The 56302-nt window shown below is 73.4% G+C and carries 58 protein-coding genes (1 of these 58 cut by a window edge); 45 read left to right on the top strand and 13 right to left on the bottom strand.

All coding sequences use genetic code 11. The features are described from left to right. From lysS to Q0795_RS14980, 3 genes are all read left to right on the top strand, one after another. Window positions 1-478, top strand: the 3' portion of a protein-coding gene (gene lysS / locus Q0795_RS14990; protein WP_298890963.1) for a lysine--tRNA ligase. The gene continues 1025 nt to the left of window position 1, outside the view; the window shows 478 of its 1503 coding nt (coding positions 1026-1503); the start codon falls outside the window, past its left edge; its stop codon occupies window positions 476-478. Beyond that, window positions 478-717: a hypothetical protein gene (locus Q0795_RS14985; protein ID WP_298890961.1), complete on the top strand. Its 240-nt coding sequence runs from the start codon at window positions 478-480 to the stop codon at window positions 715-717. Before lysS ends, Q0795_RS14985 begins: the two co-directional genes overlap by 1 nt. A 145-nt stretch (window positions 718-862) precedes the next feature. Continuing rightward, window positions 863-1198, top strand: coding sequence for an Lsr2 family protein (locus Q0795_RS14980; RefSeq protein WP_298890959.1), 336 nt, complete (start codon window positions 863-865; stop codon window positions 1196-1198). A gap of 79 nt (window positions 1199-1277) precedes the next feature. Here the strand turns inward: Q0795_RS14980 and ligD are convergent, their stop codons facing one another. Further along, window positions 1278-2126 carry a non-homologous end-joining DNA ligase gene (gene ligD / locus Q0795_RS14975; protein WP_298890958.1) on the bottom strand — a complete coding sequence of 283 codons (849 nt, stop codon included), beginning with the start codon at window positions 2124-2126 and terminating at the stop codon, window positions 1278-1280. Continuing rightward, the gene (locus tag Q0795_RS14970) at window positions 2123-3118 is read right to left on the bottom strand and encodes a DNA ligase (RefSeq protein ID WP_298890957.1); all 996 of its coding nucleotides are present in this window, start codon (window positions 3116-3118) and stop codon (window positions 2123-2125) included. The genes ligD and Q0795_RS14970 overlap by 4 nt, the downstream gene beginning before the upstream one ends. Before the next feature lie 18 nt (window positions 3119-3136). Between Q0795_RS14970 and Q0795_RS14965 the strand changes: the two genes are divergently transcribed. The 5 genes from Q0795_RS14965 to Q0795_RS14945 all read left to right on the top strand — a co-directional run bounded on the left by Q0795_RS14965 (window position 3137) and on the right by Q0795_RS14945 (window position 11185). Then, entirely contained in the window at window positions 3137-4111 is a 975-nt protein-coding gene (locus tag Q0795_RS14965) for a Ku protein (RefSeq protein ID WP_298890956.1), read from the top strand. A gap of 238 nt (window positions 4112-4349) precedes the next feature. After that, entirely contained in the window at window positions 4350-5261 is a 912-nt protein-coding gene (locus Q0795_RS14960) for a type IV toxin-antitoxin system AbiEi family antitoxin domain-containing protein (RefSeq protein ID WP_298890954.1), read from the top strand. Window positions 5262-5476: 215 nt separating this feature from the next. Beyond that, window positions 5477-8002, top strand: a complete 2526-nt coding sequence (locus tag Q0795_RS14955; RefSeq protein ID WP_298890952.1) for an ATP-dependent Clp protease ATP-binding subunit — start codon at window positions 5477-5479, stop codon at window positions 8000-8002. Between the two features lie 397 nt (window positions 8003-8399). Next, window positions 8400-9857 carry an SH3 domain-containing protein gene (locus Q0795_RS14950; protein WP_298890950.1) on the top strand — a complete coding sequence of 486 codons (1458 nt, stop codon included), beginning with the start codon at window positions 8400-8402 and terminating at the stop codon, window positions 9855-9857. A 50-nt stretch (window positions 9858-9907) separates the two neighbouring features. Next, entirely contained in the window at window positions 9908-11185 is a 1278-nt protein-coding gene (locus tag Q0795_RS14945) for a hypothetical protein (RefSeq protein WP_298890948.1), read from the top strand. Between the two features lie 3 nt (window positions 11186-11188). On the opposite strand, the gene Q0795_RS14940 is transcribed toward Q0795_RS14945, so the two are convergent. From Q0795_RS14940 to radA, 4 genes are all read right to left on the bottom strand, one after another. After that, window positions 11189-12235: a peptidoglycan bridge formation glycyltransferase FemA/FemB family protein gene (locus tag Q0795_RS14940; RefSeq protein ID WP_298890946.1), complete on the bottom strand. Its 1047-nt coding sequence runs from the start codon at window positions 12233-12235 to the stop codon at window positions 11189-11191. A gap of 63 nt (window positions 12236-12298) precedes the next feature. Next, window positions 12299-13210, bottom strand: a complete 912-nt coding sequence (locus Q0795_RS14935; protein ID WP_298890944.1) for an A/G-specific adenine glycosylase — start codon at window positions 13208-13210, stop codon at window positions 12299-12301. Window position 13211: 1 nt separating this feature from the next. Next, window positions 13212-14294 (bottom strand): DNA integrity scanning diadenylate cyclase DisA, encoded by a 1083-nt coding sequence (disA, locus tag Q0795_RS14930; protein WP_298890942.1) that lies wholly within the window; start codon window positions 14292-14294, stop codon window positions 13212-13214. A gap of 119 nt (window positions 14295-14413) precedes the next feature. Next, window positions 14414-15820: a DNA repair protein RadA gene (radA, locus tag Q0795_RS14925; RefSeq protein ID WP_298890939.1), complete on the bottom strand. Its 1407-nt coding sequence runs from the start codon at window positions 15818-15820 to the stop codon at window positions 14414-14416. Between the two features lie 234 nt (window positions 15821-16054). Here radA and Q0795_RS14920 point away from each other — a divergent pair, with 234 nt between their 5' ends. The 24 genes from Q0795_RS14920 to Q0795_RS14805 all read left to right on the top strand — a co-directional run bounded on the left by Q0795_RS14920 (window position 16055) and on the right by Q0795_RS14805 (window position 36515). After that, window positions 16055-16864 (top strand): sugar phosphate isomerase/epimerase, encoded by an 810-nt coding sequence (locus Q0795_RS14920; RefSeq protein ID WP_298890937.1) that lies wholly within the window; start codon window positions 16055-16057, stop codon window positions 16862-16864. A 6-nt stretch (window positions 16865-16870) separates the two neighbouring features. Next, window positions 16871-17473 (top strand): TetR family transcriptional regulator, encoded by a 603-nt coding sequence (locus Q0795_RS14915; RefSeq protein WP_298890935.1) that lies wholly within the window; start codon window positions 16871-16873, stop codon window positions 17471-17473. A 59-nt stretch (window positions 17474-17532) separates the two neighbouring features. Next, window positions 17533-18300 carry an ABC transporter ATP-binding protein gene (locus Q0795_RS14910; protein WP_298890933.1) on the top strand — a complete coding sequence of 256 codons (768 nt, stop codon included), beginning with the start codon at window positions 17533-17535 and terminating at the stop codon, window positions 18298-18300. Continuing rightward, on the top strand, window positions 18297-19031 hold the full coding sequence (locus tag Q0795_RS14905; RefSeq protein WP_298890931.1) for an ABC transporter permease: 735 nt from the start codon (window positions 18297-18299) through the stop codon (window positions 19029-19031). The genes Q0795_RS14910 and Q0795_RS14905 overlap by 4 nt, the downstream gene beginning before the upstream one ends. A gap of 16 nt (window positions 19032-19047) precedes the next feature. Continuing rightward, window positions 19048-20013, top strand: a complete 966-nt coding sequence (locus Q0795_RS14900) for a proline dehydrogenase family protein (RefSeq protein ID WP_298890928.1) — start codon at window positions 19048-19050, stop codon at window positions 20011-20013. 5 nt (window positions 20014-20018) lie between these two features. Beyond that, window positions 20019-20822, top strand: a complete 804-nt coding sequence (proC, locus tag Q0795_RS14895) for a pyrroline-5-carboxylate reductase (protein WP_298890926.1) — start codon at window positions 20019-20021, stop codon at window positions 20820-20822. Window positions 20823-20897: 75 nt separating this feature from the next. After that, a complete protein-coding gene (locus Q0795_RS14890; protein ID WP_298749020.1) occupies window positions 20898-21437 on the top strand; it encodes an N-acetyltransferase in 540 nt (179 codons plus the stop codon). Window positions 21438-21467: 30 nt separating this feature from the next. Beyond that, window positions 21468-22655, top strand: a complete 1188-nt coding sequence (locus tag Q0795_RS14885; protein ID WP_298890924.1) for an acetoin utilization protein AcuC — start codon at window positions 21468-21470, stop codon at window positions 22653-22655. A 224-nt stretch (window positions 22656-22879) separates the two neighbouring features. Beyond that, complete coding sequence (locus tag Q0795_RS14880; protein ID WP_058892081.1) at window positions 22880-23080, top strand: helix-turn-helix domain-containing protein; 201 nt, start codon at window positions 22880-22882, stop codon at window positions 23078-23080. 169 nt (window positions 23081-23249) lie between these two features. Next, entirely contained in the window at window positions 23250-23348 is a 99-nt protein-coding gene (locus tag Q0795_RS14875) for an AURKAIP1/COX24 domain-containing protein (protein WP_003792170.1), read from the top strand. Window positions 23349-23428: 80 nt separating this feature from the next. Continuing rightward, window positions 23429-23710 (top strand): glutaredoxin family protein, encoded by a 282-nt coding sequence (locus tag Q0795_RS14870; RefSeq protein ID WP_298890923.1) that lies wholly within the window; start codon window positions 23429-23431, stop codon window positions 23708-23710. A 155-nt stretch (window positions 23711-23865) separates the two neighbouring features. Next, window positions 23866-24531 carry a redox-sensing transcriptional repressor Rex gene (locus Q0795_RS14865; protein ID WP_298890921.1) on the top strand — a complete coding sequence of 222 codons (666 nt, stop codon included), beginning with the start codon at window positions 23866-23868 and terminating at the stop codon, window positions 24529-24531. Then, window positions 24528-25898 carry a glutamyl-tRNA reductase gene (locus tag Q0795_RS14860; protein WP_298890920.1) on the top strand — a complete coding sequence of 457 codons (1371 nt, stop codon included), beginning with the start codon at window positions 24528-24530 and terminating at the stop codon, window positions 25896-25898. The genes Q0795_RS14865 and Q0795_RS14860 overlap by 4 nt, the downstream gene beginning before the upstream one ends. Further along, the gene (gene hemC / locus Q0795_RS14855; RefSeq protein ID WP_298890919.1) at window positions 25891-26898 is read left to right on the top strand and encodes a hydroxymethylbilane synthase; all 1008 of its coding nucleotides are present in this window, start codon (window positions 25891-25893) and stop codon (window positions 26896-26898) included. The genes Q0795_RS14860 and hemC overlap by 8 nt, the downstream gene beginning before the upstream one ends. Next, on the top strand, window positions 26895-28538 hold the full coding sequence (locus Q0795_RS14850; protein ID WP_298890917.1) for a uroporphyrinogen-III synthase: 1644 nt from the start codon (window positions 26895-26897) through the stop codon (window positions 28536-28538). The genes hemC and Q0795_RS14850 overlap by 4 nt, the downstream gene beginning before the upstream one ends. Continuing rightward, window positions 28535-29527 (top strand): porphobilinogen synthase, encoded by a 993-nt coding sequence (gene hemB / locus Q0795_RS14845; protein ID WP_298890915.1) that lies wholly within the window; start codon window positions 28535-28537, stop codon window positions 29525-29527. Before Q0795_RS14850 ends, hemB begins: the two co-directional genes overlap by 4 nt. A gap of 6 nt (window positions 29528-29533) precedes the next feature. Beyond that, complete coding sequence (locus Q0795_RS14840) at window positions 29534-30007, top strand: MarR family transcriptional regulator (protein WP_298890913.1); 474 nt, start codon at window positions 29534-29536, stop codon at window positions 30005-30007. A gap of 48 nt (window positions 30008-30055) precedes the next feature. After that, entirely contained in the window at window positions 30056-31378 is a 1323-nt protein-coding gene (gene hemL, locus Q0795_RS14835; protein ID WP_298890911.1) for a glutamate-1-semialdehyde 2,1-aminomutase, read from the top strand. A gap of 45 nt (window positions 31379-31423) precedes the next feature. Further along, window positions 31424-32134, top strand: a complete 711-nt coding sequence (locus Q0795_RS14830; protein ID WP_298890909.1) for a histidine phosphatase family protein — start codon at window positions 31424-31426, stop codon at window positions 32132-32134. After that, on the top strand, window positions 32131-32820 hold the full coding sequence (locus tag Q0795_RS14825; RefSeq protein ID WP_298890907.1) for a TlpA disulfide reductase family protein: 690 nt from the start codon (window positions 32131-32133) through the stop codon (window positions 32818-32820). Before Q0795_RS14830 ends, Q0795_RS14825 begins: the two co-directional genes overlap by 4 nt. After that, entirely contained in the window at window positions 32817-33584 is a 768-nt protein-coding gene (locus Q0795_RS14820; RefSeq protein ID WP_298890905.1) for a cytochrome c biogenesis protein CcdA, read from the top strand. Before Q0795_RS14825 ends, Q0795_RS14820 begins: the two co-directional genes overlap by 4 nt. Further along, window positions 33584-35275, top strand: a complete 1692-nt coding sequence (locus Q0795_RS14815) for a cytochrome c biogenesis protein ResB (RefSeq protein WP_298890903.1) — start codon at window positions 33584-33586, stop codon at window positions 35273-35275. Before Q0795_RS14820 ends, Q0795_RS14815 begins: the two co-directional genes overlap by 1 nt. Then, window positions 35272-36270 carry a c-type cytochrome biogenesis protein CcsB gene (gene ccsB / locus Q0795_RS14810; RefSeq protein WP_298890901.1) on the top strand — a complete coding sequence of 333 codons (999 nt, stop codon included), beginning with the start codon at window positions 35272-35274 and terminating at the stop codon, window positions 36268-36270. Before Q0795_RS14815 ends, ccsB begins: the two co-directional genes overlap by 4 nt. Next, entirely contained in the window at window positions 36267-36515 is a 249-nt protein-coding gene (locus tag Q0795_RS14805; RefSeq protein ID WP_058892071.1) for a DUF4229 domain-containing protein, read from the top strand. Before ccsB ends, Q0795_RS14805 begins: the two co-directional genes overlap by 4 nt. A gap of 960 nt (window positions 36516-37475) precedes the next feature. On the opposite strand, the gene Q0795_RS14800 is transcribed toward Q0795_RS14805, so the two are convergent. From Q0795_RS14800 to Q0795_RS14780, 5 genes are all read right to left on the bottom strand, one after another. Next, the gene (locus tag Q0795_RS14800; protein WP_298890897.1) at window positions 37476-38351 is read right to left on the bottom strand and encodes a 1,4-dihydroxy-2-naphthoate polyprenyltransferase; all 876 of its coding nucleotides are present in this window, start codon (window positions 38349-38351) and stop codon (window positions 37476-37478) included. 10 nt (window positions 38352-38361) lie between these two features. After that, the gene (locus Q0795_RS14795; RefSeq protein ID WP_298890895.1) at window positions 38362-38640 is read right to left on the bottom strand and encodes a PLD nuclease N-terminal domain-containing protein; all 279 of its coding nucleotides are present in this window, start codon (window positions 38638-38640) and stop codon (window positions 38362-38364) included. Between the two features lie 17 nt (window positions 38641-38657). Beyond that, window positions 38658-39818 carry an o-succinylbenzoate--CoA ligase gene (menE, locus tag Q0795_RS14790; protein ID WP_298890893.1) on the bottom strand — a complete coding sequence of 387 codons (1161 nt, stop codon included), beginning with the start codon at window positions 39816-39818 and terminating at the stop codon, window positions 38658-38660. Further along, a complete protein-coding gene (locus Q0795_RS14785) occupies window positions 39802-40437 on the bottom strand; it encodes a hypothetical protein (protein WP_298890891.1) in 636 nt (211 codons plus the stop codon). The genes menE and Q0795_RS14785 overlap by 17 nt, the downstream gene beginning before the upstream one ends. A gap of 100 nt (window positions 40438-40537) precedes the next feature. Then, window positions 40538-41479, bottom strand: coding sequence for a 1,4-dihydroxy-2-naphthoyl-CoA synthase (locus Q0795_RS14780; protein ID WP_298890889.1), 942 nt, complete (start codon window positions 41477-41479; stop codon window positions 40538-40540). 69 nt (window positions 41480-41548) lie between these two features. Here Q0795_RS14780 and Q0795_RS14775 point away from each other — a divergent pair, with 69 nt between their 5' ends. Further along, on the top strand, window positions 41549-42736 hold the full coding sequence (locus Q0795_RS14775; protein WP_298890887.1) for a glycoside hydrolase family 26 protein: 1188 nt from the start codon (window positions 41549-41551) through the stop codon (window positions 42734-42736). Between the two features lie 22 nt (window positions 42737-42758). On the opposite strand, the gene Q0795_RS14770 is transcribed toward Q0795_RS14775, so the two are convergent. Continuing rightward, window positions 42759-43169 (bottom strand): VOC family protein, encoded by a 411-nt coding sequence (locus Q0795_RS14770; protein WP_298890885.1) that lies wholly within the window; start codon window positions 43167-43169, stop codon window positions 42759-42761. Between the two features lie 96 nt (window positions 43170-43265). Here Q0795_RS14770 and Q0795_RS14765 point away from each other — a divergent pair, with 96 nt between their 5' ends. The 4 genes from Q0795_RS14765 to Q0795_RS14750 all read left to right on the top strand — a co-directional run bounded on the left by Q0795_RS14765 (window position 43266) and on the right by Q0795_RS14750 (window position 47056). Further along, the gene (locus Q0795_RS14765) at window positions 43266-44282 is read left to right on the top strand and encodes an o-succinylbenzoate synthase (RefSeq protein WP_298890884.1); all 1017 of its coding nucleotides are present in this window, start codon (window positions 43266-43268) and stop codon (window positions 44280-44282) included. A 189-nt stretch (window positions 44283-44471) separates the two neighbouring features. Next, window positions 44472-45737, top strand: coding sequence for an ammonium transporter (locus tag Q0795_RS14760; RefSeq protein WP_298890883.1), 1266 nt, complete (start codon window positions 44472-44474; stop codon window positions 45735-45737). A 156-nt stretch (window positions 45738-45893) separates the two neighbouring features. Continuing rightward, window positions 45894-46295 (top strand): cold shock domain-containing protein, encoded by a 402-nt coding sequence (locus Q0795_RS14755; protein WP_298890881.1) that lies wholly within the window; start codon window positions 45894-45896, stop codon window positions 46293-46295. Between the two features lie 5 nt (window positions 46296-46300). Next, on the top strand, window positions 46301-47056 hold the full coding sequence (locus Q0795_RS14750) for a DUF3027 domain-containing protein (RefSeq protein WP_298890879.1): 756 nt from the start codon (window positions 46301-46303) through the stop codon (window positions 47054-47056). A 1-nt stretch (window position 47057) separates the two neighbouring features. Here Q0795_RS14750 and Q0795_RS14745 read toward each other — a convergent pair whose 3' ends face one another. Beyond that, the gene (locus Q0795_RS14745; RefSeq protein ID WP_298890877.1) at window positions 47058-47339 is read right to left on the bottom strand and encodes a DUF2530 domain-containing protein; all 282 of its coding nucleotides are present in this window, start codon (window positions 47337-47339) and stop codon (window positions 47058-47060) included. Window positions 47340-47357: 18 nt separating this feature from the next. Here Q0795_RS14745 and Q0795_RS14740 point away from each other — a divergent pair, with 18 nt between their 5' ends. From Q0795_RS14740 to Q0795_RS14705, 8 genes are all read left to right on the top strand, one after another. Further along, entirely contained in the window at window positions 47358-48821 is a 1464-nt protein-coding gene (locus Q0795_RS14740) for an NCS2 family permease (protein WP_298890875.1), read from the top strand. Window positions 48822-49103: 282 nt separating this feature from the next. After that, on the top strand, window positions 49104-50060 hold the full coding sequence (locus tag Q0795_RS14735) for a hypothetical protein (protein WP_298890873.1): 957 nt from the start codon (window positions 49104-49106) through the stop codon (window positions 50058-50060). Window positions 50061-50527: 467 nt separating this feature from the next. Further along, on the top strand, window positions 50528-51004 hold the full coding sequence (locus tag Q0795_RS14730; protein ID WP_298890871.1) for a MarR family transcriptional regulator: 477 nt from the start codon (window positions 50528-50530) through the stop codon (window positions 51002-51004). After that, a complete protein-coding gene (locus Q0795_RS14725) occupies window positions 51001-52281 on the top strand; it encodes an MFS transporter (RefSeq protein ID WP_298890869.1) in 1281 nt (426 codons plus the stop codon). Before Q0795_RS14730 ends, Q0795_RS14725 begins: the two co-directional genes overlap by 4 nt. 89 nt (window positions 52282-52370) lie before the next feature. Then, entirely contained in the window at window positions 52371-54197 is a 1827-nt protein-coding gene (locus Q0795_RS14720) for a gamma-glutamyltransferase family protein (protein ID WP_298890867.1), read from the top strand. A 60-nt stretch (window positions 54198-54257) separates the two neighbouring features. Further along, a complete protein-coding gene (locus Q0795_RS14715) occupies window positions 54258-54653 on the top strand; it encodes a hypothetical protein (protein ID WP_298890865.1) in 396 nt (131 codons plus the stop codon). Further along, window positions 54650-55342 carry a pyridoxamine 5'-phosphate oxidase gene (gene pdxH / locus Q0795_RS14710; protein ID WP_298890864.1) on the top strand — a complete coding sequence of 231 codons (693 nt, stop codon included), beginning with the start codon at window positions 54650-54652 and terminating at the stop codon, window positions 55340-55342. Before Q0795_RS14715 ends, pdxH begins: the two co-directional genes overlap by 4 nt. A gap of 49 nt (window positions 55343-55391) precedes the next feature. Next, window positions 55392-56099, top strand: coding sequence for a metal-dependent transcriptional regulator (locus tag Q0795_RS14705; protein WP_298890863.1), 708 nt, complete (start codon window positions 55392-55394; stop codon window positions 56097-56099). Window positions 56100-56302 lie beyond the last annotated feature (203 nt).

Here is a 56302-nt window from a genome sequence, read left to right as displayed (position 1 = left end):
GCCGGTCGACGACCTGCGGCGGCTGGCGGCCGTCCACGAGGTGCCGGTCCAGCCCGGCTGGGGCGCGGACAAGATCGCCCTGGAGATCTTCGGCGACGTCGTCGAACCGACCCTCGTCCAGCCGACCTTCGTCTGCGACTACCCGGCGATCGCCCAGCCGCTGGCCCGTCCGCACCGCGACCGGCCCGGGCTGGTCGAGGCCTGGGACCTCATCATCGGCGGGATCGAGCGGGGCACCGCCTTCTCCGAGCTGGTCGACCCCGAGATCCAGCGGGCCCGGCTCACCGAGCAGTCCCTCCTGGCGGCCGGTGGGGACGCCGACGCCATGCAGCTGGACGAGGACTTCCTGCGGGCGCTGGAGTACGCCGCCCCGCCGATGGGGGGCCTCGGTATGGGGCTCGACCGGGTGCTCATGCTGCTCACCGGCAGCGGTGTGCGCGAGACCATCCTCTTCCCCTTCCTCAAGCCGGAGGCCTGATGGGCGAGATCCTGCACGAGGGATGGATGATCCTGGCCGCGCTGCTTCCCTCGGCCGGGCTGCTCTACCTCTTCTACGTCGTGATGAAGCACATGGTGGAGGGCGACCGTCGGGAACGCGCGGCCCAGCGGGCGGCGGACCGCGAGGCGGACCGTGCTGTGGACCCGGGCGACGGAGGTGGGCCGGGTCGTGCGGTGACCGACCCCGGGCAGGGCGCCGACCCTGCCGACCGCTCCTGAGCATCCTCTCCGGGCGACCGCATTGCCAGGATTTCTCAAGAATTCCCGAATGAAATGTGCTGACTTTCGCACGGCGAGGAAATAGCGCTAGTCTTCTCCTGCGGCGCAACCTGTAGCGGCGCATGCTCGGCACAAAGGAGAAGAAATGGCACAGCGAGTGCAGGTCATCCTGGTGGATGACCTCAGTGGTGGGGAGGCGAACCAGACCGTGGAGTTCGCCTTGGACGGGGTTCACTACGAGATCGACCTCAGCGACGAGAACGCCGCGAAGCTACGTGAGGACTTCGCGACGTGGATCGGTCAGGCCCGTCGGGCCGGCGGTCGTCGCCAGACCCGGCGGCGCGGCACCACCGCGGCGGCCGGAGGTCGCAGCGACGAGCTCGCGAAGGTCCGTGAGTGGGGCCGGGAGAACGGCTACAAGGTCAGCGCCCGTGGCCGCGTCTCGCAGGAGCTCCAGGACGCCTACGCGGCGGCCCACTGACCTCTTCGAGGCCTGCAGAAAGGGCTGGCATCCCCGTGCGGGGGTGTCAGCCCTTTCTCGCTGCCCACTCCCTGCGCCCTCAGACCCGGTCCATCGTGATCTGCTCGAGATCGGCGTCGCCCGAGGCCGCGGCCTCGACCTCGCCCCACTCCCGGGGCAGGGCCACCTGGGGTCGTTCCCGGGCCCGCAGCGACCACGGGCAGATGGTGGTCTTGGCGCCATTGTTCTGGCTCCAGTCCAGAAAGACCTTGTGTGAGCGCAGAGATTTGCTCATGCGTGCGGTCACGAGGTCCGGATGGTCCTCGGCTAGCTTTTCGGCGAGGGCCTTGGTGACGGCGCTCACCTCGTCGGCACCACGGGTGCCCTCGAGCCCGGCATACAGCTGCATGCCTTTGGACCCGCTCGTCACCGGCCGCGACTCCAGGCCCACGGCCTCCAGGCGCTCCCGGACGAGGAGGGCCACCCGGGAGCACTCCTGCAGGCCGGCGCCGGGCCCGGGGTCCAGGTCGACCACGAGCCGGTCCGGCGGCAGCGCGGCACCGTCGTCGTCGACCCGCCACTGGGGGACGTGCAGCTCCAGGCTGCCGAGGTTGACGAGGTAGACCAGCACGGCCAGATCGGTCACCAGGGGGAAGGTGAGGTGGGTGTGGCCCCGGGAGGACCCGGGTGTCGGCAGGGTCACCCGGGGCAGCCAGTCCGGCGCCCCGGAGGGCAGGTTCTTCTCGAAGAAGTGCGCCCCGGTCACCCCCTCCGGCCACCGGATGCGGGTCACCGGCCGGTCCGCGAGCTCAGGCAGGATCTGCTCGGCGTGGGTGACGTAGTAGGTGAGCACCTCCCCCTTGGTGGTCCCGGTGGCGGGGTAGAGGACCTTGTCCAGGTTGCTCACCCGCAGGGTGCGCCCGGCCACGCTCACCTGCTGGCTGCTCATGGGGCCTCCTCGGCGGGCCCGGCCAGGTCGGCCGCTGCCAGATCGGGGCGGACGCCCTGGAACGACGGCTGTCGCAGCCGGCCGGCCGTGCCGTCGGCGCCCAGCGCGGCGACGTCGACGACCACCTGTGGTCGCAGCCAGGTGGAGCCGCGCGCCTCGACGGGCGGGATCGGGGCGTCGAAGGGGTAGTCCCCGGCAGGCACCCCGGCCAGGAGCCGCTGGAGGTGCTCACCGGCGCGCCCGGCCAGCCCGCTGCCGACCCGGCCGCGGTACCGCAGCCGCAACGACCCGTCCGCGGCGAGCTGCGGCATACCGTCGGGGCCGCGCAGCGGCAGGCCGACGTGCACCGCGCCGATGCGGCCCGGGCGGTCGGTCTCGGGCCGCCACCCGCCGACGACCACCGACACCCGTTCGCGGTGCGGGAACTTCACCCAGACGGCGCTGCGCCTCCCCGGTTGGTATGCCGCGTCCCGACGCTTGCTCACCACCCCCTCGAGGTGCTGCTCGCGGGTGGCGGCGAGCAGCATCGCGCCGTCGTCGTAGACGGGGGAGAGCTGGATGCCCGGCACGTCCTCCACGATCTGCTCCAGCGCCTCCCGGCGCGCCGACCAGGGGAGTGCGGTGAGGTCGAGCCCGTCCAGACGCAGCAGGTCGAAGGCGACGTAGGTGGCGGGGCGGGCGGCGGCCAGGCGCTCCGCGGCGGCACCTCGGCCCACGTGGACCCGCTCGACGACGTGGCTGAAGGAGGGACGGCCCTCGACCAGGCAGACCGCCTCGCCGTCCAGCAGCAGGTCCTCCGCGACCCCACCCAGACCGGCGAGCTCGGGGAAGGCGTGCGCGATGTCGCGCTCGCCCCGGGTCAGCAGCCGCAGCCGGCCCCCGGTGACGTCGGCCAGCAGCCGGATCCCGTCCCACTTGATCTCGTGCACCCACCCCGGGCCCGTCGGGGGGAGGGCCGGGACCCCTCCCGGGGTGGCGAGCATGGGGCGCATGGGTCCATCCTGGGGTGCGTGAGAGCGATCTGGAAGGGTGCCGTCTCGTTCGGGCTGGTCAACGTACCCGTGCGGTTGTACTCCGCCACCGAGAACCACGACCTGAGCTTCCACCAGGTCCGCCGCAGCGACGGCAGCCGCATCCGCTACAAGCGGGTGGCGCAGGCCGACGGCGAGGAGGTGGCCTACAAGGACATCGCCAAGGCCTACGAGACCGACGACGGCAAGACGGTCGTGCTCACCGACGAGGACCTCGCGAGCCTGCCCAACCGCAGCAGCAAGGAGATATCGGTCGAGCAGTTCGTGCCGCGCGAGCAGATCGACCCGATCCTCTACGACAAGGCCTACTACCTCGAGCCCGACGCCATGGGGGCCAAGGCCTACGGGCTGCTGCGCGAGGCGCTGCGCGAGTCCGACCGCGTCGCCGTGGTCACCGTCTCGGTCCGCAGCCGGATGACGATGGCGGTGCTGCGGGTGCGGGAGGACGACGCCGCGATCGTCCTGCAGACCCTGCTCTGGCCCGACGAGATCCGGACCTCCGAGCAGCTCGACCACCTCGACGAGGTGAGCGAGCCCAAGAAGGACGAGGTCGCGATGGCGCGGATGCTCGTGGACTCGATGTCCGGCGACTTCGAGCCTGAGGGGCACGTCGACGACTTCAAGGAGGCCGTCGACGCGCTGGTGGAGAAGAAGATCAGCGGCGGAGAGGTCACCGAGAGCCCGGACGAGGAGGACGAGGCCGACAGCGGGGAGGTGGTCGACCTGCTGGCCGCGCTGCAGCGCTCGGTGGACCGGGCCAAGACGGGCCGGGGCGAGAGCTCCGGGGGTGGCAGCGGGTCGGGGGGCACGTCCTCGGCGAAGAAGTCCTCCGGAGGCTCGTCCTCCTCGACGAAGAAGTCCTCGGCAGGCACGTCCTCGTCGACCTCGAAGAAGGCGTCCACGAAGTCGTCGGGCACGAAGTCGTCGGGCACGAGGTCCAAGAAGGCGGGCTGACCGGCGGCACAGGCATACCTCGTGCCGCCGGACGGGCGGCACGGCCCGTCGGACGGGCGGCACGGGCTCACGTCCCGCACGATGCGCCCGGTATGCACGCGTCGTGCCCGTCTCGCGCCACCACCCACGTCGCCGGTCGCGGTGCGCTCCCCGGGGCGGGCACCGCCCGGAGCGGAGGGTCGCAGCGGCCTGTGGACAGTCTCGACGGACGGGTGGCCTGGCGCGGCAGGCTGCAGGTATGTCCGGACCCGACCCCGTCGCCGTCATCGCCCAGCTCGGGGGCTGCGCCACGACACGACAGCTGCGCGGCGCGGGCGCGCGGGCGCGGGACGTCGGGGCTGCCGTGCAGGAGGGACGGCTGGTGCGGGCCCGGCGCGGCCGCTACCGGCTGTCCTCCCTGCAGACCCACGCCGCGATCGCCCACCGGATGAGCGCCGTGCTCTCCCACCGCTCCGCGTGCGTGCAGCGCGGATGGCCGGTCAAGCAGGACCCGGAGTGGCCCGAGGTGGTCGTGCCGCGCAACCGCAACGTCTCCGCGGAGGACCAGCGTGAGGCCCTGGTGCGGTGGCGTCACCTGGGAGACGCCGACGCGGAGGACGGGGTGACGACGCCCCTGCGGACCGCCCTCGACTGCGGGCGGGACCTGCCCTTCGACGAGGCGCTCGCGGTGGCTGACTCGGCGCTGCGGTCCGGGCAGGTCGACCGCAGCCGGCTGCTCGAGGCCGCGCGCGTTGCCAGGGGTGCAGGCACACGGCAGCTGCGGCGGGTGGCCCTGCTCGCCGACGGACGTGCCGCCAACCCCTTCGAGTCGGTCTTGCGAGCGATCTGCCTGGAGGAAGGACTCGACGTCGTCTGCCAGCACCAGGTGGTCGCGCACGGACTGTGGGCGCAGGCCGACCTGGTCGACACCTCGCGCCGGCTGGTCATCGAGGCGGACAGCCACGAGTTCCACGCCACGAGGAGGGGGTTCCGCAAGGACGTCCGCCGCTACACCGAGATGGTCGTGTTCGGCTGGACGGTGCTGCGCTTCTCCTGGGAGGACGTCATGCTGCAGCCCGACTTCGTCCGGTGGGCGATCCGCTCGTGGGTCCGCGCCCGGGACGGCCACCCCGTACCCGCCCCGCCGCGCATGCCGGGGCGGCTGCGCTGAGGCATACCCGCGTGCCGTCGGACGGGCGGCACGGGCTCCCGTCGTGCATGTCACGCCCGGTATGCCGCGTCGTGCCCGTCGTCGGGCACCTGAAGAGGGGCGCACCCCGGGCCATTGCGCCGGGGGCGAACACGGAACATCGGTGGTGGACGAGGACGTTGACACCGACCAGACGCACGTACAGTGGGTGGTAGCCCACAGTGGAGGAGAAGAGCATGTTCGAACGGTTCACCGACCGGGCTCGACGTGTGGTGGTGCTCGCGCAGGAAGAGGCGCGCATGCTCAACCACAACTACATCGGCACCGAGCACCTGCTGCTGGGCCTGATCCACGAGGGTGAGGGCGTAGCCGCCAAGGCGCTGGAGTCGCTGGACATCTCGCTGGACGCCGTGCGCCAGCAGGTGCAGGAGATCATCGGCCAGGGCCAGCAGAGCCCCACCGGCCACATCCCGTTCACGCCCCGCGCCAAGAAGGTCCTGGAGCTCTCGCTCCGCGAGGGGCTGCAGCTGGGGCACAACTACATCGGTACCGAGCACCTGCTGCTCGGCCTCATCCGCGAGGGCGAGGGCGTCGCCGCCCAGGTGCTGGTCAAGCTGGGCGCCGACCTGAACCGGGTCCGTCAGCAGGTCATCACCCTGCTCTCCGGCTACCAGGGCAAGGAGTCCGCCACGGCGGGCGTCGGCGCCGGGAGCCAGCAGGAGGGCCAGCAGTCCGGCTCCCTGGTGCTCGACCAGTTCGGCCGCAACCTCACCCAGGCCGCGCGGGAGGGCAAGCTCGACCCGGTCATCGGCCGGGAGACCGAGATCGAGCGGGTCATGCAGGTCCTCTCCCGCCGGACCAAGAACAACCCGGTCCTCATCGGCGAGCCCGGCGTCGGCAAGACCGCCGTCGTCGAGGGCCTGGCCCAGGACATCGTCCGCGGCGACGTGCCGGAGACGCTCAAGGAGAAGCAGCTCTACACCCTCGACCTCGGCGCGCTGGTCGCGGGCTCGCGCTACCGCGGAGACTTCGAGGAGCGGCTCAAGAAGGTCCTCAAGGAGATCCGCACCCGCGGCGACATCATCCTGTTCATCGACGAGATCCACACCCTCGTCGGGGCGGGTGCCGCCGAGGGAGCCATCGACGCCGCCAGCATCCTCAAGCCCATGCTGGCCCGTGGCGAGCTGCAGACCATCGGCGCCACGACGCTGGACGAGTACCGCAAGCACATCGAGAAGGACGCCGCTCTCGAGCGCCGCTTCCAGCCCATCCAGGTCGCCGAGCCGACGCTCAAGCACGCCATCGAGATCCTCAAGGGGCTGCGCGACCGCTACGAGGCACACCACCGGGTGACCATCACCGACGGCGCCCTCGTGGGGGCCGCCACGATGGCCGACCGCTACATCAACGACCGCTTCCTGCCGGACAAGGCGATCGACCTGATCGACGAGGCCGGGGCGCGGTTGCGGATCCGCCGGATGACCGCGCCGCCGGACCTGCGCGAGTTCGACGACAAGATCGCGCACGCCAAGCGCGAGAAGGAGTCGGCCATCGACGGCCAGGACTTCGAGAAGGCGGCCCGGCTGCGCGACGAGGAGCACAAGCTCACGCAGGCGCGCGCCGAGCGGGAGAAGGAGTGGAAGAACGGTGACATGGACGTCGTCGCCGAGGTCGACGAGGAGCTGGTCGCCGAGGTCCTCGCCGCTGCCACCGGTATCCCGGTCTTCAAGCTGAGCGAGGAGGAGTCCTCGCGCCTGCTCAACATGGAGCAGGAGCTGCACAAGCGGATCATCGGCATGGACGACGCGATCAAGGGCCTGTCCCAGGCGATCCGGCGCACGAGGGCCGGCCTGAAGGACCCGCGTCGTCCCGGTGGCTCGTTCATCTTCGCCGGGCCCACGGGGGTCGGCAAGACCGAGCTGGCCAAGGCGCTGGCCGAGTTCCTCTTCGGTGATGAGGACAGCCTCATCACGCTGGACATGTCGGAGTACTCCGAGAAGCACACCGTCTCGCGGATGTTCGGTTCGCCCCCTGGCTACGTCGGGTATGAAGAGGGTGGCCAGCTCACCGAGAAGGTGCGGCGCAAGCCGTTCTCGGTCGTCCTCTTCGACGAGATCGAGAAGGCCCACCCGGACATCTTCAACAGCCTGCTGCAGATCCTGGAGGACGGTCGTCTGACCGACTCCCAGGGCCGGGTGGTCGACTTCAAGAACACCGTCATCATCATGACGACGAACCTCGGCACCCGCGACATCGCCAAGGGCGTCTCGCTCGGCTTCTCCGCCGGGCCGGACACCCAGAGCTCCTACGAGCGGATGAAGAACAAGGTCACGGACGAGCTCAAGCAGCACTTCCGTCCCGAGTTCCTCAACCGGGTGGACGACACCATCGTCTTCCCGCAGCTCAGCCAGGAGGAGATCGTCGCGATCGTCGACCTGATGATCGCCCGCCTCGACGAGCGGCTCAAGGACAAGGACATGGCCATCGAGCTGACCTCGTCCGCCAAGGAACTGCTCGCCAAGCGCGGCTACGACCCGGTGCTGGGTGCACGGCCGTTGCGCCGGGCGATCCAGCGCGAGGTCGAGGACCAGCTCTCGGAGAAGATCCTCTTCGGCGAGATCGGCACCGGTCAGATCGTGATCGTCGACGTCGAGGACCCCGTGGGCAACGACAAGAACCGCGACAAGGTCTTCACCTTCCGCGGCCAGGAGAAGCCCGCAGAGGTGCCCGACACGGTGCCGGTGGAGGAGCAGGCCGGCTGAGGCGCTCCCGCACGCGACAGAGGGCGGGGAACGGCAGGGATGCCGTTCCCCGCCCTTTGTGCTCCCACAGTCGCCACTCGGCAACGCCTCAGTCACAGCCGTCACGTGGCCTCCGAGACAGCCGTGAGACGTGTGAAAATCGAGAAAACTGCAGGTCAGAGAACTACATGGATGTGATATCCGGCCTGACCTGCGAAAACCCTGAGAGCGTGTGACGAACATCACGAATTACACGCTTGTGGTGCCCCCGAGAAATGCACTCGCCGGGTAGGGGTGGGGGTTGCACGGGCTCGCGCGGGTGGGTTTGATTGCTCCTGGCCCGCCCGCGGGTCGTCCCGAAGCACCCGTCCGGCGACCCGGACACCACGGCCTGTCCCACCACACGTACGGAACATCCATGACCCTGAGCACCCGGCGCCTGTCTCGCACCATGATCGCCGTCACCGCGGCGGCCGCCCCCGTCGTCACTCTCGCTCCGGCCGTGCAGGCCGCGCCCGCGAGCACCCCACAGCTGCCGCAGCAGCCCCTGCTGCCGAACGCACCCACCACCCCGGTGGCCCAGCCCCGGATCCTGCCGACCCCGGCGCCGACGAGCACGGTCACCATGGAGGTGAGCGCCTCCGCGGGCGTCAACGTCCGCAGCGGCCCGTCGACCTCCTACGGCGTCGTCGGCGGTTACGCCCGGGGCAAGCAGCTCACCGGGACCCTGACCTCCAACAACTGGCTGAAGATCGGGGAGAACCGCTTCGTCGCCGCCTGGAACCTCACCCGGGTCGGCTCCGAGGGCGGCGGTGGCGGCGGTGGCACCCAGGAGGTCACGCGCTGGATGGACGCCTCGATCGGCAACATCCGCTCCGGCCCGGGCCTGGGTCACCCGGTCGTCACGACGATGCGCAAGGGCACCAAGGTGCAAGGCACCTGGACCAACAACGGCTGGCTCAAGATCAGCAGCGGCAAGTTCGTCTCCGGCACCATCCTCACCAGCACCGACCCCGGCGGCGGTGGCGGCGGTGGCGGTGGCGGTGGCGGTGCCCAGGAGGTCACCCAGTGGATGGAGGCCTCGATCGGCAACGTCCGCTCCGGTCCGGGTCTGGGCCACTCGGTCGTCACGACGATGCGCAAGGGCACCAAGGTGCAGGGCACCTGGACCAGCAACGGCTGGCTCGAGATCAGCGGCGGCCGGTTCATCTCCGGCACCATCCTCACCGGGACCAACCCCGGTGGGGGCGGTGGCGGTGGCGAGCAGCCGGACCCCTCGCCGAGCGAGGTGACCCGCTGGGTCACCCCCTCCCTCGCCAACGTGCGTTCCGGGCCGTCCACGTCATACTCCGTCGTCGGGAGCAAGGCCCGGGGGACGAAGGTCACCGGCACACTCACGAGCAACGGCTGGCTGAAGATGGCCGGGTCGCAGTACATGGCCTCCTCGGTCCTCACCGCCAGCGACCCCGGTTCCGGCAGTACGCCGGCCCCCGCGCCCGCCCCGGCTCCGGATCCGGCGCCCACCGCCACCCGGCAGCTGATCCTCGACACCGCGGCGAAGTACCTCGGGACGCCCTACAAGTGGGGCGGCAACAGCCCGCAGGAGGGCTTCGACTGCTCCGGGTACACGAAGTACGTCTTCGCCGAGGTGGGTCTGACCCTCCCGCGCACAGCGGCGATGCAACAGGCGGCCACCACCCCGGTGAGCAACCCGCAGCCCGGTGACCTGGTCTTCCACGGCTCCCCGGCCTACCACGTGGGCATCTACGCCGGCGACGGCATGATGTACGACACCGGTCGGCCCGGAGTGCCCACGCAGTACCGCGTGATCTTCAGCGGGGTGTCCGGCTACGGGCGCGTCGACGGGGTCGGCTGAGCGGTCTCGCCGGCCCGGCGGCCGAGGGTCCGTGACGTAGCATTCGCGGTATGCCCTCGGTCGCCCCTGTGCCCTCGCCTGCCCCAGACGTCGCCTTCCGACCGGTCTTCCTCGGCACCGACCCGGGGACCTACGGCCTGGCCCGCGCGCTGCACGAGAGCTACGGCGTCGAGACGACCCTCGTCTCCCGCGGACAGACCGGCGCGATCGCGCACTCGCGCATCCTGCGGCCCGTCGAGGCGGGCCACGACACCGGCCGCGCCCAGCTCCTCGCGACGCTCCTCGCCGAGGGGAGGACCGCCAAGGAGCGCGACCCCGACGTCACGCTCGTGCTGGGCTGCAACTCCGACTCGCACACCGACCTCATCGCGCAGCACGCCGAGGAGCTCTCTGCCTCCTTCGCGTTCCCGCGGATGTCGCCGGAGACGCTGGAACAGATCGCGGACAAGCACCAGTTCGGCCAGATCTGCGAGCGGCTGGGCCTGCCGACCCCCCGCACGACGGTCGTGCACTTCGGCGACGCCGACCAGCCGGGGTGGACCCCGGAGCCGATCGAGATCACCTACCCCGTCGTGGCCAAGCCGGCCAACAGCGCGCACTTCGAGAACCTCAAGTTCCCCGGAGCGCAGAAGGTGTGGTTCCTGCAGAGCCCGCAGGATTGGCAGGAGCTGGTCAAGGTGCTGGTGTCCGGCGGCGTGCGCCAGGACTTCCTCGTCCAGGAGCACATCCCCGGCGACGACACCCACCAGCTCTCCATCGTGGGGTATGTCGACCGCACCGGTCGGCTGACCGCGGTCGCCACCGCGCAGGTCCTGCTGGGCGAGCACGACCCGACCACGATCGGCAACCCGATCGCCATGATCACCACGCCCATGCCCGAGCTCATGGACGCGGCCGAGCGCATCCTCGGCGCGGTCGACTACTGGGGCTTCGCCAACATCGACGCCAAGCGCGACCCGCGGACCGGGACGATCTACTACATGGAGGTCAACCCCCGGATGGGCCGCAACAGCTTCTACGCCACCGCCGCCGGCGCCGACCTCGCCGGGGCGATGGTGGACGACCTGGTGCGGGGGGTCGAGCGCGAGCCGGTCCGTGGCACCCGGGAGGTGCTCTACAGCATCGTCAGCCCCGCCGTCCTGCCCTACTACGTCCGGGACGGCGCCCTGCGACGGCGCGTCCTGCGCGCGGCCCGACGGGGGATCGTCCACCCGTTGCTCTACGAACGCGGCAACTGGCGTCGTCGGGGCTACGTCATGGCCAACCGGCTCAACCACGCCAAGAAGCTCGCGAGGTTCTACCCCCGCCCGTCGGCCACCGGTTTCTGAGGCTCAGTAGAACGTCGCGCCGGCACGGCCCCCGGACACGACCTTGGCCGTGACGCGGTGCCCGACCCGCTGCCACGCGGCATACCGTCGGGGGCGCAGCACGAGGTCGTAGGCGCCGACGAAGTCGGTGACCTCCTTGCTGAAGCTCCGCTTGAACTCGCCGATCCCGAAGTAGGGGTCGGTCGTGTCGTCGACCTTGGTGGAGTGCGGGGTCCCCGCCATGTCGTAGGTGGTGGCGCCCTGCGCCTGCGCCCACTGCATGGCCTCCCACTGCAGGGCGTGGCTGCCGCCGCGCACCGGGCGCTCCCGCACGCTGGCGCCGTCGCGGTAGCACGCGACGTCGCCGACGACGGTGACGAAGGCCCCGGCCACGTCCCGGCCCTCGTGCTGGGCGAGGAAGACGCGCCCGAGACCGGCGTCGCAGAACGTGCGCCACATCGCCACCTGGTACTCGTGGGAGCGCGGGGCGATGCCCTGGTCCTGCACGACCTCCATCCACAGGGCCCACATGCGCTCGTAGGTCGACTCCTCCAAGGGTGCCGCCTCCGTGGCGACACCCTGCTTGAGGCCGCGGCGGATGGTGTTGCGGGTCTTGGACGGCAGGCGCGCCATGAGCTCGTCGGGCGTGCCGGTCACGTCGACGAAGACGGTGGACTTGTTGGTCTGGATCCGTCCGGCGGGCAGCAGTCCCAGGCGCTCCAACGCCTGCAGCGTCTCCGGCGACTCGACCAGCTCGGGCTCGATCTTGACGAGGAAGACCCCCGCGTCGTGGGCAGCGGTGCGCAGGTCGGGGAGCAGCGCGGCCAGACCCTGGACGGACGCCACCCCGGGCCCCTTGGGGAGGTACCAGACCTTCCCGAAACCGGGCGCCCGGCGCTCGTGCACGGTGAGGGGGAAGCCGTCGACGTCGGCATACCTCGGGGTCCATCCGGCCAGGCTCTTGACCTGGGCGAACTCCGGGGTCTGGAACATCGAGGGGCGTCCCGGCGTCTGCAGCAGGCGCGCGCGCCACTGCTCGGCCGACTGATAGGTGTCCCAGCGCAGCGTCATGGCAGGCATCGTATCGACGGGGTCCCCCGCCACCGGTCCGCGACCCGCCCCGACCGGCGTCGGTCAGGTGCCGGGAAGACGGAACCGGGCGCCGGGCAGGGGCTCGACCAGACCCTCGGCGACCAGCGCGTCGAGGCAGCGCTCCCGCTGCCGCGCGGCCTGGGCCTGCTCCTCCGATGCCCCGGGCACCGGCCAGGCGGCCTCCAGCCGGTGGGCGGGGACCGGCCCCGCGGAGTCGCGCAGGACCTGCAGGAGGGTGCCCCGGCACTGCCGGTCCGTCCCGGTCCAGCGCTGGCCGCGACGCGGGGGGCCGGTGGGAGGCGGTGACCCGGCCGCACGCCAGGCGCACAAGTCGGCGAGGGGGCACTCGGTGCACCGGGGTGCGCGGGCCGTGCAGACGAGCGCGCCCAGCTCCATGACCGCCACGCTCCACCTCGCGGCCACCGCGTCGTCCTCGGGCAGCAACCCGGCGGCGAGGGTGGTCTCGGCCCGGGTGAGGGCCGGGGCCGGCAGGGCGAGTCCGCTGACCGAGCGCGCCAGCACCCGCCGCACGTTGGTGTCGACGACGGTCGCCCGCCGCCCGAAGGCGAACGCGGCGACGGCCGCCGCCGTGTAGTCGCCGACCCCCGGCAGGGTGCGCAGGACCGCCTCGTCCGCGGGCACCTCGCCGTCGTGGGCGTCGCGGACGGCGGTCGCGGCGGCGTGCAGGCGCAGGGCGCGGCGCGGGTAGCCCAGCCGGCCCCACTCCCGCACGGCGTCACCCGTCGGCGCGGCCGCCAGCGCCGACGGGGTCGGCCACCTGCTCATCCACCGCTCCCAGACGGGCAGGACCCGCGACACCGGTGTCTGCTGCAGCATGACCTCGGAGACGAGCACCCCCCACGGCGAGCGGTCCGGACCCCGCCAGGGCAGGTCACGCTGGTGGGCGGCATACCAGGGCAGCAGACGGTCGTGCAGGACCTCGGGGGCCGGCACGTCAGGAGTAGCGCTCGAGGATCGAGCTCTCCGCGAGCCTCGACAGCCCCTCGCGCACCGCGCGCGCCCGGGCCTCGCCGACCCCGTCGACCTGCATGAGGTCCTCGAGGCCGGCCGAGAGCAGCTGCTGGAAGGTGCCGAAGTGCACCACCAGCCGGTCGACGATCGCCCCAGGGAGTCGAGGTATGCGGTGCAGCAGCCGGTACCCGGACGGGCTGAGCTGCTGGTGGTCCATGCCGTCGCCCACGACCGTGATGCCCAGGCAGCGGGCGACGGCCGCGAGGTCCAGCAGCTCGGTGCTGTCCAGCGCACCGAGTGCCGCCTGCACCTGGACGGGGTCCCGGCCCGCGTCGGAGGCGCCGATGTAGTCGCGGACCACGAGGCCGCGCTCGCGCTCGACCCCGCCGGTCATCTCCTCCAGCTGGAGGCCAATGAGCCGCCCGTCCACGCCCAGCTCGACGACGTACTGCTCGATCTCGGCGCTGATCCGGCGCACCATCTCCAGCCGCTGCAGCACCGAGGCGAGATCACGCACGGTGACAAGGTCCTCGATCTCGAGCGCGGACAGCGTGCCGGCCACCTCGTCGAGGCGCGAGCGGTAGCGCTCGAGCGTCTGCAGGGCCTGGTTGGCCTGTGCCTGCAGCTGGCTGCGGTCCTCGAGGACGTGGCGGATGTCGCCGACGTAGAGCGCGATGAGCGACATGGACTGGCTCACCGAGATGACGGGGAAGCCGGTCTGCTTGGCCGTGCGCTCGGCGGTGCGGTGCCGGGTGCCGCTCTCGCGGGTCTCGATGGTGCGGTCCGGGGCCAGCTGGGTGGCCGCCCGCACGATGCGGGTGCCGTCCCGGCTCAGCACGATGCCGCCGTCCATCTTGGCCAGCTCCCGCAGCCGGGTGGCGGAGAACTCGACGTCGAGCTCGAAGCCACCGGTGCTGATGAAGTCGACCGTGCGGTCGCTCCCCAGGACGATGAGCGCCCCCGTCCGACCGCGCAGGATGCGCTCCAACCCGTCCCGCAGGTCGGTGCCCGGTGCGACCGCGCCCAGGGTGGCGCGCAGCAGAGCCTCGTCGTTGCGCTCAGGCATGCCCACCTCCCTCCTGTAGCGCAGCCGGCGGTGCTCGCGTGCCGGTGGGGCACTGAGCCGATCCTAGGCCGCCGCGCGGCTCGCTCCGCCGAGCCGGTCAGACCGTTATGGATTCTTGATCAGGGACCCGGTGAGACCGTCGCGGTCGCGCTGGTGCTCGCCTGCGCCGCCGCGAGCACCAGCGCGACCGCGTCACTCAGCGTCGCGACCTCGTGCACGCGCATGCCCGCGGGCGGACGACCCTCGGTGAGCGAGCCCACCGGGATGACCGCCTCGGTGAAGCCGATCCGGGAGGCCTCGGCCAACCGGCGCGGCGCACCCGTCACCGGGCGCAGGTCGCCGGACAGGCCCACCTCGCCCACCGCGATCGTGCTGACCGGCAGCGCCAGATCGGCCTTGGCGCTGGTGAGGGCCAGGGCCAGGGCCAGGTCTGCGGCCGGCTCGGAGAGGCGCACCCCGCCGACGGTCGCGGCGTAGCAGTCGTCCTTGGCCAGGGGCACCCCGCCACGCTGCCCCAGCACGGCGAGGACCATCGCCAACCGGGCTGGGTCCAGCCCGCTCGTCGTCCGCCGGGCCGACCCGGCGACCGCCTCGCTGACCAGGGCCTGCACCTCCGCGACGAGCGGCCGCCTGCCCTCGAGGGTCACCGTCACGCAGGTGCCGGGCACCGGGCGGTCGCGGCTGGACAGGAAGAGGTTGCTGGGGTCCGCGAGGCCCGAGATGCCGGAGTCGCCGAGGTCGAAGCAGCCCACCTCGTCGGTGGGGCCGAACCGGTTCTTGACCGCGCGGACGATGCGCAGCCGGCTGTGCCGCTCGCCCTCGAAGGCCACGACGACGTCCACGAGGTGCTCCAGGACCCGGGGTCCGGCGATGCCGCCGTCCTTGGTGACGTGCCCGATGAGGACGGCGGCGGTGCCGCGGGTCTTGGCCGCCTGGATGAGGGCCGAGGCGACCTCGCGCACCTGCCCGACGTTGCCGGGCGCCCCCTCGACCTCGGCACTCGCCACCGTCTGCACCGAGTCGACGACGAGCAGGTCGGGGTCGGTCTGCTCGAGCTGACCGAGGATCGTCGCGAGGTCGGTCTCCGAGGCGAGGTACAAGGTGTCGGCCACGGCACCGATGCGTTCGGCCCGCAGCTTGACCTGGGCGGCGGACTCCTCCCCGGAGACGTAGAGCACCGACCGGCCCTCACGGGCCGCACGGGCGGCGACGTCCAGCGCGAGGGTCGACTTGCCGATGCCGGGCTCGCCCGCCATGAGCACGACCGCGCCCGGCACGATCCCACCCCCCAGCACGCGGTCGAACTCGCCGACCCCGGTCGGGCGCGCCTGCGCGGCGTCGGCGTCCACCGTCGCGATGGGCACGGCCGGCCGGGAGGGGCGCACCGCGCTGGTGCGGACCGTGGCGGCCCCACCGCTCTCGGACACGGTGCCCCACGCCTGGCACTGCGGGCACCGCCCCGCCCACTTCACGCCCTGCCAGCCGCACTCCGTGCAGCGGTATGCCGTCCTGTTCGCCTTGGCCACGCCCCCAGGGTAGGCGTCGGTCCCGACAGTCCCGCCGAGACGGGACGCGGCCCGACGGCGGGTCCGGCCGACGGTCTGCCGCACGCCTGTGGGCAGGTACCCGGCTGGGTGCGGCATCATGGCCCGCATGCGCCTGGGAGTCATCGACGTCGGATCGAGCACGGTCCACCTGCTGGTCGTGGACGCCCATCCCGGCGGCCACCCGACGCGGCCCTCCCTGGACGGGCTCGGCCGGTGACCCCCCGCATCCCCGTCCACCTGTCGACGTCCTCGGTCTACCCCGAGAACGCCGCCTACGCCTTCGACCTGGCCGAACGGCTCGGCTACGACGGGGTCGAGATCATGGTCTGGACCGACCCGGTGACGCAGGAGGCCGGCGCGCTCAGCGCCCTGGCCGCCCTGCACCAGCTGCAGATCGGCGCGATCCACGCGCCGACCCTGCTGCTCGCGCAGCGGCTGTGGGGCTGGGAGCCCTGGGGCAAGATCGAGCGCGCGCTGGACCTCGCCCACGACGTGCGGGCGCAGTGCGTGGTCGTGCACCCGCCGTTCCGCTGGCAGCGCGGGTATGCCGAGGGCTTCGTCGAGGGGGTGGCGCAGCGGCAGGAGCGCTGGGGCATCCCCATCGCGGTCGAGAACATGTTCCCCTGGCGTACCGGAGGCTCGGCCATGCAGGCCTACCTCCCCGGACCCGACCCCCGCGACTACCCCTACAGCGACGTGACCTTCGACATCAGCCACGCCGCCACCGCCGGGGAGGACGCCCTCGACATGGTGCGCGACCTGGGCGACCGGGTGCGGCACGTGCACCTGGGGGACTCCTTCGGCTCCTTCCGCGACGAGCACCTCGTCCCCGGACGTGGTGACCAGCGCTGCCGCGAGGTGCTGGAACACCTCGTCGCCACCAGCTTCCCGGGGGTGGTGAGCCTGGAGGTCGGGACGCGCACCATGAAGACCGCCGAGCGCGAGGCCGCGTTGGCCGAGTCGCTGGCCTTCGCCCGCGAGCACCTCGGACAGCACGACCTCCCGGGCGCCCGGGGGGTCTGACCGGCCGTGGGTGCCGAGGCCAGACGGGGCCCGCGGCGGGGCGAGGACACCCGGGCGGCGATCCTGGAGGCCGCCCGGGGCGAGTTCGCCCGGACCGGGTATGCCGCGACCAGCCTGCGAGGTGTCGCCCGGGCGGCCGGGGTGGACCCGGCGCTGGTGCACCACTACTTCGAGGGCAAGGACGACCTCTTCGCGCAGTCGGTGGTGCTGGTCTCGCTGCCCGGGCCTCCGGCGTCGCTGGCGTCGCAGGTGATGGAGGGGTCGCGCGAGGAGGTGGGGCTGCGGGCGGTACGGACCTTCCTGGGGGTGTGGGAGGCCCGCAGGTCGAGCTTCGAGGCGCTGCTGCGCAGCATCGTCACCAGCGAGGAGGTGGCGCGGGCGGTGCGCGAGTTCCTCACCCAGGAGATCTTCGGGCGGGTGGTCTCGGGGCTCGAGCCGGGGCTGGAGGAGCAGGAGCGCGACCTGCGGGCCGGTCTCGCCGCCGCCGCCGCGATGGGCCTGGCGATGGGGCGCTACGTGGTGCGGCTGCCGGGGGTCGCGGACGCGGACCCGGAGACTCTCGTGCAGCGCGTGGGGCCGGTGCTCCAGGGTTACCTGCTGCCCCGCTGAGACCGATCCCGGCGCGACGGCCCTTGCCGGGCCGCACCGCGCAGGAGTAGTTTCATCAGATGATGAAATATGCTGTGCGGACCGACGGGCTGAGCGTCCGTCGCGGACGGCACGACGTCCTCCGGGACATCGACCTCGCCGTCCCGGTCGGGCAGGTGGTCGGTCTGCTGGGGCCCAGCGGCGGAGGCAAGTCCACCCTGATGCGCTCCGTCGTCGGGGTGCAGGAGCGGGTCTCGGGGACGGTCGAGGTGCTCGGGGAACCGGCCGGCTCGGCGGTGCTGCGCCGCCGGGTCGGCTACGTCACCCAGAGCCCGAGCATCTACCGGGACCTCACCGTCGGCCAGAACCTGCGCTACTTCGCGACCCTCGTCGGCGCGGACGGAGATCGGGTCGTGCAGGTCCTCGGGCAGGTCGACCTGGACGCGCAGGTCGACCGACGGGTGGCCGACCTCTCCGGCGGCCAGGCCTCCCGGGTCTCGCTCGCGGCCGCCCTCGTGGGCAGCCCCGACCTGCTCGTCCTCGACGAGCCCACCGTGGGCCTGGACCCGGTGCTGCGCCGCAGCCTGTGGCGGCTCTTCGCCGCGCTCGCCGCGTCCGGCACCACGGTGCTCGTCAGCAGCCACGTCATGGACGAGGCCGCCCGGTGCGACCGGCTGGTGCTGCTGCGCGAGGGGCGCATCCTCGCCGACGACACCCTCCCGGCCCTGCTCGACCGGACCGGGGCCGACGACGCCGAGGGGGCCTTCCTCCGCCTGGTCGACGACGCGACGGCCGCCCGGACCGGCTCGTCGGCGCCCGGGACCGCACCCCACCGGAGGCATCGATGAACCCCACCCGTACCGCCGCGACCGCCGGACGCGTGCTGGCCCAGCTGCGCGCCGACCGGCGCACCCTGGCGCTCATGCTCGTGGTCCCCTGCGTCCTGCTGGGGCTGCTCGCGTGGATGAGCCAGGACGCCCCGCTCTTCGACCGCTCGGGGGCCCAGCTGCTCGGGCTCTTCCCGCTCGTCGTGATGTTCGTCGTGACCAGCGTGACGACCTTGGGCGAGCGGACCTCCGGCACGCTGGAACGGCTGCTGTCCACCCCGCTGGGCAGGACCGACTTCCTGGGCGGGTACGCCCTGGCCTTCGGCGCCATGGCGGTCCTGCAGGCGCTGGTGGCCACCGGGTTCGCGGTCTGGGTGTGCGGCCTGGAGGTGCAGGGACCGGTGGGCTGGCTGGTGGTCGTCGCCGTCGCGAGCGGGCTGCTGGGCACCGCCCTGGGCCTGCTCGCCAGCGCGTTCGCCCGCACCGAGTTCCAGGCGGTCCAGTTCATGCCCGCCTTCGTCCTGCCGCAGCTGCTGCTCTGCGGCCTGTTCGTGCCGCGGGACCAGATGCCGCGCGCGCTCGAGCTCCTCTCGGCCGCCGTCCCCCTGTCCTACGCCGTCGACGCCCTGGGCGCGGTGGCCACCACCGTCGCGCCGGCCGCCGAGCTGAGCCCCGATCTGGCGGTGCTCGCCGCCTTCTTCGCGGGCTCGCTCGCGCTCGCCTCGCTCACCCTGCGACGGCGCACCCCGTGAGGCGTAGCCTGTGGCCATGGAGCTCGCCGACCTCAATCCTTCCGCCCTGATGCGCCAGACGCTGCTGGGCGTCAGCCGCAACACGACCCTGCGCCAGGTGATCGAGCAGGCTCCGGTGAGCCGGGACGTCGTCAAGCGGTTCGTCGCCGGTGACAGCACCCCCGACGCCGTGCGCGTGACGGGCGAGCTCGTCGACACGCACCGGCAGGTGACCATCGACTACCTCGGCGAGGACACGACCGACCCGGCGCAGGCCGAGGCCACGCGGGACGCCTATCTCAGGCTGATCGCGGCCCTGTCCGAGGCGGGCCTGACCCAGGGCGGCGCGGCAGAGGTCAGCCTCAAGCTCTCGGCCCTCGGCCAGTTCCTGGGCCGCGACGGCCATGCCATCGCGCTGGACAACGCCCGGGCCATCTGCCAGGCGGCGGCCAACGCCGGCACCACGGTCACCCTCGACATGGAGGACCACACCACCACCGACCCGACGCTGTCCGCCCTCGCCGAGCTGCGCCAGGACTGGCCGTGGGTGGGTGTCGCGCTGCAGGCATACCTGCACCGCACCGAGCAGGACTGCCGCGACCTCGCCCACGAGGGATCGCGCATCCGGCTGTGCAAGGGCGCGTACAAGCAGCCGGAGTCGGTCGCCTTCCAGGACAAGGACGACGTCGACAAAGCCTACGTCCGATGCCTCAAGATCCTCGTCGAGGGTCAGGGGTACCCGATGATCGCCACGCACGACCCCCGCCTGGTCGAGATCGCCTCGGTGCTCGCCGCCAAGGCCCAGCGCGACGCCGACAGCTACGAGTTCCAGATGCTGCTGGGCATCCGCCCGGACGAGCAGCTGCGGCTGGCCGGTGCCGGGTCCCGCATGCGGGTGTACCTGCCCTACGGCGAGGACTGGTACGGCTACCTCGTGCGCCGGATGGCCGAGCGCCCGGCCAACCTGACCTTCTTCCTGCGCAGCCTCGCGACCAAGGGCTGACCGCGGTGCCGATCGCTCTCCTCGGGGCTGGCGTGATGGGCAGCACGCTCGCCGCGGCGCTCATCCGCTCCGGTCACGACCCTGCCGACCTCGTCCTCAGCGACCGCGTCACCGCCCGAGCCGAGCAGGTCGCGGCCCAGCACGGCACCCGGCACGACACGCCGGCGGCCGCGGCGGCGGCCGCCGACGTCGTGGTGCTGGCGGTCAAGCCGCAGGACATGGCCGCCCTGGTCGCCGAGATCCGTGACCAGGTGCGCCCCGAGGCCCTCGTGGTGTCCATCGCCGCGGGCATCACCACCGACTTCCTCGAGCGCCGCCTGCCGGAGGGCACCTCGGTGGTGCGTGTCATGCCCAACACCCCGGCGCTGGTCGACCAGGGCATGTCGGCCATGAGCCCGGGCCGGCACTGCACGCCGGAGCAGGTGGAGCGGGCGCGCGCCCTGATGGAGCACGTCGGCCGGGTCGTCGTGCTCGACGAGGGGCACCAGGACGCGGTGACGGCGATCAGCGGCAGCGGACCCTCCTACATCTTCTACGTGGTGGAGGCGATGATCGAGGCGGGGGTGCTGCTCGGGCTCCCGCGCGACACGTCCACCGAGCTCGTCGTGCAGACGTTGTATGGTGCGGCCACGATGATCCGGGAGACCGGGACCCACCCGACGGTGCTGCGGGAACAGGTCTCCAGTCCGGGCGGCACCAGTGTCGCCGCCCTACGGGCGCTGGAGGATCACAAGGTCAGGGCCGCCTTCCTGACCGCCATGGAGGCGGCCGCGAGGAGGTCGCACGAGCTGTCGCCGCGCGAGGAATGAGCCTCGGTGCCGTGTCACCGAGTGTTCACCCGTGACGGCGGGGCCCGGGCGGCGCGTGTGAAAGAGTAGGCAGCTATGAGCGAGATTCACGTACGCGTGCTGGGCCCTGATGAGTGGGCGTCGTACAAGGACGTCAGGCTGCGTGCCCTGCGTGAGTCCCCGGAGGCCTTCGTCGCCTCGGCGGAGGAGGAGGAGGCCTTCCCCGACTCCCGCTGGCAGGAGCGCATGGAGCGCTCGCGCCGGGTCCTGGCCCACGACGGTGACGAGGTCGTCGGCGTCGTCAGCGTCGGCACCGGGCACCGGACCAACATCCCGGGGGCCGGGGAGCTGTTCGGTCTGTGGGTGGCACCGGCCCGCCGGGGTAGCGGCGTGGCCCGACGCCTGCTCGAGAAGGCCGCCAAGGTGGGGCGCGAGATCGGTCTGCGCCAGCTCGTCTACTGGGTGGGGACCGACAACGGGCGCGCCGTCGCCTTCGCGTCGAGCTTCGGCTTCCGGCCGACGGACGACCGGCGCCCCATGCGCATCCGCGGGGTGGACGAGGAGGACGCCGAGTCCGAGGAGATGATGATGGTCTACCCGCTCGGTGACGCCGCCGGGGTGCCCACCTCGCTCTGACCCGCGGTCCGCGTGGTCTAGCGTGTGCCCATGACGTCGTCGTGGGTGATGTGGGACGAGCGCTACGCCGCCTACGACTTCGGCCTGGGGCACCCGATGCACCCCAGCCGCCTCCTCCTCACCCACCGCCTGGCGCTGGACCTCGGGCTGCTGGGCCACGAGGACGTGCGGCTCGTGCCGGCCCGGCACGCCACGGACGACGAGCTGCTCACGGTGCACACCCGCGATCTCGTCGAGGTGGTGCGCGAGGCGTCCGCCGACCCGTCCGCCGCCCGGGGGCGGCAGGGGGTGGGCACCGAGGACACCCCCGCCTTCGACGGCATGCACGACGCCTCCACGCTGGCGGTGGGGGCGACGCTGGAGGCCTGCCGGGCGGTGTGGTCGGGCGAGACCGTGCGGGCGTGCAACATCGCCGGTGGGCTGCACCACGCCATGCCCCAGGCCGCCTCCGGGTTCTGCGTCTACAACGACATCGCCGTCGGGATCCAGCACCTGCTGGACTCCGGCGCCGAACGCGTCCTCTACCTCGACCTCGACGTCCACCACGGCGACGGCGTCGAGCGTTGCTTCTGGAACGACCCGAGGGTCATGACGGTGTCGATCCACGAGACGGGCCGGGCGTTGTTCCCCGGCACCGGCTTCCCGGGCGACACCGGCGGCCCCCGGGCCCCGGACACGGCGGTCAACATCGCCCTCCCCCCGGGCACCGGGGACGAGGGGTGGCTGCGGGCCTACCAGGCCGTGGTCCCCACCCTCGCCCGCGCCTTCGACCCGCAGATCGTCGTGAGCCAGCACGGGTGTGACTGCCACTACGCCGACCCGCTGGCCCACCTCGCCGTGTCGATGGAGGCGCTGGCGGTCGCCTACGGCTGGGTGCGGGACCTGGCCGACGACCTGACGGAGGGCCGCTGGGTCGCCCTCGGCGGCGGCGGGTACGAGCTGGTGGAGGTGGTCCCCCGCGCCTGGAGCCACCTCATCGGAGTGGTGACGGGCCGGCCGGTCGACCCCACCACCCCCGTCCCCGAGACCTGGCGGCGCCACGTCGAGGAGGTCTACGGCCAGGACGCCCCGCGGACCATGGGGGACCGGGGTGGCCGTGAGATCAGGGTGGGTCGGTGGGAGGGCGGTCACGACCTCGACGACCCGGTCGACCTGGCCGTCATGGCGACCCGGCGGGCCTGCTTCCCGGGCTGGGGACTGGACCCCTACCTCGACTGAGGGCCGGTCGCGCGGCGTGTCCGCACTCCAGCCCCATCGAGGCACATGGCGCCCACCTGCATCTTTGGTCACGCTCGGCGTGTCGCGCTGGACAAATTTGTCGTCACGACTTTCGCAACCTGCACTCCTGCCCCTAGTGTTAGCCCGACAACGGAGGCAGGCAGCATGCCGGAGGGGAAGCCGCGCGCGCTGCCTGCCCATATTTGAGAGACGGGATGCGTCCTATGGCAGATGAGCGCCAGCTCGCTGAGATGACGTTCATGACCGTGGCCGAGGTGGCTGCCGTCATGCGTGTGTCGAAGATGACCGTGTACCGGCTGGTGCACTCGGGTGAGTTGCCCGCGGTGCGCGTCGGTCGGTCCTTCCGGGTGCCCGAGAAGGCGGTGCACGCCTACCTGGAGGAGTCCTACCACGGCACCGCGTGACCCCGTCCGCGCCGGTCGCCACCGGGGTCCCGCCGGTCGGGCGGCCCCGACTTTTGGGGGCCCGGCGCCCCTCGCGCTACGCTGACGTGGCTGTGCAGCGCCGCCCGAGGTCCTCAGGGACCGGGCCGCTGGCTGCACCACCCGGACCGACGACGAGAAGGATGGCCCCATGGGCTCTGTGATCAAGAAGCGCCGCAAGCGGATGGCCAAGAAGAAGCACCGCAAGCTGCTGCGCAAGACGCGTCACCAGCGTCGCAACAAGAAGTAGGACGTCCGGCGACACCGCCGACGACCCGACCGAGGCGCCCCGTCCACCGGGGCGCCTCGTCGTCTCCGGAGGGAGGGCCCATGCGCCTGCCACGCCGAGCCCGGACGCCGCACGTCGAGATGCTGTCGCGCCCGGGGTGCCACCTGTGCGAGCAGATGCTCCAGGTGGTCTCGCAGCAGGTGCCCGAGGTGGTCGTCCGGGACATCGACGCGGAACGTCGGGCCGGGGTCATGGGCGAGCGCGAGCACGACGGCTGGACCACCCAGGTCCCCGTGCTGCTCGTCGACGGGGAGCCCGTCGCCCGCTGGGAGATCGACCCGGCCGACCTGCGGGCCGCCCTGTCCTCCGGGCGGCGTCGGTAGCGCTCCGCGGGAGCCCGGGGCCCGGCGCCGTTTTGGAGGAAGACGGGGTCCGAGCCTAGAGTTGATGGGGTCCGCGCCGATCGGTGCACGAGGGTCTGATATAAGCCCCCACCGGGTCGGCGCTGCCCATCCAGAGAGGAGCCGGTGCCGCCGTGATGGCTGAGTCGAACCGGCGAGGTGTGCCAGAGGCCACCGTCGGCAGACTCCCGGGCTACCTGCAGGCGCTGTCCACCCTGGCCGAGCAGGGGCGGGCCTCGATCTCCAGCGAGGAGCTGGCCGGCCTTGCGGGGGTGCGGTCGGCGCAGGTGCGCAAGGACCTCTCCCGCCTGGGGACCTACGGCGTGCGGGGTGTGGGGTATGACGTCGCCCGGCTCGCCGAGCAGATCTCGGCCGAGCTCGGGCTGAGCAGGGACTGGCCGGTGGTCATCGTGGGGATGGGCAACCTCGGGCGTGCGCTGGCGAGCTACGAGGGTCTGGCGACCCGGGGGTTCCACGTCGTCGCCCTGGCCGACAACGACCCCGCTGTCGTCGGGAGCCGCGTCGAGGGCATGACGGTGCAGGCGCTGGGGGACCTGCACCGCGACGGTCCGGTGGGGGTGGGCGTCATCACGACCCCGCCGCACGCCGCCCAGGAGGTCGCCGACGTCCTGGTCGGGCTGGGGGTGCACTCCCTGCTCACCTTCGCCCCGGGGGTCCTCGAGGTCCCCTCGGACGTGGACGTCCGCCGCGTGGACCTCGCCACCGAGCTGCAGATCCTGACCTTCCACCAGCACCAGCGTGCGGTGGCGGTCTCCGGGTCGGGCGTGGAGGAGGTCTCGTGAGTGCGCTCGTGGTGGGGCTGTCCCACCGTTCGGCCCCCATCTCGCTGCTCGAGCAGGTCGTCCTGGACGACGAGGCGTCGCACCGGCTCGCGGCTCGGCTCCGCGCCGGCGACCACGTCCACGAGGCGCTGGTCCTCTCGACCTGCAACCGGTTGGAGGTCGTCGTCGAGGCCGGCACCTTCCACGGGGCGCTCGAGGAGATCGGTGCGGCCCTGACCGAGGTCGGGGGCCTCACCCGGGACCAGCTGACCGAGCACCTCTTCGTCCATTACGACGACCGCGCGGTCGCCCACCTCTTCGAGCTGGCCTGCGGGCTGGACTCCATGGCCGTCGGTGAGAGCCAGGTGCTCGGCCAGCTCCGCCAGGCGCTCGCGCAGGCCCAGCGGCACGGGCACCTGGGGGCCTCGCTCAACCCCCTCGTCCAGCAGGCCCTGCGGGTCGGCAAGCGGGCGCACGCCGAGACCGGGATCGACGGGGTCTCCCGGTCCCTGGTCACCCTCGGTCTCGACCACGCCCGGACGGTGCTCGGCGACCTGGGTGCCGCGCGCGCCGTGGTCATCGGCGCCGGCGCGATGTCCGGACTGGCCGTCGCCACCCTCGTGCGGGAGGGCGTCGGCGACGTCGTCGTGGTCAACCGCACCCCGGCCCGCGCCGAGCGGCTGGCGGAGCAGCACGGCGTGCGCGCCCTGCCCTGGGCCGGCCTCGGTGCCGCGGTCGGGTCCGCCGACCTGGTGCTCACCTGCACCGGCGCCGTGGGTCACGTCCTCGACGAGCCCCACGTCGCCCGGGCCCGGAGCCACGCCGGCCGGACCGGTGCGCCGACCGTCCTGCTCGATCTCGCCCTCCCGCGTGACGTCGACCCGGCGGTGGCCCGCCTGCGCGGCGTCCACCTGTGGGGTCTGGCCGACCTCCAGCGCCCCGCGCAGGAGCGCACCGACCCCGGCACGGGGGAGCCCGGTGCCGTCGAGGCCGTCCGCGGCCTGGTGACCAGCGAGGTCGCCGGCTACCTCGCGGAGCGCCACGCGGCGCGGCTGGGGCCCACGCTGGCCGCCCTGCGCACCAGCGCCGCCCGGGTCGTCGACGCGGAGATGAGCCGGCTGGACCACCGGCTGCCCCACCTGCCGGACGACGAGCGTGCGGAGGTCAGGCAGACCGTCCAGCGGGTCGTCGACAAGCTCCTGCACACGCCGACCACCCGGGTCAAGCAGCTGCAGGCCGGCTACGACGAGGTCCCCGCCGACTACGCACACGCCCTGCGTGAGCTCTTCGACCTCGACAGCCGCGAGGTCGCGAGCGTGTCGACGCCGCCGCTCGGCGTGGTCGAGAGAGCCGCGGACCCCTCGGTGGACGGGGGCGGCGATGACTGACCCGGGCACGGGAACCACCACTCCGGCCTCCGCCACTCCTCCGCTGCGGCTCGGGACCCGCCGCAGCGCGCTCGCCACCAGCCAGTCCGGCTGGGTCGCGGACCGGCTGCGGGCGGCCGGGCGCGAGATCGAGCTGGTGCTCGTCACGACCGAGGGCGACACCTCGCGCCGCAGCCTCACCGAGATCGGCGGCACGGGTGTCTTCGCCTCCGCCCTGCGCGGAGCGCTGCTCGACGGGCGCATCGACCTGGCCGTCCACTCCCTCAAGGACCTGCCCACCGCAGCGGCCGACGGCCTGGTGGTCGCGGCGGTCCCCGAGCGGGAGGACCCGCACGACGTCCTGGTCGCCCGCGACGGTCTCGCCCTCAGGGACCTGCCCGCCGGCGCGGTGGTCGGCACCGGGTCACCGCGACGAGCCGCCCAGCTGGGGCTGCTGCGCCCTGACCTGGAGATCCGCGACATCCGCGGCAACGTCGACTCCCGCATCCGGATGGTCCGTGACCAGGTGCTGGACGCCGTCGTCCTGGCCCGGGCCGGACTGGCCCGGCTGGGCCGGCTCGACGAGGCCACCGAGGTGCTCGACACCGAGGACATGGTGCCGGCCGCCGGCCAGGGGGCCCTGGCCGTCGAGTGCCGGGCCGACGACACCGGGCTCGCGGCCGAGCTGGCCGAGATCCTCGACCACCCGGCCACCCGGGCCCAGGTCAGCGCCGAGCGCGCTGCGCTCGCCGCGCTCGAGGCGGGGTGCACCGCCCCCGTGGGCGCCCTGGCCGAGCCGGGCCCGTCGGGCGAGCACCACCCCGCCGACGGTCCGCCGTCCGCCACCCTCATCCTGCACGCCTTCGCCGCCCTGGACACCGGGGCCCAGCGACGCGTGACATCCGGCGCGGTCGACGCGCCGGAGGAGCTGGGCCGTGCCATGGCCGCGCTCCTGCTGAACCGTCCCGACCCGACCGGCCTCGTCGCTGCCGGGTCACACACCCCGGAGTCCGACCTGTGAGCACCGACGCCGCCCCCGTCCACCTGACCCACGCCCCGCTGCCCACGAGCGCCGCCGCCCGCGTCGCCTTCGTCGGTGCCGGTCCCGGTGACCCGGGGCTGCTCACCGTGCGGGCGCGGGACTACCTCGCGGTCGCCGACGTCGTCGTCGTCGACGCGGCCCACCAGGAGCAGGACGTGCGCTCCTGGGTGGGGGAGCACACCGAGATCGTCCGCACCGTCCGTGGTGAGGAGGGCCCGGCCCTGACCCCCGCCGCCCGGTCCAAGCTGCTCGTGCGGACCGCCCGCGGCTTCGACGACGCCACCCACCTGGTGGTCCGGCTGCTCGCCGACGACGTCTCCGGCGGGTCGCTGGTGGAGGAGGCCCGCGCGTGCCACGACGCCGGGGTCGCCTTCGAGATCGTCCCGGGGGTGAGCGCCGCCTGGGCGGTGCCGGCCTACGCCGGCGTGCTGCCCGACGGCCAGCGCGGTCAGGTCCACGTCGTCGACGCGGCCGACACCGGGGTCGACTGGTCGCACTCGGTCGCCGAGGAGGTGACGGTCGTCGTGCGCGGCGCCCAGGGGCGCCTGCAGCGCGCCCTGCAGCAGCTGCTGCAGGCGGGTCGTCCCGGGGACAGCCCCACCGCCCTCACCGAGCACGGCACCACCACCACCCAGCAGACCCGGGTGACGACCCTGCAGGAGGCGCTGGAGGAGGCCGCAGAGCTGGGCGAGGACACGGTCGCCGTCGTCGGCCACCCGGTGGAGCTCCAGGCCGAGCTGTCCTGGTGGGAGTCCAAGCCGCTGTTCGGCTGGTCCATCCTCGTGCCGCGGACCAAGGAGCAGTCCGGGCCGATGGCCGACCGGATCGCCGGCTACGGGGCCAGCGCCTCGGTCGTCCCCACCATCAGCGTGGAGCCGCCACGGACCCCGCAGCAGATGGACCGCGCGGTCAAGGGCCTGGTGACCGGCCGCTACGAGTGGATCGGCTTCACCTCCGTCAACGCCGTGCGGGCGGTCCGTGAGAAGTTCGAGGCGCTCGGGCTCGACGCGCGGGCCTTCGCCGGCCTCAAGCTCGCGGCCGTGGGCGGGGTCACCGCCCAGGCGCTGCGCGAGTGGGGCCTGGAGCCCGACCTCGTCCCGGACGGCGAGCAGTCGGCCCAGGGCCTGCTGGAGTCCTGGCCCCCCTTCGACGACGTGCTTGACCCGATCAACCGGGTCTTCCTGCCGCGCGCGGACATCGCGACCGACACCCTCGTGGCGGGGCTGGAGGCCATGGGCTGGGAGGTCGACGACGTGACCGCCTACCGCACCGTCCGCGCCGCGCCGCCCGCCGCCTCGGTCCGTGAGGCGATCAAGGGCGGAGCCTTCGACGCCGTCTGCTTCACCTCTTCCTCGACCGTCCGCAATCTCGTGGGGATCGCCGGCAAGCCGCATCCCCACACCGTGGTCGCGTGCATCGGGCCGGCCACCGCGAGGGCGGCCGAGGAGCACGGCCTGCGGGTCGACGTCGTGGCCCCCGAGCCCAGCTCGACCAGCCTGGTCGACGCGCTCGCGGAGCACACCCGGGAGCTGATGGCCCAGGCCCACGCCCAGGGCGAGGAGTTCGTGCGCCCGAGCCGCCGCAAGCCGGCGCCGCGGCGTGCGCGGTCGCGCCGGTGACGGCATACACCCGACCGCACGAGCGCCCGCGGCGGCTGCGCGCGACCCCGGCCCTGCGCCGGCTGGTCGCGCAGACCCGTCTGCACCCCGCCGACCTGGTGCTGCCGGTCTTCGTCCGGGACGGCATCAGCGAGCCGCAGCCGATCCGCTCCATGCCGGGCGTGGTCCAGCACACGCCGACCAGCCTCGTGCGTGCCGCGCGGGAGGCCCGTGACGCCGGGGTGGGCGGCCTCATGGTCTTCGGGGTGCCGCGCCCTGAGGACAAGGACGCCACGGGTCGGGCCGGGCTGCGCGAGGACGGGGTGCTCAACGCCGCGCTGCGCACCCTGCGCGAGGAGCTGGGCGACACCACGGTGCTCATGAGCGACCTGTGCCTGGACGAGTTCACCGACCACGGCCACTGCGGCGTCCTCGACGACGCCGGAGGGGTCGACAACGACGCCACGCTCGAGGTGTATGCCGAGATGGCCCTCGCGCAGGCCCGCGCGGGTGCGCACGTCGTCGGCCCCAGCGGGATGATGGACGGTCAGGTCCAGGTGGTCCGGGAGGCCCTCGACGGCGCCGGCCGCACGGACGTCGCGGTGCTCGCCTACACCGCGAAGTACGCCAGCGCCTGCTACGGCCCGTTCCGCGAGGCCGTCGCCTCCACGCTGACCGGCGACCGCGCGAGCTACCAGCAGGACCCGGCCAACCGGGACGAGAGCCTGCGCGAGCTGCGCCTGGACCTCGAGCAGGGGGCCGACATGGTCATGGTCAAGCCGGCCCTGCCCTACCTCGACGTGCTGTCCGACGTGGCCGCGGCCGCGGACGTGCCGGTCGCGGCCTACCAGGTGAGCGGCGAGTACGCCATGATCGAGGCGGCGGCGTCCCAGGGACTGCTGGACAGGGACCGTATGGTGGTGGAGACGCTGACGTCGATCCGCCGGGCAGGGGCTCAGGTGGTGCTGACCTACTACGCGACAGAGGCGGCGCGACTCCTAGGAGGATGACGGGGCATGGTGCGCTGGCTGGACGACGAGGAGCAGCGGGCCTGGCGCTCGATCCTGCGCGGCTCGCACCTCGTGCGACTCCTCATGGAGGAGGCGCTGGACGAGCTGGGGGTCTCCCTCGGTGAGTACGAGCTGATGAGCATGGTCTCGGAGGCGCCGGGGGGCCGGATGCGGATGGCCGAGCTGGCCCACCTGGTGGTGCAGTCGCGCAGCCGGGTGAGCCACACCGCCAACCGGCTCGAGAAGCGCGGCTGGGTGGAGCGGGTGCGCGCCCCCCAGGATCGCCGCGGCGTCGTGCTGGTGCTCACCGAGACCGGGCAGGCGCAGCTGCGCAAGCTCGCGCCGGTGCACGTGCAGAGCGTGCGCTCGGCGCTGCTGGACCACCTCACCCGCGAGGAGCTCATCGCCCATGGCGACCTCATGCGGCGGGTGGTGCTGGCGATCCGGCACGGCGAGGACGAGGCGCTCGACGCCGTCTGAGGCGCCCGCCGGGCCGACGCGCCGCGGTCCACTCGTAGGCTGGTCGACATGACCGCCGAACCCGTGACTCACCCGGACACCGCCCCGGCCTCCGACGCCCTCCTCGCCCGCGCGCAGTCCGTCATCCCCGGCGGCGTCAACTCGCCGGTGCGTGCCTTCCGCTCGGTCGGTGGCACGCCGAGGTTCATGGAGCGGGCGCAGGGCCCCTGGCTGTGGGACGCCGACGGGCGCCGCTACCTCGACCTCGTCTGCTCGTGGGGCCCGATGATCCTCGGCCACGCGCACCCGGAGGTCCGCGCCGCGGTGACCGAGGCCGCCGCGCAGGGCTTCTCCTTCGGTATGCCCACCGCCCGGGAGGTCGCCCTCGCCGAGGAGATCGTGGCCCGGGTGGAGCCGGTCGAGCAGGTGCGTCTGGTCAGCTCGGGCACCGAGGCCACCATGAGCGCCATCCGGCTGGCCCGGGGTTTCACCGACCGGTCGGTCGTGGTGAAGTTCGCCGGCTGCTACCACGGGCACGTCGACGCGCTGCTCGCCTCGGCCGGGTCCGGGGTGGCGACCTTCGGGCTGCCGGACAGCCCGGGTGTCCCGGCCAGCGCGGCCGGCGAGACGGTGGTCCTGCCCTACAACGACGTCCCCGCGCTCGAGGCCGCCTTCGCCGAACGGGGGTCGGAGATCGCCGCGGTCATCACCGAGGCCGCCGCGGGCAACATGGGGGTGGTGCCGCCGGCGCCCGGTTTCACCGACGCGCTGCGGCGGCTCACCCGCGAGCACGGCGCCCTGCTCGTCAGCGACGAGGTCATGACCGGCTTCCGCTGCTCGGCCTCGGGCTGGCTCGGGCTGGAGGGCGTGCCCGAGGGTGGGGCTCCCGACCTGTTCACCTTCGGCAAGGTCATGGGCGGCGGCTTCCCCGCGGCGGCCTTCGGGGGCCGGGCCGACGTCATGGCCCGGCTCGCCCCGGACGGCCCCGTCTACCAGGCCGGGACGCTGTCGGGGAACCCGGTCGCCTCGGCCGCCGGTCTCGCCACCCTGCAGCGGTGCACGGACGAGGTCTACCAGCGTCTCGACGAGGTGAGCGAGGCGCTCGCCGGCGCCGTCACCGACGCCTTCACGCGCCACGGCATACCCCACCGCATCCAGTGGGCGGGCTCGATGTTCAGCGTGTTCTTCCGGGAGGGCCAGGTCACCGGCTACGAGCAGGCCAAGGACCAGGACACCGCGCTCTTCGGCCGCTTCTTCCACGCCATGCTGCGCCGGGGGGTGCACCTGCCGCCGAGCTGTTTCGAGTCGTGGTTCGTCTCCGCCGCGCACGACGACGAGGCGGTCGAGCACGCGGTGCGGGCGATCGGGCAGAGCGCCGCCGAGATCGCCTGAGGGCCGTCCCAGCGCCCGCCCAGCGAGCCGTGGGAGAATGTGCGTATGTCTGGAGCCGACGGTCTGCCCCCCAGCGAGGGCACCCCACGGACCCTCCACGACGGCACTCCCGTCACCCTCGTGCACGTCGTGCGGCACGGCGAGGTGCACAACCCCGAGCGCATCCTCTACGGTCGGCTGCCCGGCTACCACCTCTCCGACCTCGGTCGACGGATGGCGCACGCCACCGCGGAGCACCTGGCCGACCGGGACGTCCGACGGGTCGTGAGCTCCCCGCTCGAGCGGGCCCGGGAGACGGCCGAGCCGATCGCGGGCGTCCACGGCGTGGAGGTCGACGTCGACGAGCGCTTCGTGGAGAGCGGCAACGCCTTCGAGGGCGAGCGGGTGGACCGGCGCATGCTGGCCGACCCCCGGCACTGGCCGCTCTACGTCAACCCCTTCCGCCCCTCCTGGGGCGAGCCCTACGCCGAGATCGCCACCCGGATGCGGGCCGGGCTGGACGCCCTGCGCCATCAGGTCAAGGGCCACGAGGGCGTCGTGGTCAGCCACCAGCTGCCGATCTGGACGCTGCGCCGCGCCGTGCAGGGGGAGCGGCTGTGGCACCACCCGCGGCGGCGCCGGTGCAGCCTGGCCTCGGTGACCACCATCCTCTTCCACGGCCCGCTGCCCGTCCGGGTCATGTATGCCGAGCCGGCCGGTCACCTGCTCGACGCCGCGGTGGACGTGACCGGCGAGGCCGGCGAGGTGACGAGGTGAGCGCCGCGTCGGCGGGCCGCGGTCCGCGACTGGCCAGCGGTCCGCGGCGGACTCGCGGTCCGCGGCGGACGCGGGCCCTCCTGGTCCCCGCCCTCGCCGCGGTGGCTGCCCTCGCCGGCTGCTCCGGGGAGGACGGCACGAGCATCAACGAGCAGATGCGGCAGGGCGACCAGAAGGGCTACGTCGCCGGCGACGGCACCATCCAGCAGGTCGCCGTCGGCGAGCGCGACCAGGAGGTGGTGCTCGAGGGCACCACCCTGGAGGACGAGCCCTGGAGCAGCGCCGATCACACCGGCGAGGTGGTCGTGGTCAACGTCTGGGGCTCCTGGTGCGGGCCCTGCGTCGCGGAGGTCCCGGACCTCGTCGAGGTCGAGACCGCGCTGCGCGAGGCGGGGGAGCCGGTGACCTTCATCGGCCTCAACTCGCGCGACACCATCCCGAACGCGCTGGCCTTCGAGAAGAGGTACGACGTCCCCTACCCGTCCCTGCAGGACGACGGCGGTCGGACCCGTGCCCAGCTCGGGAGCCTGGCGGTGGCCACCCCGACCACCCTGGTGGTCGACGGCGAGGGGCGGCTCGCGGCCCGGGTCAGCGGCGAGGTCGACGCCACCACGTTGCGCAGCCTGGTCGAGGACGTCCTGGCCGACGGCACCGTAGAGGCGGGCGGGGAGGGGGCGGCCGGGTGAGCGACCTCGTCCTCACCGGGCCGCTGCTGCTGGCCGTGGGTGTGGCCGCGCTCGCGGGCGTGGTCTCCTTCGCCTCGCCCTGCGTGCTCCCGCTCGTGCCCGGCTTCCTCGGCTACCTCGGGGGTATGACGCCCGGTCGCCCGGGCGAGGACGCGTCGGCGGCCGGCGCCGCCGGGCCGGCGCGGGGCCGGCTGGTGCTCGGCGCGCTGCTCTTCGTCCTGGGCTTCACCGCGGTCTTCCTCCTGATGAGCGTGGCGATCTCCGGGCTGGGGCTGGCGCTCGTGCAGCACCAGGGCCTGCTGCTGCGCGTGGCCGGGGCGGTCGTGCTGGTCCTCGGCCTCGTGATGATCGTGCAGCCCGGCGCCTCCTGGCAGCTGCGGTGGCGACCCGCGGCCGGCCTGGCCGGGGCGCCCCTGCTCGGCGTGGCCTTCGGGCTGGGCTTCACCGCCTGCACCGGCCCGGCGCTCGCGGCGATCCAGACCCTCGGCACCTCGATCGTCCCGGGGGAGGACCAGGTGGGCCGCGCGGTGGTGCTGGGCACGGCATACAGCCTGGGTCTGGGCCTGCCCTTCCTCCTCGTGGCGGCGGGGGTCGGCTGGGTGAGCCGGGCCTCCCGGTGGCTGCGCGACCACTACCTGGTGATCCAGCGCGTGGGCGGCGGCCTGCTCGTCGTGCTGGGGCTGCTCATGCTGAGCGGGGTGTGGGCGGGCCTGACCGCGTGGGTGCAGGCACAGCTGGTCAGCGGCTTCGAGACGGTGCTCTGATGGCCACCGACCAGCAGGACCGGCAGCGGATCGAGGCGAGCTACCCCAAGGACCGCACCACCCTCGGCGGCCCGCGGCTGGGCCCGGTGGGCTGGGCGCGCTGGGCCTGGCGCCAGCTCACCAGCATGCGCACGGCGCTGGCCCTCCTGCTGCTGCTGGCGGTCGCGGCCGTGCCCGGGTCGATCTTCCCCCAGCGCGGGGTCGACCCGGTCCGGGTGCGGCAGTACTTCGAGGACGACCCCGGCCTGGCCCGCTGGCTGGACCGGCTCGGGATGTTCGAGGTCTACTCCTCGCCCTGGTTCGCCTCGATCTACCTGCTGCTCATGGTCAGCCTCGTCGGGTGCGTGCTGCCGCGGATGCGCCAGCACCTGCGGGCGGTGCGGGCGCAGCCGCCCCGCAGCCCCGCGCGGCTCGGACGGCTCCCGGTGCACCGCCACCTCGTGCTGGACGCGGCGCCGGACGACGTGGTCGCGGCGGCCCGGTCCCGGCTCGCCGCGCGGCGCTTCCGGCTGCGCGAGGAGGAGGACGGCGCCCTCGTCGTGGCTGCCGAGAAGGGCTTCGCCAAGGAGACCGGCAACCTGCTCTTCCACCTGGCCCTGCTCGGCATCATCGTCGCCGTCGCGGTCGGCCACCTCTTCGGCTGGCGCGGCGAGATCATCATCAAGGAGGGCGAGTCCTGGACCTCGGGGGCCGGCACCTTCGACACCCTCAGCCTCGGCCCGCTCGTCGACGAGTCCGACATCCCCGCCTTCACCGTCCGACTGGACGACCTCGACGTGCAGTTCGAGGCGCAGGCCGAGGGCGCGCAGTTCGGCCAGCCGCGCGTCTTCCAGGGGGTGGCCACCATCGAGGCCGACGGGTCCGAGCGTCAGGTCGGCTTCGGGGTCAACGACCCGTTGTCTGTCGACCGCACCTCGATGTTCCTCCTCGGCAACGGCTACGCCCCGGTCGTCACCGTCCGGGACGAGGCCGGGGAGATCCTCTTCTCCGACGCCGTGACCTTCCTGCCGCAGGACAACACCTACGGCTCGGACGGCGTCATCAAGGTGCCCGGCGCCGACCCGGGGCTGGGCTTCGCCGGCGGTTTCCTGCCGACCCTGGACATCAGCGAGGCCGGGATGACCTCGTCCTTCCCGGGTCTGGTCGACCCGGCCCTGGTGCTCACCGCCTACGAGGGCGAGCTCTTCCCGGAGGGCCGCTCGCAGTCGGTCTTCTCGCTGCCCACTGAGTCCCTGGACCAGGTGATGCAGGACGACGGGCAGCCCAGCCGGATGCTGCTGCGCCCGGGCGACGTTCTGGAGGTCCCGGGCGACCGGGGCACCATCGAGATGGAGACGGTCATCCGCTGGGGCGGCATGCTCGTGCGGCACGACCCGGGCCGGCTGCCGGCCCTGCTCTTCGCGGGCACGGCCCTCGTCGGGCTGGTGCTCATGCTCGGTGTCCGGAGGCGCCGGGTCTTCGTCCGCGTCCACCCGGGTGCGGGCGATCCGGCCGACCCGGGCTCGCGGCATACTGGACTGAGCGTCGCCGCCCTGCCCAAGGGCACCGACCCCGGCCTGGACAACCTGGTCGACGAGCTCGTCGAGCAGATCGTCGGGGCGAGCGGCGGCCGGGTCCTCGAACCCGACCGGGCGACCGGTGACGCCGCGGACGCGGCGCGGGACGACGCGCGAGACAAGGATGAGGTATGACGAACGCTTCCCTGGCCCAGGCCAGCGACCTCGCGATCTGGGCCGCCATCGTGGTGCTGGCCCTGGCCATGGTCGCCTTCTCGGTGCACCTCGCGGTCACCGGTTCGAGGCGCACCCGTCGCGCCGACCGCACGGCGCGGGAGGAGGTCCCGGTGGCGGCCGGGGCCGGGGGCGCGGCGCCGCCGACCTCCGTCGGTCCCGGGCCGGGCCCGGTCCTCGCGTCGGCAGCCGACGCTCCCGCGCCCACCCGCCGCTGGGGCGTGGTCGGCCTGCAGCTCACCTGGCTGGCGACCTTCCTCGTCGTGGCCGGGACGGTGCTGCGCGGGCTGTCGGTGACCCGCGCCCCGTTGGGCAACATGTACGAGTTCGCGCTGTTCACGGCCTCCTTCGCGCTGGTGGTCTACTCCGCGTGGAGCCTGCGCAGGGACCGGCTGTGGCTGGGTGCCTTCGTCGTGGTGCCGGTGCTGCTCATCCTCGGGGCCGCCAAGCTGTGGTGGTACACCGAGGCCTCCCAGCTCATGCCGGCCCTGGACAACATCTGGCTGGTCATCCACGTCACCGTCGCCACCCTCTCCATCGCGCTGTTCCTGCTGGGCGCGGCGGTCGCGACGGCCTACCTGCTCCGCGACAGCGCCCAGCGCAAGGGGGAGGTGCGGGGCTGGCTGGCCGCGCTGCCGGAGGCGGTGAAGCTCGAGCGGATCACCTACGGCGTGCACATCGTGGCCTTCCCGCTGTGGACCTTCGCGGTGATGTCGGGCGCCGTGTGGGCCGAGCAGGCCTGGGGCCGCTACTGGGGCTGGGACCCCAAGGAGACCTGGAGCTTCGTCATCTGGGTGGTGTATGCCGCCTACCTGCACGCCCGCGCGACGTCCGGGTGGACCACGCGTCGGGCGACCTGGGTCGCCATCGCCGGGTTCGCCTGCATCGTCGTCAACTACACCGTGGTCAACCTGCTCATGACCGGGCTGCACTCCTACTCGGGGGTCGCGAATTGATCGTCGCCCGCTACACCGCCATGCGGCTGCTCGTCTTCATCGGCTTCTTCGCCCTGGGGCGGCTGCTCACCCTGAACGTGCTGTGGGCGGCCGTGCTGGCGGCGGTGGCTTCCATGGTCGTCTCTTACTTCCTCCTCGCGCCGGACCGCGAGCGGCTCGCGGCCGGCCTCGAACGGCGCGTCGAGGACCGCATGGAGCGCCGTCGGGCCCAGCTCGAGGACGAGCGGGTCGACGAGGAGGACTGAGCCCGGGGGCAGGGAGAGCGAGGCTGGTCAGGCGGTCGGGTGGGCTGGCCGTGCGCGGTGGTGGCCCTCTGAGGGCCATGACCGCACACGAAGGGGCTTGCGAAGGCCCTGCGGCACAGGAAGGACCCCGCCGGGGACCCTAGCGGTCGGGTGGGCTGGCTTGTGCGCGGTGGTGGCCCCCCAGCGGCCATGACCGCACACGAAGGGGCTTGGCGAGGCTGGTCAGGCGGTCGGGTGGGCTGGCCGTGCGCGGTGGTGGCCCCCCAGCGGCCATGACTGCACACGAAGGGGCTTGGCGAGGCTGGTCAGGCGGTCGCTGGGTTGGCTGTGCGCGGTGGTGGCCCTCTGAGGGCCATGACCGCACACGAAGGGGCTTGGCGAGGCTGGTCAGGCGGTCGGGTGGCTGGCTGTGCGCGGTGGTGGCCCTCCAGGGGCCACGACTGCACATGGAGGCGCGAGGAGGCTGGTCAGGCGGTCGGTGGGCTGGCCGTGCGCGGTGGTGGCCCTCCAGGGGCCATGACCGCACACGCAGGTCGCTCTAGGGGTGGCACGGCACAATGCGAGACTGGCCACTCGCCGGCCAGGCTGGGGCTGTGCGCGGTGGTGGCCCTCAGGGGGCCACGACCGCACACGTGGGGCCCGCGAAGGCCAGAGGCCCCGCCGGGGACCCTTAGCGGTCGGGTGGCTGGCTGTGTGCGGTGGTGGCCCTCCAGGGGCCACGACCGCACACGGAGGGGCTTGGCGAGGCTAGTCAGGCGGTCGGTGGGCTGGCCGTGCGCGGGGGTGGCCCTCTGAGGGCCATGACCGCACACGCAGGTCGCTGTACGGGTGGCACGGCACCATGCGAGGCTGGCCACTCGCCGGCCAAGCTGGGTCTGTGCGCGGTGGTGGCCCTCCAGGGGCCATGACCGCACACGCAGGGCCCTCCAGGCGGGGCTGCGGCCGCGGACCGCGGGCGCCTCAGGACAGGACGAGGCCGACCGAGAGGGCGACGGCATACCCCAGCTGCAGGACGCCGGTCTGCGCCAGCGCGGGCAGCAGCGCCGGGCCGTAGGCGTCGGGGTCGGTGACGAGGCGGTAGGGGCGCCAGGCCAGCGGGGCGGCGAGCAGGCCGAGCAGCGCCAGGGGGTGGGCCAGCGCAGCGACCAGGACCGCGGCGAAGGCGCCGACGAGGAGCCCGGCGTAGAGCCGGCGGGTGCGCCGGAAGCCGATGCGGACGGCGAGGGTGCGCTTGCCCGCGGCCCGGTCGCCCTCGAGGTCGCGCAGGTTGTTGGTGACGAGGATGGCGCTGGCCAGCAGGCCGCAGCCGACCGCGCCGCCGAGGGCCGCGAGGTCGAGGGCCTGCGCCTGGGTCCAGGTGGTGCCGAGCACGGCGACGAGCCCGAAGAAGACGAAGACCATGACCTCGCCGAGCCCGCGGTAGCCGTAGGGCTTGGCGCCCCCGGTGTAGTGCCAGGCCGCCCACACGGCCAGCGCGCCGAGGACGATGAGCAGCCACGCCCCGGACAGCGCCACGAGCGTCAGGCCGCACAGGCCCGCGCCGAAGAACGCGGCGAACGCGGCGGTCCGGACGTTGGCGGGGTCGGCCAGCCGCTGCCCGACCAGCCGGACCGGTCCGACCCGGTCCTCGTCGGTGCCGCGGATCCCGTCTGAGTAGTCGTTGGCGTAGTTGACGCCGATCTGGAAGCCGAGCGCGACGCACAGCGCCAGCACCGCGAGACCGAGGTCCGCGGCGCCGAGGGCATCTGCGGCGGCGGTGCCGACGAGCACGGGGGCGAGCGCGGCGGGGAGGGTGCGCGGTCGCGCGCCCTCGATCCACTGGGCGAGGGTGGCCATCGGCGGGCTCCTACAGGTCTCGCAGGAAGTCGGGGTCGTCGTCCGGCCCGAGCGGGCCGCGGGGGCGCCCGGAGCGTCCGCCCCGGTCCCCGAAGATGATGTCGAGCAGGCTGCGGGGGCGCCCGGCGACGAGCCAGGCCAGGCCGCCGAGGCCCGGGAGGATCACGCACACGACGACCCACACCGGCTTGGGCAGACCGCGCACCTCGTGCTTGTCGGTCTGCACGGCGTCGACGACGGTGAAGACGACGAACGCCAGGAGCGCTACGGCGACGACGACGCGGAGCACGTCTGCCTCCTTCCACGTCAGTGCAGGTGAGGCTTCATTCTGCCACCCGCGTCGAGCAGTCGACGCGCCGCCGCCCGGTCCGGCTTGCCGGTGGGCAGCGCAGGTATGCCGTCCACCACCTCGACCTGCCGCGGCACCGCGTGCGCGGGCAGGCTCCGGCGCAGGGCGGCGCGCAGGTCCGCACCCGTCGGGGGGTCGCCGCGGTGCTGCTCGGCGCCGGCGTCGCGACGGGTGGCGGGCGGCCCCGGGCCGTGCTCCAGGGTGACCAGGGCGGCCACCCGCTGGCCCCACTCGGCGTCCGGCACGCCGACGACCAGCGCGTCCCGCACGCCCGGCAGCGCCCGCAGCGCCGTCTCCACGTCGCGCGGCTCGACCTTGTGCCCGCCCGTGAGGACGACGTCGTCGACCCGGCCGAGCACGGTGAGGCGGCCGGCACGGCATACCCCGCGGTCCTCGGTGAGGAACCACCGGCCGGACGCGTCGGTGACGAAGGACCGCGCCGTGCGGTCCGCGTCGTCGACGTAACCCTCCGCCAGCACCGGCCCGCCCAGCCGGACGCGGCCCTCCACGGTCACCTCGACCCGGACCCCGGGCAGCGGCACCCCGTCGTAGACGCAGCCGCCGCAGGTCTCGGACATGCCGTACGTCGTGACGACGCGGGCGCCGGCCGCCCGGGCCCGCGCCAGCAGCGCGTCGTCGGTGGCCGCACCGCCCACGAGGACCGCGTCCAGGTCCCGCAGCGCGGCCACGCCCTCGGGGTCGGCGAGCGCCCGGTGCAGCTGGGTCGGGACGAGCGAGGCGTAGCGGCGGGTGTTGGGGTCCAGCCTCCCGACGGCCGCGGCGAGGACCTCCGCGGTGAACGGTCGCGCGGCATCCAGCTCGACCGGCTCGGTGCCGGCCAGCGCCGACCGGGCGAGGACCTGCAGCCCGGCGACGTGGTGGGTGGGCAGGGCGAGCACCCACTGGCCGTGCCCGCCGAGCCGCTCGGCGGTGCCGGTGCCCGAGGCGCGCAGCGCGGCCGCGGGCAGCCGCACCCGCTTCGGCGTGCCGCTGGATCCGGAGGTCGACACGACGACCGGCCGCTGCTGGGCACCGGTCATGAGCCGTCGCAGCGGCGGCCCGAGGTCGGTCCAGGTCGCGCCGGGCGGCACGACCAGGTCGTCAGCGTCCGCCGCCACCGGGCTCGGGGGTCTGCAGGAAGCGCTCGACGTCGACGAACCACTCGCCGTCGATCCGGACCAGGGTGATCGTCGACTCACCCATCGACTCGGCGAAGAGCTCGGAGTAGTTGTCCTCGTCGATGAGGGCCGTGTCGCCCTCGGCACTGATCTCGGCGCCCCGCAGCTGCATCGCGCCGAGGATGTCGCGGCCCTCCTCGCCGAGCCCCTGGGCCTCGACGGCGGCCGACATGGTCTCGGGCAGCTGCTCCTCGCAGAGCTCGAGGTCCTCCGGCACCTGGGCCATCGGCCGGCTGGTGTCGGTGAAGGAGAGCATGAGGCCGCAGGCCGCCGGGTCCGCGTCGACCAGGGCGAGCAGGAACTCCTTGGCGCGGTCGGCGGCGGCCTGACCCGCCTCGCCGCCCTCCACCCCCTCGGGCGCGGCGCTGGTCACCGCGGCGTCGTCGCCGGCGTCGTCCGGGTCGGCGGTGGCGACGTCCCCGTCGGAGGCACCGGCCCCGCTGGTCAGGGCCGCGTCGTCCGTGCCCTCCGAGGTGGCCTCGACGACCTCCGCGCCGCCGTCGCAGGCCGTGAGGAACAGGGCGGGGGCGGCCAGCAGAGCCATGAATGAGCGTCGCATCGCGGAAGGTCCTCCCTGGTCGCGGCCGTGATCGGCCTCGTCATCCTCTCACGGTGGGGCGCCGGCACCCCTGGGCGCGGACGCCCCGGGGGCAGGCAGCTCAGAAGTACCAGGGGTAGGCGCGCCAGTCCGGCTCGCGCTTCTCCAGGAAGGAGTCGCGGCCCTCGACCGCCTCGTCGGTCATGTAGGCCAGCCGGGTCGCCTCGCCGGCGAAGACCTGCTGGCCCATGAGGCCGTCGTCGGTGAGGTTGAGCGCGAACTTGAGCATCCGCTGGGCGGTCGGGCTCTTGCCGAGGATCTCGCGGGCCGCCTGCACCGCCTCGGTCTCCAGCGCGGCGTGGTCGGCCACGATGTTGACCGCCCCCATCCGCTGCATCTGCTCGGCGTCGTAGGCGCGGCCGAGGAAGAAGATCTCGCGCGCGTTCTTCTGGCCCACCATCTTGGCGAGGTATGCCGATCCGTAGCCGGCGTCGAAGCTGCCGACGTCGGCGTCGGTCTGCTTGAACCGGGCGTGCTGCCGGGAGGCGATCGTCAGGTCGCAGACGACGTGCAGGCTGTGCCCGCCTCCGGCCGCCCAGCCACCGACCACCGCCACGACCACCTTGGGCATGGTGCGGATGAGCCGCTGCACCTCCAGGATGTGCAGCCGCCCGCCCTCGGCGCGGACCCGGGCCTCGTCCACCCCGTCGCGGGTGGGGTCGGCACCGGGGGAGGAGGAGTACTGGTAGCCGCTCCGGCCGCGGATCCGTTGGTCGCCGCCGGAGCAGAACGCCCACCCCCCGTCCCTGGGCGAGGGTCCGTTGCCGGTGAGCAGGACCACGCCGACGTCCGGGGTCATCCGGGCGTGGTCGAGGGTGCGGTAGAGCTCGTCGACGGTGTGCGGGCGGAAGGCGTTGCGGACCTCCGGTCGGTCGAAGGCGATGCGGACGCAGCCCAGCTCGCGGTGCCGGTGGTAGGTGACGTCGGTGAGGTCGAAGCCCTCGACCGCCTCCCACTGGTCGGGGTCGAAGGGGTGGCCTGCCTGGCTGCTCTCATCGTTCACGCAGGTCAGCCTAGGCGGTGGCCGACCCCGGCCCGCCGGGGCACCGAGGCGTCCGGTTACGTTGGGGCGGTGTCCACGCGAGTGAGCCGCATCGCCCTCCCCGTCGTCGCCACCGTGCTCCTGGGGGCCTGCGCGGTGCCACCTCTGACCGGGCCGGGGTCGGAGGACGAGACGGTGTCGACCCCGCCGCCAGCGGCCGGGTGCCTGCCGCTGGAGGACGGACTGGCACCCGCCTCCGGCGTCCTGGCCGGGGTCAACCTGGACTGGGAGCGTGACCTCCTCGCGGAGTACGCCGAACGGCTCGGCGAGCGGCCGGCCGTGGCGGTGAGCTTCTCGCGCTTCCCGCTGGAGTCCCAGGACGAGGCCCACGTCACGGCGGCGAAGGACCAGGTCCGGGCCAACGGCGGCATGCTGCTGCTCACGCTCGAACCGCACGGGGGGCTCGACGACGTCACCGACGAGGCGGTCGCTGCCCTCGCCGCGCTGCTGGACGGCTACAACCGCGACGGTGTCCCCGTCATCGTGCGCTTCGCGCACGAGATGAACGGGTCCTGGTACCCCTGGGGCCAGCAACCGGAGGCTTTCCGGGAGGCCTTCCGCCGGGTCGCCGGGGCGGTCCACCGCGAGGCCCCGGGCAGCGCCATGATGTGGGCGCCCAACTACGGCGGGGGGTACCCCTTCACCGGTGGTGCGCACGCCGCCCCACCCGGGTCCGAGGCCTACGGGATCCTCGACACCTCCGCCGACGGGACGGTCGACGAGGGTGACGACCCGTATGCCCCGTACTACCCCGGCGACGAGGCCGTGGACTGGGTCGGTATGTCGCTCTACCACTGGGGCGACTCCCACCCGTGGGGCGACAACGTCGTGCCGGAGGAGGACAAGTTCGTCGACCAGCTCACCGGCACCTACGTCGGGGCTGCCGGTGACGAGAGTGCCGTCCCCGACTTCTACGCGGACTACGCCGAGGAGCGCGGCAAACCCCTCGGCATCCCCGAGACAGCAGCCTTCTTCCGCCCGGGCGGGCCCGGCGCGGACGAGCTGGCGGTGAAGCGCGCCTGGTGGTCCCAGCTCGTCGATCCCTCCGTGCACCGGGACTTCCCCCGGTTGCAGATGGTCAACTGGTTCGAGTGGCGCAAGCACGAGCCTGAGGTCGACGCCGTCGTCGACTGGCGTGCCACGGGGACGCCGGACGTCGCACAGGCGTACGCCGGGGACCTGCCGGAGTGGTACGTGCACCCCGGCGACGGCTGCTGAGAGGGCGCGGTCGGCGCGCGGCTCAGCCGTCGCGGGTCGACAGCACGCAGAACTCGTTGCCCTCGGGGTCGGCCAGCACCGTCCAGGTGTGCTCCTCGGTCTGACCCACGTCCACGCGGGTCGCGCCGAGGTCGATGAGCCGCTGGATCTCGGCGTCGCGGTCCTGGCTGGTGTGCGGGGCGAGGTCGAGGTGCAGCCGGTTCTTGACCTCCTTGCCCTCCGGGACCGGGACGAAGACCAGGCCCTGGCCCCGCTGCATCCACGCCTCGAGGTCGGGCTCGTGCTGCGGAGCCTCCATGGCCTGGCGCGGGACCGCCACCGCCTCCTCCGGGGTGTCGAAGACCACCAGCCAGTCCAGCGCCTCCGCCCACCAGCGGGCCAGCGCCTGGGGGTCCGCGCAGTCGACGACGACGGTGTACCACTTCAGTGCCATGGGGTGTCCCTTTCTGTCGAGGACCTCAGTGTGCTCTGGGACCCGGTCAGCCGCTGTCCGTGAGCCCGGGCTGGTGGTCACGCCTACCCTGGGGCCGTGCCCCCGACGCCGACCCCCGACCTGGACGACCTGCTGGCAGCCGCGCACGTGGTGGTCCTGCCGCTGCGGGTGCGCTTCCGCGGGGTGACCGAGCGGGAGGCGGTGCTGCTGCGCGGGCCGCACGGGTGGGCCGAGTGGGCACCGTTCACCGAGTATGCCGACGCGGACGCCGCGCGCTGGCTCGGAGCGGCGGTGGAGGCCGGCTGGGGCGGGCTGCCGGCCCCGGTGCGCGACGCGGTGGGGGTCAACGCGACCGTGCCGGCGGTCGCCGCCCGCGAGGTCGCGCAGGTGCTCGCCCGGTACGACGCGCGCCGGACCGCCAAGGTCAAGGTGGCGGAGAAGGGCCAGGGGCTGACCGACGACGTCGCCCGGGTCCGCGAGGTGCGGCGCGTCCTCGGCCCGGCCGCCCGGATCCGCGTCGACGCGAACGGCGCCTGGTCCGTGGAGGACGCCGTCCGGGCGCTCACGGCGCTCGCGCCGACGGGGCTGGAGTATGCCGAGCAGCCGTGCGCCACGGTCGCCGAGCTGGCCGCCCTCCGGCTGGCGCTGGCGCGGGCCGGGGTCGACGTCCCCGTCGCCGCGGACGAGTCGGTGCGCCGCGCCGAGGACCCGCTGGAGGTCGCCCGGCGGGGGGCGGCCGACCTGGTCGTGGTCAAGGCGGCGCCGCTGGGCGGCGTCGCGCGGGCGCTGGAGATCATCGAGCAGGCCGGGTTGCCCGCCGTGGTCTCCTCCGCGCTGGACACCTCGGTGGGGCTGGCCCTGGGGGTGCGGCTCGCCGCGGCGCTGCCGGTCCTGGAGCACGACTGCGGCCTGGGCACCGGCGCCCTGCTGGCCGCCGACGTCGTCGCCGAGCCGCTCGTGCCGGTGGGGGGCGGGCTCACCGTCGCCCGGGCCGACGCGGCCCGGGCCTCGGTCGACCCGGCCGCGCTCACGGCATACCGGATGGACGCGGGGCGCGAGTCCTGGTGGCGGGCGCGGCTGACCCGCGCGCACGCCCTCCTCCGAGCCCCGTGAGGTCGGGGCGACAGCGGTATCGGGAAAGATTTACGCGACGGAAACATCGGCAACACAGTTGTTACGCGGATGCGCCTGGTCCTGAAACATGGCGGGTCTTGACTGGTGCCCACAGCGACGTGACCTCCCACCCCGACGACGTGACCCCAGGGAGGCCGCTCGTCCGCACCACTCACTGGAGGCACAACGATGGAACTCTCGACAAGCGATGTCTGGGTCATGGTGTCCGCGGCGCTCGTGCTGCTCATGACCCCCGGTCTCGCGTTCTTCTACGGCGGCATGGCCCGGGCCAAGGCCGCGCTCAACATGGTGATGATGTCCTTCGTCTCCATCGGCCTGGTCGGCGTCATCTGGGTCCTGTGGGGCTACGGCATGAGCTCGGCCCCGCCGCTGCTCGGGGGCATCGTCGGCAACCCGGCCGGTGACTTCGGGCTCGCCGGCTCCGTCGGCACCGGCGACCTCATCGGCATCGGCTTCGGCGCGACCTTCGCGATCATCACGGTCGCCCTCATCTCCGGCGCCATCGCCGACCGCACCCGCTTCGTGTCCTGGATGGTCTTCGTCCCCGTCTGGGTCACCCTCGTCTACTGCCCCCTGGCCTTCATGGTCTGGGGTGGCGGTCTGCTCTCGGCCGACGGCTGGATCGGCAGCACCTTCGGCGAGGCCATCGACTTCGCCGGCGGCCTGGTCGTCCACATCAACGCCGGGCTGGCCGCGCTCGTCCTCGTCTACGTGATCGGCTCGCGCGCCGGCTTCGCCAAGGGCTTCCACAAGCCGCACAACATCCCGCTCGTCATGATCGGCACCGCCCTGCTGTGGTTCGGCTGGTTCGGCTTCAACGGCGGCGCCGCGGGCTCCGCGGAGGAGGCCGGTCTCATCTGGGTCAACACCCTGGCCGCCCCGGCCGCGGCGATGCTCGCCTGGCTGGTCACCGAGAAGCTCCGCGACGGCCACGCCACCTCGATCGGCGCCGCCTCCGGTGTCGTGGCCGGTCTGGTCGCCATCACCCCGGCCTGCGCCAGCGTCTCCCCGCTGGGCGCGCTGCTCCTCGGCGTGGTCGCCGGGATCGGCTCGGCGCTCGCCGTCGGCCTGAAGTACCGGTTCGGCTACGACGACGCGCTGGACGTCGTGGGCGTGCACCTCGTGGCCGGCATCATCGGCACCGTCATGCTCGGCTTCCTGGCCCTGCCGGTGGAGGGCGAGGGCGGCGGCCTGTTCTACGGCGGCGGCATGGACCAGATGGTCGCCCAGCTCGTGGCCACCGTGTTCACCCTGCTCTACACCGGCATCATGACGACGCTCATCGCGCTCGTCATCGCCCGGACCATCGGCTTCCGGGTCAGCCCGGAGGACGAGGAGCGCGGCATCGACCTGTCCGAGCACAGCGAGTCCGCCTATGCCTTCAGTGAGGGGGATGCCTCCTACGACCCCATCGCTGAGGAGGCCCGCGTCTAGTCGCTCGGGGCGACACGCGAGTCGCCTCACCCCCGGTGCCGCCCATCCGGCACCGGGGGTGAGGTCTGCCCCGGGGGAAGCCATTCGACCCGCGCCGTCACGCGGGATATCCTCGGTGGATCCCGTTCATCCCCCACACCCTTCGTGAGGTGCTCCGTGCCTACCGGCAAGGTCAGGTTCTTCGACGAGGACAAGGGCTTCGGCTTCCTGTCCAGCGACGAGGGCAACGACGTCTACGTACCCCGCTCCGCGCTGCCCGACGGCGTCGGAGCCCTGGAGCGCGGCAGCAGGGTCGAGTTCGACATCGTCGCCGGCAAGCGCGGTGACCAGGCGCTGCACGTGCGGCTCATGGAACCGGCGCCCTCGGTCTCCCGCGGCCTGTCGATGCGGGACCGCAAGCCGGCCGAGGAGATGGTGGTCGTCGTGGAGGACCTCATCACCCTGCTGGACCAGGCGTCCACGTCGCTGCGCCGGGGGCACTACCCCGACCGCCCGCACGGCACGGCCATGGCGAAGGCGCTGCGCGCGGTCGCCGACCAGTTCGAGGCGGGAAAGTAGACCGGATGCCGACCGCCAGGAGCCCGAAGAGCGACGCCGTCCTGACCGGGGCGGTCGAGGTCGCCCGCGCCGCCGCTCTCGAGATCGCCGAGCCCGGAACCGTGGGGGAGCACCTCGAGGTGGTGCTGGAGGCCGAGCGGCTGGCCACCCACTACTTCGCCTGCTCCGCGTCCGCCTACCCGGGCTGGCGCTGGGCGGTCACCCTGTCCCGGGTCCCACGGGCCAGGAAGGCCACCGTCAGCGAGGTCCACCTGCTGCCCGGGGAGGGCGCCCTGCTCGCGCCCGAGTGGGTGCCGTATGCCGAGCGTCTCGCGCCCGGCGACATCGGCCCCGGGGACCGCACCGCCTTCGTCGAGGACGACCCGCGGCTGGAGGCCGGCTTCGAGGCCACCGGCGAGGAGGACGTCGACGCCGTCGCCCTGTGGGAGCTCGGCCTCGGTCGTCCGCGCGTCCTGTCGCCGGAGGGTCGCGACGCGGCCGCGACCCGTTGGCACGACGGCGAGCGCGGACCCGGCAGCGAGGGCGCCCGCAAGGCACCCGCGCCGTGCCGCACCTGCGGCTACTTCGTCCCCATGTCCGGCGCGCTGCGCTCGGTCTTCGGGGTCTGCGCCAACGAGTGGTCGCCGGCCGACGGAGCGGTCGTGGCTCTCGACTTCGGCTGCGGCGCCCACAGCGAGGTCGACGTCGAGCAGCGGACCAGCGAGAAGGTCGACCCGCCGGTGCTCGACGACGAGACCGAGATCGTCTACACCGAGCGCTGAGTCACGCCTCGGCCGCGTTGCCCTTGCCGCGGCGAAGGTAGGCATACCCCAGCAGGCCACCGACGACCCCGGCGACGGGCACCCACACCCACCAGTCGCGCTCGCCGCTGCGCAGCGTCGGCACGAGGAGCAGCACGAGCAGCACGACGCCCCAGGCGAGGGTGCCCCAGCGGACCAGCGTGATCGTCCGCAGCGGCACCTCCGGCGGCTGCAGGGGGGCGGGTCGCTCGCCGCGGCCGGCCTCGGCGGGGTCGTCGTCGGCGTGCTGGGGACCGGTGCTCACCCGACTACGCTAACGCGCATGTCGACCACCGCGCCGGACACGCGCTCCACGGGTTCCCTCGACGGCTTCTTCCAGATCTCGCAGCGCGGGTCCACGCTCGCGCGAGAGCTCCGGGGCGGGCTCGCGACCTTCTTCACGATGGCCTACATCGTGGTCCTGAACCCGCTCATCATCGGCACCGTGCCCGACGGCACCGGCGAGCTGCTCGCGGGGGGAGACCTGGCCGTCATCGCCGCGTGCACCGCCCTCGTCGCGGGGGTGCTGTCCGTGCTCATGGGGGTCGTGGCGAACTACCCGCTGGCGCTCGCGACCGGGCTGGGCCTCAACGCCTTCGTCGCCTACGGCATCGCCAGCCTGGACGGGATGACCTGGGCCGACGCCATGGGGCTGGTGGTGCTGGAGGGCATCATCATCCTCGTCCTCGTGCTCACCGGCTTCCGGGAGGCGGTCTTCCGGGCCGTGCCGACCCAGCTCAAGACGGCCATCAGCGTCGGCATCGGGCTGTTCATCACCATCATCGGCCTGGTCGACGCCGGGATCGTGCGCCGTCCGGCCAGCGGGCCGGTGCCGGTCGAGCTCGGCGTCGGAGGCTTCCTGGCCGGCTGGCCCACGGTCGTCTTCCTCGTCGGGCTCTTCGCGATCGCCGCCCTCATGGCGCTGCGGGTGCAGGGGGCGATCCTCTACGGCATCGTCGGCGGGACCCTGCTGGCGATCCTCGTCGAGGCGGTCTTCGAGATCGGGCCGCAGGCCCCGGACGGCAGCAACCCCACCGGGTGGGGGCTGGGGGTGCCCGCCCTGCCGGACAGCGTCGTGGCCGCGCCGGACTTCTCCCTGCTGGGCCAGTTCAGCCTGCTGGGGTCGGTCGAGGCCATCGGGTTCACCGCGCTCTTCCTGCTCGTGTTCACCCTCATGCTGGCCGACTTCTTCGACACCATGGGCACCATGGTCGCGGTCGGCGCCGAGGCCGGGCTGCTGGACGAGGAGGGCAACCCGCCCCGGACCCGGCAGATCCTCGTGGTCGACTCCATCGGCGCCATCGCCGGTGGCGCCGGCGGGGTGAGCAGCAACACGTCATACATCGAGAGCGCCTCGGGGGTCGGCGAGGGCGCGCGGACCGGGCTGGCCTCGGTGGTCACCGGCGTGCTCTTCCTGCTGACGACGTTCCTGTCGCCGCTGGTCGCGATCGTGCCGCACGAGGCGGCGACGCCGGCGCTGGTCGTCGTCGGCTTCCTCATGATGCAGCAGGTCGTCGGCATCGACTGGGACGACCTCGAGATCGCCTTCCCCGCCTTCCTCACCATCGTCTTCATGCCGTTCACCTACTCCATCACCGCGGGCATCGGCGCCGGCTTCGTCACCTGGGTGCTTCTCAAGGTGGTGCGCGGCAAGGCCCGGCAGGTGCACCCGCTCATGTGGTTGGTGGCCGTGCTCTTCCTGGTCTACTTCGGCATCGACCCGATCCGGGGGCTGCTCGGGGTGTAGCTGTGCGCCCCCGTGGCCCTCTGGGGGCTACGACCGCGCACGGTGGGCCCGTGTGGGGACTCGAGGGCGCTTCGCGGCCGGGGCTGTGCGCACTCCTGGCCCTCTGGGGGCTACGACCGCGCACGGTGGGGCCGTGTGGGGACTCGAGGGCACTTGGCGGCCGGGGACTGTGCGCACTCCTGGCCCTCTGGGGGCCACGACCGCGCACGGTGGGCCCGTGCCCTGTGGATGACGGGCCCGGGGGCGTCGTCGCGCTGCCAGGCTGGTCCTGTGCAGGGGGTGGTGACGAGGAAGCAGGCGCTGGCGGGCGGGTGGTCGGCCAAGCAGGTCCGCGGCCTGCTCGCCCGCGGGCAGTGGCAGCTGATGCACCGGGGGGTCTACCTCACCCACTCCGGGCCCGTCGCCTGGCAGGAGCGCGTGACCGCTGCGGTGCTGGCCGCCGGCGCGGGAGCCGTCGCGAGCGAGGAGTGCTCCCTGGCCCTGTGGGGCCTCACCGACCGGCGGCCACCGGTGGTCACCGTCGCGATCCCGGCCGCCCGCACCCTGCGCGCAGACCTGCGCGGCGTCCGGGTGCGCCGTCGACGGCGGCTGACCCGGGCCGTCCGCTCCGGCATCCCCGTGACCGGCCTGCACCAGAGCGTCCTCGACGTCCTGGCCCTGCCGAGGGTCGGCGACGAGGAGGTGGTGGCCCTGCTGCTGCGGGCGTGCCGGCCGGGCCGCTCCAGCCCGGCAGCGCTGCGGGCCGAGCTGGCCCACCACCCGCGCCACCCCCGGCGGGCGGAGCTCGAGACGGTGCTGGAGGCGGCCGAGCTGGGCCTGGGCAGCGTGGCGGAGTGGCGCTACGTCAGTGACGTCGAGCGGGCGCACGGGCTCCCGGCGATGACGCCCCAGGTGGCGGTGGCCCCGTCGGGGGAGCTGAGGGGGAGGCGGGAGGCCTTGCCGGCCCGGGGCGAGCAGTACCTCGACCTGCTGGACCGCGAGCGTGGGGTCGGGGTCGAGATCGACGGGGCGCTGTTCCATCAGGACCGCATCCACCTCGACCGGGCCCGCGACCGCTCGGGCCTGACCCACGGCCGGCTGACGCTCCGGGCCGGCTGGAGCGACATCGTCCTCCGCCCGTGCGAGCTTGCGGTCGAGGTGGGGCTGGTGCAGATGCGGCAGGGCTGGCGCGGTCGGCCCCGACCCTGCTCGCCCGGCTGCCCCGTCGGCACCGACCCGCGCCTGGCGCCAGCGCCCTGAGCCGCCGGCGCCCCGAGGGGCGCGGGCTGCGGCGCAGTGTGCGCCGGTGGCCCTCCGGGGGCCAGGACCGCGCACGGACGGGCCTGCGAGGGGCTGGCCGAGTGGGTCGCGGTCTTGAGGCATGGGACTGTGCGAGCTGGTGGCCCTCCGGGGGCCAGGACCGCGCACGGACGGGCCTGCGAGGGGCTGGCCGAGTGGGTCGCGGTCGTGAGGCACGGGACTGTGCGAGCCGGTGGCCCTCCGGGGGCCATGACCGCGCACGGTCGGGCCTGCGAGGGGCTGGCCGAGTGGGTCGCGGTCGTGAGGCACGGGACTGTGCGAGCCGGTGGCCCTCCGGGGGCCATGACCGCGCACGGCATGCCGTCCCTCGGCAGCCAGCAGGTCGGTGGCGCACCTCGGGCAGCGGGGCCGGGGCATACCCCCTCGGCAGATCGTTAGGTCAGGTAATGAGTTAGACTAACGACCGTATGCCTGACCTCACGCCGGACCCCGCCACCGCGGCCCTGGCGCACGACCTGCGCATCGCCTGCATGCGGGTGGCGCGGCGGGTGCGCTTCGACGCCGACAACACCATCGCCCCGCACCACTTCAGCGTCTTGGTGCGCCTGCACGAGCAGCCGCGCACCCTCGGGGAGCTCGCCGCGATCGAGCAGGTGAGCGCGCCGAGCATGAGCCGCAGCGTCGCCCAGCTCGCCGACCAGGGGTATGTCGTCCGCTCGCCCGACCCCGACGACGGTCGCCTCGTGCGGTTGTCGCTGACGGAGGAGGGCCGGGAGGTCGTCGACCGCGAGCGTGAGCACCGGGACGCGTGGATGGCCGCCCGGCTCGAGGGGCTGAGCGAGCGGGACCGGACGCTGCTGCGCCGGGCCACCGACCTCGTCGAGCAGATCCTCGAGGCCGACCGGGCAGGCGACCGACCGGCCCGCAGGGGGGAGGGCCGATGAGCGCGATGTTCTCCGCGCTGTCGGTGCGCAACTACCGGATCTACGCCACCGGCGCCATCATCTCCAACACCGGCACCTGGATGGGCCGGGTCGCCCAGGACTGGGTGGTGCTCACCGAGCTCACCGACAACTCGGCGCAGGCCCTCGGCATCGTCACCGGCCTGCAGTTCCTGCCGATCCTGCTCTTCACCCCGCTGGCCGGGGCCATCAGCGACAACTTCTCCAAGCGCAACGTCATGCTCGTCAGCCAGTCGGCCATGGCCTTCTTCGCGGTGGTCATGGGCGTCGCGGTGCTCACCGGGCACATGCAGCTGTGGCACATGTTCCTGCTGGCCTTCCTGTCCGGCACCGCCGCCGCCGTCGACGCCCCCGCCCGGCAGTCCTTCGTCTCCGAGATGGTGCCCAAGGCGCAGCTCACCAACGCCGTCGGCCTCAACTCCGCCTCCTTCCACTCCGGGCGGCTGCTCGGGCCGGGGGTCGCGGGCCTGCTCATCGCCGCCTTCGGCACCGGCCCCACCCTGCTCCTCAACGCGCTGACCTTCGTCGCCGTCATCGTGGCGCTGCTGGCGATGGACCCCAGCCAGCTCACGAGCAAACCGCGCACCGGCCCGCGGGGCCGGGTCCGCGAGGGCATCGCCTACGTGCGCGGTCGACCGGACATCATGCTCATCCTCGTCGTCGCCTTCATGCACGGCACGTTCGGGATGAACTTCCAGATCTTCAACGCCCTGATGTCGACCCAGGTCTTCGGCAAGGGCGTCACCGACTTCGGGATCACCGGCTCTGTCATGGCGATCGGCTCCCTCGCGGGGGCCCTCATGGCGGCCCGGCGGGAGCGTCCGCGGTGGCGCCTGCTGCTGGGGTCGCTCCTCGCCTTCGCCGTGCTCACCGGCGCGCTCGCGTTCGCGCCGAGCTTCACGGCATACACGATCCTGCTCGTGCCGACCGGGCTCTGCGCGCTCACCGTCATGGTCAGCGCCAACGCCATGGTGCAGCTCACCGTCGACCAGGCGGTCCGCGGCCGGGTGATGGCGCTCTACATGGCCGTCTTCATGGGCGGCACCCCGGTGGGCTCGCCGTTCCTCGGCTGGTTCGCCGAGCAGTTCGGCGCCCGCTCGACCGTGCTCATCGCCACCCTCATGTGCGGCGGCACCGCGGTGCTGGCGACCCTCTACCTCATGCGCCACGACCAGCTGCGGCTGCGCTTCCGCGCCACCTGGCCGCGCCCGGTCTACCTGGTGCGCATGACCGAACCCCTCCCTGAGAAGGTGGTCTGATGAGCGCCCGAACCCGTCGCGTCGTCGTCCTGGTGGCCCTGGCCGCCCTCATCCTCGTCCCCGTCCTCGCGACGCTGGGCTGAGCGACCATGACGACGTTCACCACGCGCCCCACCCTCACCGGCACCTTCGGCATGGTGTCGAGCACGCACTGGATCGCGTCCTCGGCCGGTATGCGGATGCTCGAGCTCGGCGGCAACGCCGCCGACGGGGCGGTCGCCGCCGGCTTCGTGCTGCAGGTCGTCGAGCCGCACCTCAACGGACCGGGGGGTGACCTCCCGCTCATCGTCTCCTCGGTGGACGACCCGACTCCGCGGGTGCTGTGCGGCCAGGGCCCGGCCCCCGCGGGCGCCACCCCGGAGCACTTCGTGCAGGCCGGGCTGGACCGGGTGCCGGGGTCAGGGCCGCTGGCCACCGCCGTGCCCGGCGCGGTCGACGCGTGGCTGACCCTCCTGCGCGACCGCGGGACGACGAGCGCCCGGCAGGCCCTCGAGCCCGCTCTCCACTACGCCCGCCACGGCCACCCCGTCCTGCCGCGGGTGAGCGCGACGATCGCCTCGGTCGCCGAGCTCTTCACCTCCGACTGGCACCCCTCCGCCGACCAGTGGCTGACCGACGGTGCCGCCCCCGAGCCGGGCAGCGTCGTCACCAACCCGGCGTGGGCCGACACCCTGGAGCGGCTGCTCGCGGAGGAGCAGTCGGCCGTGCAGGGAGGGGCCACCCGCGAGGGTGGCATCGACGCGGTGCTGCGGGCCTGGCGCCAGGGGTTCGTCGCGGAGGCGATCGGGGCCTTCGCCGAGCGCGCCTTCCGGCACAGCGGCGGGGCCGTGCTGCCGGGCGTCATCACCGCCGACGACGTCGCCTCCTTCGAGGCGACCTGGGAGGACGCCGTCACCGCACCGTGGCGCGGGCACACGATCGCCAAGACCGGCCCCTGGGGGCAGGGGCCGGCGCTGCTGCAGGTGCTGGCCATGGTGGACGAGGCCTCCGGCGGTCCGGAGTCGGACGTCGACCTCGACACCGTCGAGGGCGTGCACACCCTGGTCGAGGCGTGGAAGCTCGCGATGGCCGACCGGGAGGCGTGGCTCGGCGACAGCGCCGACGAGGGCTCCGAGGTCCACGTGCCCGTGGCCGAGCTGCTGGCCGCGGACTACCTCGCCCAGCGGGCCGCCCTCATCTCCGCGCAGGCCTCGCGCGAGCTGCGCCCGGGCTCGCCCGGCGGGCGCACCCCCAGGGTCGCGGCCCAGGCCCGGCAGACCGAGGGGGCCGACGTGGAGCCCGGCGACGCCACGGCCGGGGAGCCCACGGTCCAACGCGACGGCGCCACCCGCGGCGACACGTGCCACGTCGACGTCGTCGACCGGTGGGGCATGCTCGTCTCGGCGACGCCGAGCGGAGGCTGGCTGCAGTCCAGCCCGTTCATCCCCGAGCTGGGGTTCGCGCTGGGGAGCCGGCTGCAGATGATGTGGCTCGAGCAGGGGCTGCCCAGCTCGCTGGTCCCCGGGCGGCGCCCCCGGACCACCCTCACGCCGACCATGGTGCTGCGCGACGGCAAACCCGTGCTCGCCTGCGGCACCCCCGGCGGCGACCAGCAGGACCAGTGGCAGAGCGTCTTCCTGCTGCGCCACCTCGTCGGCGGGCTGGGGCTGCAGGAGGCCGTGGACGCCCCCAACGTGCACACGACGAGCTTTCCCGGCTCCTTCCACCCGCGCGCCAGCGAGCCTGGCGTCCTCGTCGCCGAGTCCCGCCTCGGCGAGGAGGTGCTGGACGGGTTGCGCGGCCGCGGCCACGAGGTGCTCGACCAGGGCCCCTGGAGCCTCGGGCGGATGTGTGCCGTGAGCCGCGACCCGGACACCGGGGTGCTCGGTGCCGCCGCCAACCCGCGCGGGATGCAGGGGTATGCCGTCGGGCGTTGACCCGTTGACCCGGTGCACCGCCTAGGCTGGCAGCGCACCCCGAGACCCGCAGGAGGACCCGTGGCTGGCAAGACACGGTTGGCCAGGCAGGCGATCAAGTACGGTCCGGTCGTCTACGCCCTGGCGCAGAAGTACGGCCCCCAGGTGGTGGACCAGATCCTCAAGCAGCGTGAGCCCGCGACGAAGTTCGTGCAGGACCAGGCGACCCGCGCGCGCACCAACCCGCGCAAGCACGCCCTGGCGCACGCCGACACCGTGGTGGACGGCTCGCTCCAGCAGGTCTTCCACCGGGGGCACCCCTACTGGGTGGTGTTCTCGCGCAACGAGCCGGTAGGGGTCCACCCGCACACCGACGCCGCCTTCGACACGCTGCTGCTCAACGCCGACCCGGGCAAGCGCCACACCCCGGACGAGCTGCGCCGCACCGTGCACCTGCCCCGACGGGGCAAGCGGTGACCGGCACGCCGGCCCTCGGTGGGCGCACCGACTACAGCGGCGAGGGCATCGTCGAGGCGGACGCACCGGGCGCGCCGCTGCCGCTGGTGCAGGCGTGGCTGGACGCCGCGATCGCGCGGCAGGACGAGCAGGGCGACGTGCCGGAGCCGTCGGCCATCTCGGTGGCCACCGTCGACGGCGACGGCATGCCGGACGTCCGCACCGTGCTCCTGCGCTTCCTGGACGGCCGCGGCCCCGGCTTCCTCACGAACACCGCCTCGGCCAAGGGGCGGCAGCTGCGGGAGAACGACGCGGTCGCCATCTCGCTGACCTGGCCCTCGATGTACCGCGCGGTGCGCTTCCGGGGGTATGCCGAGGCGCTGGAGCACGATCTCGTCGCCGACTACTTCCGGAGCCGCCCCTACGGCTCGCGGATCAGCGCCCACGCCTCGGCCCAGAGCGACCCGGTGGCGGACCGCGCGGCCCTGGAGGAGGCATACCGGCGCTGCGAGGAGCGCTGGCCGGACACCGGCGACGCCGACGACGTGCCCCTGCCGGCCCACTGGGGCGGGTACCGCGTGCGGACCGAGCGGGTCGAGGTCTGGGGCGGTCGGCGCAACCGCCTGCACGACCGGCTGGTCTGGACCCGGGTGGCGCCCGGTGGGCTGGACGAGCCGGACGCGTGGCGGCGCGGACGGATCCAGCCGTGACCCCCGCCGTCCGGGAGGCCGTGTCGGACCTCGACCGTAGGATGGCGCCGTGAGCGGCGATCTGATCGACACGACGGAGATGTACCTCAAGACCGTCTTCGAGCTGGAGGAGGACGGCGTCCTGCCCATGCGGGCACGGATCGCCGAGCGGCTGGGCCAGTCGGGTCCCACGGTCTCCCAGACCGTGGCGAGGATGGAGCGGGACGGCCTGCTGGAGCTGGCCGAGGACCGCCACCTCGTGCTGACCGAGGCCGGGCGTACCGCTGCCGTCCGGGTCATGCGCAAGCACCGGCTCGCCGAGCGCCTGCTCACCGACGTCATCGGCCTCGACCCGGCCTTCGTCCACGACGAGGCGTGCCGGTGGGAACACGTCATGAGCGAGCAGGTCGAGCGACGCATCCTGGAGCTGGTCGAGGACGGCACGAGCTCGCCCTACGGCAACCCGGTGCCCGGCCTGGCCGAGCTCGGACGTGACGACGCCCCGGCGGCGGACGGCGAGGCCAGCAGCGACATCGCCGAGCGGGGTGGGCGCACGACGGCCCGCGTCGCGCGGCTGGGCGAACCGGTCCAGGTGGACCCCGAGGTGCTGGGCCTGCTCCTCGACTCCGGCATCCGCCCGGGGGCCGATGTGGAGATCTGGGGCGAGGAGGGGCGGACCATCGTCGGCGCCGTCGACGGGGAGGCCGTGTCCCTGCCGCACGATGTGGCCGGGCACGTGTTCTGTGTCGTCACCGGCGCCGATGTTGCTGTGAGATGACTCACTCCGGTCCTGGAAGAATGGTCAAGTCGACCGGCATCGGTGCAGGTCAGCAGCCCTGTGCCGGGGGGTGACGTCACGGGCCGGCCACGCCGTCGTTACCTGAGCGTGACATTTGGCAGCACCCCTGTGTAACCTCGAAGAGTCCTCCTCCCTGGGGGGACCCCCGAGCGCGACTGCCTAGTCCTGTCCGCGCGCCGATC

The organism is uncultured Serinicoccus sp. (genome assembly GCF_947487915.1).
GTDB lineage: Bacteria > Actinomycetota > Actinomycetes > Actinomycetales > Dermatophilaceae > Ornithinicoccus.
Note: the sequence above shows the minus strand (reverse complement) of the source record. Positions and strands in the feature narration are given on the sequence as shown.

Coding starts and splice junctions, on each gene's coding strand:
- Q0795_RS14740 (WP_298890875.1), top strand. CDS start 47,358: ATGTCGACCACCGCGCCGGACACGCGCTCCACGGGTTCCCTCGACGGC.
- Q0795_RS14870 (WP_298890923.1), top strand. CDS start 23,429: ATGCGCCTGCCACGCCGAGCCCGGACGCCGCACGTCGAGATGCTGTCG.
- Q0795_RS14730 (WP_298890871.1), top strand. CDS start 50,528: ATGCCTGACCTCACGCCGGACCCCGCCACCGCGGCCCTGGCGCACGAC.
- hemC (WP_298890919.1), top strand. CDS start 25,891: ATGACTGACCCGGGCACGGGAACCACCACTCCGGCCTCCGCCACTCCT.
- Q0795_RS14970 (WP_298890957.1), bottom strand. CDS start 3,118: ATGCGCCCCATGCTCGCCACCCCGGGAGGGGTCCCGGCCCTCCCCCCG.
- Q0795_RS14840 (WP_298890913.1), top strand. CDS start 29,534: ATGGTGCGCTGGCTGGACGACGAGGAGCAGCGGGCCTGGCGCTCGATC.
- Q0795_RS14720 (WP_298890867.1), top strand. CDS start 52,371: ATGACGACGTTCACCACGCGCCCCACCCTCACCGGCACCTTCGGCATG.
- Q0795_RS14960 (WP_298890954.1), top strand. CDS start 4,350: ATGTCCGGACCCGACCCCGTCGCCGTCATCGCCCAGCTCGGGGGCTGC.
- Q0795_RS14880 (WP_058892081.1), top strand. CDS start 22,880: ATGGCAGATGAGCGCCAGCTCGCTGAGATGACGTTCATGACCGTGGCC.
- Q0795_RS14945 (WP_298890948.1), top strand. CDS start 9,908: ATGCCCTCGGTCGCCCCTGTGCCCTCGCCTGCCCCAGACGTCGCCTTC.
- Q0795_RS14910 (WP_298890933.1), top strand. CDS start 17,533: ATGATGAAATATGCTGTGCGGACCGACGGGCTGAGCGTCCGTCGCGGA.
- Q0795_RS14940 (WP_298890946.1), bottom strand. CDS start 12,235: ATGACGCTGCGCTGGGACACCTATCAGTCGGCCGAGCAGTGGCGCGCG.
- ligD (WP_298890958.1), bottom strand. CDS start 2,126: ATGAGCAGCCAGCAGGTGAGCGTGGCCGGGCGCACCCTGCGGGTGAGC.
- Q0795_RS14815 (WP_298890903.1), top strand. CDS start 33,584: ATGGCCACCGACCAGCAGGACCGGCAGCGGATCGAGGCGAGCTACCCC.
- Q0795_RS14725 (WP_298890869.1), top strand. CDS start 51,001: ATGAGCGCGATGTTCTCCGCGCTGTCGGTGCGCAACTACCGGATCTAC.
- Q0795_RS14865 (WP_298890921.1), top strand. CDS start 23,866: ATGGCTGAGTCGAACCGGCGAGGTGTGCCAGAGGCCACCGTCGGCAGA.
- Q0795_RS14980 (WP_298890959.1), top strand. CDS start 863: ATGGCACAGCGAGTGCAGGTCATCCTGGTGGATGACCTCAGTGGTGGG.
- Q0795_RS14905 (WP_298890931.1), top strand. CDS start 18,297: ATGAACCCCACCCGTACCGCCGCGACCGCCGGACGCGTGCTGGCCCAG.
- Q0795_RS14900 (WP_298890928.1), top strand. CDS start 19,048: ATGGAGCTCGCCGACCTCAATCCTTCCGCCCTGATGCGCCAGACGCTG.
- disA (WP_298890942.1), bottom strand. CDS start 14,294: ATGCCTGAGCGCAACGACGAGGCTCTGCTGCGCGCCACCCTGGGCGCG.
- Q0795_RS14770 (WP_298890885.1), bottom strand. CDS start 43,169: ATGGCACTGAAGTGGTACACCGTCGTCGTCGACTGCGCGGACCCCCAG.
- Q0795_RS14800 (WP_298890897.1), bottom strand. CDS start 38,351: ATGGCCACCCTCGCCCAGTGGATCGAGGGCGCGCGACCGCGCACCCTC.
- Q0795_RS14985 (WP_298890961.1), top strand. CDS start 478: ATGGGCGAGATCCTGCACGAGGGATGGATGATCCTGGCCGCGCTGCTT.
- Q0795_RS14785 (WP_298890891.1), bottom strand. CDS start 40,437: ATGCGACGCTCATTCATGGCTCTGCTGGCCGCCCCCGCCCTGTTCCTC.
- Q0795_RS14955 (WP_298890952.1), top strand. CDS start 5,477: ATGTTCGAACGGTTCACCGACCGGGCTCGACGTGTGGTGGTGCTCGCG.
- Q0795_RS14890 (WP_298749020.1), top strand. CDS start 20,898: ATGAGCGAGATTCACGTACGCGTGCTGGGCCCTGATGAGTGGGCGTCG.
- ccsB (WP_298890901.1), top strand. CDS start 35,272: ATGACGAACGCTTCCCTGGCCCAGGCCAGCGACCTCGCGATCTGGGCC.
- Q0795_RS14750 (WP_298890879.1), top strand. CDS start 46,301: ATGCCGACCGCCAGGAGCCCGAAGAGCGACGCCGTCCTGACCGGGGCG.
- Q0795_RS14875 (WP_003792170.1), top strand. CDS start 23,250: ATGGGCTCTGTGATCAAGAAGCGCCGCAAGCGGATGGCCAAGAAGAAG.
- Q0795_RS14950 (WP_298890950.1), top strand. CDS start 8,400: ATGACCCTGAGCACCCGGCGCCTGTCTCGCACCATGATCGCCGTCACC.
- hemL (WP_298890911.1), top strand. CDS start 30,056: ATGACCGCCGAACCCGTGACTCACCCGGACACCGCCCCGGCCTCCGAC.
- Q0795_RS14760 (WP_298890883.1), top strand. CDS start 44,472: ATGGAACTCTCGACAAGCGATGTCTGGGTCATGGTGTCCGCGGCGCTC.
- Q0795_RS14885 (WP_298890924.1), top strand. CDS start 21,468: ATGACGTCGTCGTGGGTGATGTGGGACGAGCGCTACGCCGCCTACGAC.
- Q0795_RS14830 (WP_298890909.1), top strand. CDS start 31,424: ATGTCTGGAGCCGACGGTCTGCCCCCCAGCGAGGGCACCCCACGGACC.